Here is a 56559-nt window from a genome sequence, read left to right on the forward strand (position 1 = left end):
GCCGTAGGCCAGCAGCGTCGCCCGTGCCGCTTCTAGGTTGGTTTTGGCCGTGAAGTAACGCTGCTCACCCACGGTTTTGCGCCCAAGTTCCTGTACTCTCTGCCATTCAGGCCAAGCCGTGCGGTAATTGGCTTGTGCTTGCGCCACGGTTTCACTGAACAGAGTAACCAGCGGCTGACTCTGTTCGACGTGATCGCCCAGGGCGACATGGCGGCGCAGCACCACGGAGGGCACCCGGGGCGATACCCGGTAACTGGTGTAGCCGTTGGAAAGGATCTCCCCCGGTGCGTAAAGCTGATAATCGACCTTTCTGGGAGTCAGTGGGTTTACCTGAATATCGGCCAGGGTCATTTGCGCCGGGTTCAGTGAGGCAGAAGTAGCTTCTTCGTGACCTCCATGCCCACCATGATTATCGTGGTCACCGCCCTCGCTATGCTCTTCATGCCCGTGTTCTGAGCCGGAGTTGTGCTCGTCGTGGGCACTGTGTTCATCATGATTTTCGTCGCCATGATCATCGTGGCCGTGCTCGCTGTCAGGCTTATGCGCATCATGCTCTTCATGGTTTTCCTCACGATGATCGTCATGATTATCCTGTTCGCTATGGGGTGCCGCCGTTATCGCTTTTTCCTGCCCATGCTCAGACTCAGATTCTTTGGCGTGGCTGGCGGTTGCGGTCGCAAGACCAGCCACCAAAATGGCTACCAGTGTTTTATTCATGTTTATCATTCCTGTTTAATTCGTTGACGCTGTCGATGACTTTGTTGCGTTGTTCAGGTGGCCCGATTGCTGAAGTGCTTCGGTGAGCGCAAGCCGTGTCTGCTTTTCCAGCTCAATGCCTGCCAGCAGGCTTTCGGTGCGTTGATTCAAGGCCAGCAGATAATTAGTGGTGGACAGATCACCCGTGCGCCATTGCCGTTTCAGCAGTTCGGCGCTGTTCTCGACCCGACCCTGAACAACCTCTTGCCAGCGGCGATATTGCTGTTCAAAGCGCTGCCAGGTGGCCTGTGCAGCCTGCCAGTCAAAGCGCTGCTTGCGGTAGATAGCCTGAAAACGAGCCTCGGCCTCCAGCGCTATGCGTTCAGCGGCGCGAGTTTCTGCGCTGAAGTTGTTGCGGACATTCAACGGGATGGAGAAGGTCAGCCCGACAACGCTCTCTCCACCATCACGACCGGAATTGACGCCAAAGGTGGGCTCCGCCTTGGCGGTACGCCGTGTCACTTCAGCTTCCTCCTTCAGCGACTGCCAGCGGGCGTGGGCGCTGGCTACGGCCGGGTGTTGCAGTAACTCCTGATCCGAGGTCAAGTCTGGCTGGGAGGGCCAGAAATCATCAGGAATGCCGCCTCGCGTGGGCGCCCATGCGGGCAGCAGCTCGCGAACCCGGATTTCGGCTTTCTGTATCGCGGCTTCGGCCTCGGCAACCTGAGCCAGCTGCTGTGACAGGGACAGAAAGGTGAGTTCGGCATCGATGCTGCCCAGATCACCTGCCTGCTGGCGCTTATCCACCTGTTCGAGCAAGGCGTTAAGTTGCTGCTGTTGCGCTTGGGCAATGGCGGCGGCGCGGTTGGCGGCATGCCACTCCACCAGTGCGGCAAGCGCCTCGGCGGTTTTGTCCAACACTTGTTGCTGGTACAGCGCTTCGGCGGCGCTTCGCATAAAGCCCGCCTGCTGCCGTCTTGCACCCCGTCTGTCCCACCAGTCGATGGTCTGCTGAACGCCGACCCGGTAGTTGTCTTCCTCTCCATTACGCTCCAAATCGGTGGACAGCTCCGGGTTGTAAAGCGGCTGCTCCAGCGCATCGGCGCTGGCGTTGGAGCCCAGCAATTGCTCGCGGGCGGCAAGCACCTCGGGGTGTTGTTGTATCTGGGAGGCGAGCCAGGCGCTCCAACTCGATGTCTCTGCGTAAGCAAGCATGGCCGGAAAAAACAAGAACGCGCCCAGCAAGGCCCGTCTGGGCCAGTCAAATCGTCTCATATTGATGCTCCTGAAATTCAGCGTGCGACGGTTTGGTCGTGCACCGGATTTTGCCGTTGTTGGGGTTCATCCCGGTGAAAGGCGACCTTTATTACGGTATCACCAGGCAAGGCGGGGAGCTTTGCAGAAAAACGCACGCCGCCCTTGCGTGATGCGCGTCTGGTGAGAAGGCGCGGTGAGTAATCAGTGGTTGTTTCCGCAATCAATCCGTTATCAGCAGACCAGGCTGCGATGTCTACATGGCCTCGGGGAAGGCCGTAGCGCAGGTGAGCATCCATCCGTCCGAAGACGGTCAGCTCCGCGGCGGTATGGTTCACGGTCACCTGGCGTAAATGCCAGCGTTGGTTGTCGATATTGACGACTTCAATTTCAGGCAAGCTGCTTCCGGCCTGAGCGGAATTGACAAGCGCGAGGCTCAGCGCGAGCCCAATAGCGATCTGTTTCATGATGTTTCACCCTAAAATAAATACCAATTGTTCGCTGTAACCCAAGTCTACAGCGACTGATGACGTGCTTTTGAGGCGCGATCAGGCGATTGGAGGGCGAAACAGAGAGGGGGGAATACCAGAGGTGAGGTTGGCCTGATAGTCGGCTTGTCCGTTTTCTGAGAATAAATTGGCCAAGTGTGAAGCGGCTCCGGTCAGAACGACAGAGCCGTGGCCATGACAATGGCAGCAATGGTGGCAGTCATATACAGACTGTCCGGGCTGATCGGGTGTCTGCTTGGCGAGCAGATTGTCGTTTTGGGTATCAGTGGCACTGGATTGGTGCGAATGGTCGAATTCCAAGTGCTCCGTCCCGAATTGATGAAGCTGGTGAACGTCCGCCATGGCAGCCACGGATTGCAGGGCAATCAGTAGAGCCAGTAGACAAGTTAAATGATGGCGGATGTTCATGTGAAATGTGGAGCCCTTATGTTGTCAGGTTCAAAACACTAGCTGCCATAGACTATCATATTATAGAAAAGTTCACCAAAACCGTTTCCGGTCAGGATTTCAGCTGCAAAATACGTCGTGCACCGTTTAGGACAACGACGCCAATAATGAGACCAATCACCAGATCCGGATAGCGGGAACCGGTCCAGGCGACCAGGCCACCAGCCAGGATAACCCCCAGATTGGCAATCACGTCGTTGGCGGAGAATATCCAGCTGGCTTTCATATGCGCTCCACGATTCCTGCTTTTGGCGATCAGCACAAGGCACAACACATTGGCCGCCAAAGCAGCCAGGCCCATACTCATCATCAGGACGGACGCTGGCTCGCTGCCAAACATAAACCGCCGCACAACTTCACTCAAAGCGCCAAACGCCAACATCAGTTGCAACCAGCCAGAAAAATGTGCCGAGCGCAGTTTCAACCGAGTGCTGCGCCCAACGGCATAGAGCGCCACGCCATAAACGGCGGCATCAGCGAACATGTCCAGGGAATCGGCGATCAAGCCAGTGGATTGCGCCCACCAGCCGATGGTGATTTCAATGACAAACATGATGCCGTTGATGGCGAGTAGCCATTTCAGAATACCCGATTCTTTTTGTGCCTCCTGTTGTGCATCTTCATGTGCTTGGGCGATGGCATCACTGTCTACGGGTGATGTGATTTCAAGCGTAGCGCCCAAACCAACAGAGTGCATCCGTTCCTCAATCACATCGGCATTATCCCCATGAAAGATACGCACTATGCGATTGGGGGTATCAAATTCCAGCGTTACTTTGGGTTCCACACTATCCAATGCCATGCGGATCACGCCTTCCTCCGAAGGGCAGTCCATCCTGGAGACATGATACTCGCTAACATAGCCGCCTTGGACGACGCTTGTGCCATCGGAAATCTGTGGTGTGTTGTCTCGTGCATCGCTGTTACAGCTAGCACAGCATTGCTCAGTCATATTAAAACGCTCTTGTTTTTTGCTGGTTATGCAGTTTAAATTCTATAGTCACTATAGAATCAAGAGTGAAATTGGTGGTTATGAAAATAGGAGAATTGGCGAGCGTTACCGGCTGCTCAATACAGACGATCCGTTATTATGAAAAAGAAAATCTGCTGCCCTCAACCCAACGCACCGAGGGAAATTTTCGCTTGTATGACAAAGCGGCCGTCGACCTGTTGCTGTTCATTAAACACTGCCGCAGTCTGGATCTCAGCTTGAAGGAAATCCGTCAACTATTGGCGCTCAAACGCTCGCCTGGCGCGCAATGTGATAAGGTGAATCGGATGATGGACGCCCATATTCAACAAGTGGAAGACCGCATTGCCGAGCTGACGCAATTGCGTAGGCAACTCAAAGCGTTGCGCCGCAGTTGCTCAAGCGACCGCACGGTGGAGCAGTGCGGCATACTGCAAAATCTGACCACCTAGTCAGAATCCGAAGCGGTAACATTGGTTTTCTGATCATTGGAAGTCACACGTCTACCCTGGATATCCCATTCCACCTTGTTCGGCGATTTTTCACTGAGGTCGGGCTCATGGCGCAGTTTCTGGCCAGTTCCAGGGAAACTGCTCGAGGCTATGTCCGTGTAGACAGGCGAGGCAAGGCATTGACGTAGATCGCTCGTTTCGAATATTATGGACGAATCGAACGATATTTGGTGAGGTACCAGACCATGGACACACTTTCTGCCAATGAAGCCAAAACCCAGTTTGGTGACCTGCTGCTAAAAGCGCAACGTGCGCCAATCCAGATCAATAAAAACGGAAAACCGGTTGCTGTGGTTATCTCAATGGATGAGTACGAGAGCATTAAAGCGCTCAAGCTGAGATTGTTGCAGTCGAGGGCCACTCAGACCAAAGCTGATATCAAAGCAGGTAACACCGTTGATGGTGAAGCATTTTTTAATGATTTGGAATCAGGTCACCACGACTAGACGATAAAATTTCTGGGGGAAGAAAAATGTCTGCTGTCGAGCTGAATGCAGAACAACTTCAGATGGTAAAGATCATCCATGACCACGCCCTCCGGTTTCCTCTTACCGAAGCCGGGGATGAGCAATTATTGCAAACCTGCTACGACTACATGGATGTGTTCAAACGGGTGATGGATAGCACCTCTCACATCCAAATAGATTACATCTGTCAGCAATACGATGGCTTTTATCGTTTTGCCAAACTCATGGAAATGCTGGCACAGGGGATCGCCGATGGCATTGTCGATGTTCCCAAGGATCATTAGTCCCGCCAATACGCCATGTCAAATTACCGCTTAACCCCGGATGCTCAATCCGATCTTATCGACATTCGTCGTTTTACCCTAGACCGATGGGGAGAAGCGCAGTCGAAGAAATACCTGTTCGAACTCCGACAAACCCTTCACCTGCTGGCTGAAACCCCGTCCCTGGGAAAGCCCAGGCCGGATGTAGGGGAGGACGTGTTGAGCTTCCCCCACATCAGTCATGTCATTTATTACGTGGTTCATGCGCAGCAGTTGGTGGTGTTTGGTGTCCTGCACAAGCGGATGGTGCCAGTGAATCACCTGGATGGGCGCGAGGTGATTTAAATGTGGCTGACGATCGGGCCGCATTGAATCGGCACTCGCTATGGAAAATATCGAACGTATTCAGCTGTTATCCAGCACGGAAGTCGAAGAGTTATATGCTCGCCCAGAATTCAATACCCATGAACAAAGCCTGTATTTTTCATTAAGTCCGACAGAACGCGCCGCGCTTGAGCAGTTTCGCAATACCCAGACCCGTATCCACTTCATCCTGCAATTGGGTTATTTCAAGGCCAAGCAGCAGTTTTTTAACTATTCGCTCGATGAGGTCAGTGCCGATGTTGAATATATCGTTGCAACCTATTACAACGGTGCAGATGCGGCACAGTTCACCGGAAACCTCTCTCGTGAATATTCGCGTAAGCAACGCCAGGCGATACTGTCACTTTTCGACTACCGAAGCTGGTCGCCTCAATTTAGAGCTGAAATAGAATCCCACATCGGTCTGTTATTACGCTATTACCCCAAAGGGCACAGTGCTTTCCGGCAGTTGCTCGCGTTTTTCGATCACCAGAATTTAATCATTCCGTCCTATCGAACGTTCCAGGACATGTTCAGCCGCGCCTTTGCCGCCGAGGAACAGCGGTTAAATAACGCCATCTCTTCCATACCGTCATCAATCAGTGGCCAGCTTATGACGCTGGTGCGGCGAGATGATGGTATCACGGCGCTCAACATCATTCGCGCGGATCAAAAAGACTTTCAGTATACGGCGGTCAAATCGGAAGTGGACAAAGCCCTGCGGATTGAGGAGTTGTACGAGTTTGCGAACGGTTTTATTCCGTCTCTGGGGTTGTCAAAGAATGCCGTTCGCTACTATGCCGATGTTGCCGAACAGTATGCCGCATCCCGCTTACGTCGGCTGAGCAAACCGCAAAAATGGCTCTATGCTTTGTGCTTTGTTTACCACCGCTACCAACAGATTATGGATAATCTGATCGTTAGTTTTTGCTATCACACCCGCGCCATTATGGACGCCGGCAAGACCTACGCCTCAATGGCTCATATGGAGCACAGCTCCAAGGTGGTGACCGACTTTCCCAAGCTGGCCAAGTTTTTGAAGTGGTTCCCAAATCGAAACCCCAACATGAGTCAGGATGAACTGAATGAAGCAGCCTACAGCATGTTGCCCAAAGAGCAGTTTTCAGCCATGGCAGAGTTTCTGGAAGGCAAATCTTTCGATAAGAAAGCCGCCTTGTGGGAGTACTATGGAAAATCTTCTCGCATATTTGCACTGTATCTTCGCCCGATATTTACAACAGTCAAGCTGGAGTACTACAAGGAAAACAGCTACATCGGCGAATTGATCAATCTACTGAAAGCGCATTATGCCAGCGGGAAAAGTCCATCGGATTTAAAAATTTGTGATGACCTGGGGTTTACCATCCCCAAAAACATGAATCAATATTTGAAGCGGGAACCGAATGACACGCACATCGATCCGTACCTGTTCGAGTTCTTTGTTTACCAGAAAATTTATCATGAGATTGACCGTGGCCGTCTCTATTGCAATGACAGTGTCTCTTACTGTGATATCGATACCGATCTGGTGGACGACGCACTGGTAGACGATGTTGAGAAGATCGCGGCGGAGTTTGGTTATCCCAAGATACCCATCTACTGTGATCAGCGACTTGAGGAGGCGCTTCAGGAGCTGAACAACGCCTGGGAGCGAACGACTCACAATATCCGTGAGAATAATAATCATGGATTCAGTGTTCGAGAAACCAAGACCGGACAACAACACTGGAGTTTGCTCTATGACAGTGTTGAAAAGCTGGATGATGCGTTCTTTAAAAACCTGCCCAAGGTGGACATTGCCAGTATTGTCATGTTCATCGGCGATCGGATTGGAATGTGGAGCGCATTTACCCACATGAAAGATCGCTACACCAAGCGGAAAAAACCGCTGCCTCTGGCGATCAACGCCTGCTTGTTATCAGAGGCGTTTGGGTTCGGTACATTGAAAATGGCTGATATGTCTGACCTGGAAATCAGCCAGTTACGTGCAATGCGGGAGGATTTCGTGCGGGTGGATACGCTATGCGCCGCCAATGAAATTGTCAGTAACCACATTCATTCGCTTCCCATATTTAATCAGTGGAATTTGATGGATGAGAAAGTACTAGCGGATGCGGATGGACAAAAATTTGCGACCACAGACAGTACAATTCAATCCCGTTACTCCAGGAAGCACCTTGGCAAAGGCCGTGGTATCTCACTCTACACGCTGCTCGCCAACTATGTGGCAGTTAATGCGAAAAATATCGGCCTGAACGAGTACGAAGGACATTCGCTGTACGATATGATCTACAACAACAAAACCGATATTGATATCCACATGGTGACCGGTGATAACCATTCATTGAACAAGCTGAATTTAGTCACGCTGGATTCCATCGACGTGGATTATGTCCCCAGCATCAAAAATGTGCGAGACGCTGCTGACGATATCTATACCGCTGAACCGTTAGACTATGACACCGGAATCCTCAAACCCAAGGGCGTGATCAATGTTGATCGTATCCGCTCACAACGTCGAGGTGTCATGCGGGTATTACTTTCACTCATCATGCAGGAGAACACCCAGAGCAATATCATCCGTAAGCTCAACTCACATGCCCGTTATGCCAGGCTCAAAGCCGCGCTGTTTGAATATAATACCATCTTCAAGAGTATCCATGTTCTCAATCTGATTGACGATATGGAGCTCAGGAAAGCAATCCGAAGCGCCCGTAATCGCACAGAGGCCTACCATCAGCTTCAGAGCAATATCCGGAAGACTTATAACGGCATCTTTCAAGGCAAAAGAATCGTCGAAAACCGGGTCAGTGCCCATGCTGCCAGGTTAATCGCCAACTGTATCGTGGCCTACAACAGCATGATCTTGAATGCCGTGTACCAAAGGATGCTGGCCAACGGCGCGCCTCAAGCGGTCATCGATGAATTTATCCGGATTTCACCGATTGCCTGGACACATACGTTATTTACAGGTCGGTATAACTTCAAGAAAAGCAGCGGGAAAATTGATGTAGACGCGATGGCAAGGATATTGGAGGATCATGTGAAACAGCATTTTTGGCGTGACGATGGGCCTCAGAATTGATGATAAATTGGTCGTTTATGCAAACTTGTCAAATTTGTCGGTTCTTCCACAGGACCCCTTCAAGGGGGCTAAAGTGCTGACAGGCGGACAGTTTCCGCTCAGCCGCAGAACACCAGCCGCACACTATCGAGTACTAACTGAGAGCCCTTAATTGCCTCAAGAACGGCGTCACGCTCTGATTCAATCGACGCAACTTCGGAACGTGACACTGAACCGCTTCCTTTTGCCAATGCTTCTAGCCGATCAATTCTGATCTCATACGCTTCAGCTGCCTTTGCTGACGCCCGATCTACCATCTTACCAAGCTGGCCCATGCCCATTTTCTCCAGCTTGCTGATCAGAGGTCTTACCTGGGCTTCTTTCTGTTCTACTAAGCCACGGGCCGTGCCACGCTTCAGAGGCAAAACAAACTGCCCAAGGTCAGGCTCGTTAACCTTCAGGTCACCGGTCGGCGTCATAGTCAGATGCATAGCGTCCGGTGGCAGGAATCGTTCGATCTGCAGAGCGCGAGCAGCGGGACAGATCGCAGCAAACTGCAACTGAATAAAGCAATCACCGGTTGTGAAGTCGTGATTTTCGATATAACCAACAGCGGCATTGCCGACAGGACTGGTTGTAAGAAGCTCAAGCGCCTGATCAACGAATGGATGCTCCCAGCTCAGGAACTGAACATCATCCCGGCTCAGGGCGACGTCACGCTGAGTCGTCGCCATAAACCCATCTTCAGGCAAGTGCGGCAGGTCTGGCACCAGCATATGATCGCCCGGCGTGATAGAAATACACTCACCGCCAAGATCTGCAACCTCTAAGCCAAACGCGTCGGCGAACAATTCGATGAAGTCGTTCAGTTCAGCTTCATCTTCAATGTGCTGAATTGCCATAGCCTGCGCTTGCTGGCGTGCACGCCCGGGCGGGCAGGAGTGAATTTCGAGCAGCCTGTCGCGGCCCTGTTCGTACTGTGCTTCGAGAGCCTTACGTTCTGCAGAAATTGTCTCTGCCAGAGAGTCGGCCGATTCATCAGCAAGCACCACCGCCTTAACCTGGCCTTCATATTTCTCCAGAAGAGGCTGGGCGGTAGGGTTAGGGTGACTGAAGCAGTCGAATGCCTGATTCAGCAGCGAGGCCCAGCGTTCAGTGGCGTGCCCTTCGAACACTGGGATGTGAATATTGATGTCTTTTTTCTGACCAATGCGGTCTAAGCGACCAATGCGCTGTTCAATCAGATCACAGTTAAATGGCAAATCGAACAGGATCAACTGAGATGCGAACTGGAAGTTACGCCCCTCACTGCCAATCTCAGAGCATATAAGGAGTCTTGCACCTTGTTCCTGATCCGCAAAGTAAGCCGCGGCACGATCGCGCTCAACCATATCCATATGCTCATGGAACACTGAGCAAGGGACGGCGTGTTTCTCCCACAGAAACTTTTCAAGATCGAGTACTGTGTCTGAATCATGCGTTATCAGAACGAACTTCTCTGACTTATTCTGAGCAAGCACATTAAGCAACCATTCAACGCGACTATCCACGGAACACCAGTCATAAAGGCCTTGCTGCGGATGCAACTGATCTGGGCTGTCGGCAAAATCTGTCGGCAACGGCAAGCGAACGATATCAGGAAGTCGCGAGGGGAATCCGGCAACGCCGTGGCGGGTGTTTCGGTAAAGTGCACGTCCCGGACCGAAGCGATCAATAAGTGCGTTGAGAGCGCGCTCATCAGATTCTCTCTCATGGTCAGCGATACTGCTATCCAGCAGCGCTCGCTGCTCGCTTGTCAGTTCATCACCAGAGTCGAGCGCTGAAGCCAGCTCAGCGTATGGTCGATACTTATCCTGCTGTTCGAGGAAGGCCGCCAGAGAAGGATAACGATCCGGGTCCAGCAGGCGAAGACGGGCATAATGACCCTCAATGCCGAGCTGTTCAGGAGTTGCCGTCAGCAGCAGAACCGATGGGGCGATATGTGAAAGCTGCTCCACCAGTCGATAGCCGTCGTCCTGATGATCCTCAGACCATGACAGATGATGAGCTTCGTCGACAACAACCACATCCCAATCTTCGGAAAGTGCTTCGGCTGCTCCAATATCAGTAGTCGCCAGCGACAGTGGGCATATGAACATCTGCCCCGAGGAAAAACCATTTCCCTCGATGAAGTCGGCCTCAGTCGCTACATTGAAGTGAAGGTTGAAGCGGCGGACCATCTCCACAAGCCACTGATGCACAAGGTGATCGGGCACCAGAATAAGGACCCGCTGCACGCGATGCAGTCGGATCAGACGATGCAATATCAGACCTGCTTCGATGGTTTTACCGAGCCCGACTTCATCGGCAAGCAGAACGCGAGGCAGCGCATCCTGAGTAGTCTGCTCTGCAATGTGCAGCTGATGTGGCAACAGGTTAGTGCGCGCGCCCAGCAAACCGTAGTAAGGGCGGCTACGTAACTCCGCGATTCTGGAAAGAGCAGACTGCCTCAGCTCGAACAGATTGTTATTATCTATCTGCCCGGTAAACAATCGATCGGAAGGCGCATTCAACTGAATCGCAGCGGCTAGCATGGTTTCAGGGATATCCCGGTCGCCATTGCCGTAAAAGAGAATATCGTCTATTTCGGTGACTTCAGCAACTGTAAACAAGCTACCATCCTGAAGTGGAACTTCATCTCCCGGTGCAAACCGGATTCGGGTGAGGGGCGCACCCTGAATAGAGTATGTTCTCGATTCATCCGCGACAGGGAAGTAGACGGTGACCATTCTGAAATCGACACTTTGAATAAGCCCCAATCCCAGATCTGTTTCTGCTTCACTGATCCATCGCTGACCAACTGCGTACATAAATATCGGCTACCTGATTTTGAGACAATCGTGAGTGACAGCGGTGCTGTCTTTGGGGCGCGGAGTGTAACTCATGAGGGCGGATTTTCCCATGCTCAGGAATGAGTGACACACGATTATCCGGGTTTAACTTTTTAATCGCTTAGCCGATATAGTATTGAGAACCAACTAGGATATGGAAACAAGGAGGCGGATGTGGATACCATCCAATCGATACTCAGCAATTCAGTTGCACCAACACGCTCATCTCTGCAGATTGAAGCATCGCATGCCCCCATCCAGAAGACTGAAATTGCAGCAGCCAGTAACTCAGTACAACACTCGCCACAGGTCTCTTTAGGGGATGCGAACTTCAAAGGGAGCGTGGATCGATCAACCTTGCCCAAGGACGAACAACAAGCACAGGCTTGATCCACTCGGCGCTGTACTCAAACAGGTTTCCGGGCGGGCTGAGATCAAATACGAATACAACCGTTACTAAAACGCCGACGATTTTCTGTGCTCAGCAGGAGTAAGGATTACGGAAAGCCCTCAATTGAGTACGTTGCGTACTACATAGTTCGCGCGAAGGTTATTTCCGCGTCCCTTACAAGCATGCTATTTCCGATAATTGTTATTATCGGAATATAATAAATAGGAGAAATTGAGCGGTCTTTCGCGAACGGTTCGGCCACGAATCCGTATCGATTTGTCTTAGCAATGCCTGGACTAAATTCCCCCTCAATCCTTCATTCCAACCACCACTCAAGACGCATTCAGCCACTCGTGCTTACCGAAATAAAAACGCCCCCTGATTTTGAGCATGTGCGCATCAAACGAATGAACTACGGACTTAACGTTTTATCTTTCAATTAGTTAGCTCATTCTTCTAAGTCACTTTCTACCACCAAACTCAAAAGCAGAGCTGACATCAAGTATAAGAAACTGCACCGCAATGCTCCCTAAGAGCGCCTGATCTGCCAGTACAATCCAGGCCTTGCTACTTCCGATAATTTGGAGCACAGTTAAATCCACAAATCTTCACACTACCAAACCTTATGACGACAATATGAAGCCTGAGCATCAGACGCCGACACCACTCATCGACCAGCTCGACGAGATCAGCAACCCCTTGTCGTATGCGCGAAGAACTCTGTCTACTTACGGGGCCAGCCCATCGGATGCCTTTGATGATCTCGTTCACACGATCACCTTCTTGCAGGCGTATAACGGATCAACAGCAACCTTTAATAGTTATCGGCGCGAGACAGAGCGCCTGCTTCAATGGTGCTGGACGATTCAGAAAAAATCGCTCGGTGAACTCACCCGGCAGGACCTTGAGGCGTACGTCCACTTTTGCCAGAATCCGCCTAAGGCTTGGGCAGGATCTGTTCAGGCCCCACGATTTCTTTCGAAAAACGGAGAACGCACGATCAACCCCAAATGGCGCCCGTTCGTTAGCAAACCAGACAAGCTTGGCAAGACTCCGTCTATGGCCCTGTCGCAGAAATCGCTTCAGTCGCTTTTCGCAGTTCTGTCTACCTACTTCAACTTCCTGATCCAGGAAGATTACCTGAAGCTCAATCCCGTCAGTCTGATTCGCCAGAAGAGTAAGTTTTTGCAGCGTCACGCGTATCAGGAGCCTGTCAGAAGGCTCTCGAATTTACAGTGGGACTTCATATTAGAAACGGTTGAGCAACTCGCTGAAACCAACCCAGCTGAACACGAGAGAACTCTTTTTGTTATGAAATGCCTGTTCGGCATGTACCTCAGGATCTCGGAGCTCGTCGCTGACGAGCGCTCCGCACCTGTCATGGGTGATTTTCAACAAGACCAGGACGGTAACTGGTGGCTGAGAGTGGTTGGCAAAGGAAACAAAGCGCGAATGGTTACCGTATCGGATGACATGATGTCCGCCCTACGCAGGTACCGGACACACCTATCCCTACCTCCATTACCTTATGTTGGCGAGCAGACACCATTACTTCCCAAGCTCAGAGGACGCGGCCCAGTTACCAGTACCCGTCAAGTGCGTTATCTGGTGCAGAAATGTTTCGACCTGGCCTACGAGCGCATGTCAGAACAGGGATTGAAAGAGGAAGCGCAGGAGCTGAAGGTCTCCACAGTTCACTGGTTGCGACACACTGGAATTTCGGAAGATGTGAAATTTCGACCCAAAGAACACGTACGTGAAGATGCAGGTCATGCCAGCATGGCAACGACAGATCGCTATATCGACACCGAGATGCGTGAACGCCACGCAAGTGCCCGCCACAAGAAACTTAAGCCCGAGCTGTAGCTGTGAGCGCGGCAAAGATGGGTTAACCAGGCAATAAGCTTGAAGGGCGACCGGCGCCCTTCAGTGTTTTACAGGACCGGTCAGTGCATGTACTGACCACCATTCGCAGACACATTCGTCCCGGTAATGAAGCTGGCATCTTCATGCGCAAGAAAACTCACCACACGAGCAATATCTTCTGGTTTGCCGAAGCGACCAACCGGAATATTCTTACGAATACCCTCACGGATTTCTTCAGGCACTTCCATAATCATTGGCGTGGCGATGTACCCAGGGGAGATAGTATTAACGGTCACCCCTTTGCTCGCGACCTCCTGAGCAACAGCTTTAGTGAAACCATGCATGCCTGCTTTAGCCGCAGAATAGTTGGCCTGACCGAATTGCCCTTTCTCGCCATTCACTGAGCTGATGTTAATGATTCGCCCATAGCCGTTAGCGAGCATGTCATTCACTACCATGCGCGTCATATAGAAAACAGAAGTCAGGTCGGTATTGATAACATCAACCCACTGCTCCTGATTCATTTTCCGCAAAGTAGAATCACGGGTGATCCCGCCGTTGTTTACCAGAATGTCGATCGTTCCGAAGTCGCGTTTAATCCCTTCAATGCACGCCTCACATGATTCCCACTCGGTAATATTGCCGAAAGCGACTGGTATACCGTACCCCTCTGCCGCCATCTGCTCTTGCCACTTCTGGGCCTTTTCATGCTTGCCGCCCGAGTAATACCCTGCAATCACCTGATAGCCGTCATCCACAAGCTTCTTGCAGATGGCTGATCCGATGCCACCTGTACCACCAGTAACGAGTGCAATACGCTTCGCCATTTCCTACTCCTTCAGTTCACTTAGTGCTGGAGACATATTTATCTTTCACTAATGAAACTAGTGTTACCCTGTTCCTTTGTGAACCTTAGTGGCTGAAATAGTCACTAGTCGCATCGGGTTGATATGGCAATGTGGTCACTGTCATTACAGTGTAAATCGTTATGGCCTGCTCCGACGCATTATGACTCTGCCCAGCGCTCCGCTATAATGCCGCGTTTTGCACCCACCCCTGGTCTGCCATGAAGTTTGTTGTAAAGCTATTCCCTGAAATCACGATCAAATCCAAATCTGCCAGGAAACAGATGACTAAGATTCTTCGCCAGAATCTACAGGTTCTGTTTCGTCAACATATGCTGTCTGCGGATGTTCAGAATAAGTGGGATAGCCTGCTGATCATCATGAACCAGGAGGACGACGTATCCAGGCGCAAAGCCATCGATATTCTGAGTCATACTCCGGGTATCGGCTTTTCACTTGAGATTGGCGAATACGAATTCACCACCCTCGACGACGCCTATCAACGAGTCAGAGATGAATACCGCGAACGAGTAGCTGGAAAAAGCTTCTGTGTACGCATTAAGCGTGCCGGGCACCACGATTTCACGTCGCATCAGGCTGAGATCTACATGGGTGGCGGCATATTAAAAGAGACAGATGCTGCCTCGGTCTCACTTAAGAATCCAGAAGTCGTGGTCAATGCTGAGATACGCAATGACCGGGTTCAGGTGGTGCGCCAGCAGATCAAAGGCCTTGGTGGGTATCCTTTGGGTAGTCAGGGAGATGTTCTTTCTCTGATCTCAGGCGGCTTCGACTCAACGGTAGCCAGCTACCTGATGACCCGACGCGGGCTAAAAACTCACTTCTGCTTCTTCAACCTGGGCGGCAGCGCTCACGAAATCGGCGTCAAACAGGTCGCTCACTATCTGTGGAGCACGTACGGCGAGTCCCATAAGGTTAAATTTGTGACAGTGCCTTTCGAAGAGGTTGTGACCGAGATTCTTACCAAAATAGAAACGAGTCAGATGGGCGTCGTACTGAAACGAATGATGTTCCGTGCAGCTTCGCGCGTTGCTGATGACCTTCGCCTCCCTGCCCTCGTCACGGGTGAAGCAGTAGCTCAGGTGGCGTCTCAGACCATCACCAATCTTGCGGTCATCGACCGGGTAACTGACCACATGGTACTGCGCCCACTGGCGGCCATGGATAAGCAGGAGATTATCAATACCGCCCGACGTATCGGTACAGAAGCTTTCGCAGCTAACATGCCGGAATACTGTGGTGTAATCTCGGTCAATCCAACGACGATGGGCGACCGCAAGCGTGTCGAAGAAACAGAGCTGGATTTCGACATGGCTGTACTCGAAGATGCGCTCAGCCGCTCTGTCACGCAACGCATCGATGAGGTAATCACAGAGGCGGAAAGTGGCCTGGAAGATGTCCCTATTGTTGAAACCCCCAAGCTCAACGACGTCATTGTTGATATCCGCCACCCGGCCGAGTCAGCAGACAATCCACTTGAGCTGACGAATAACCGCGTACTTGAAATACCTTTTTACGAATTGGAGTCGAGGCGCGCAGAGTTCGATGAAACACACCGATACCTGCTCTATTGCCAGAAGGGCACCATGAGTCGCATTCACGCCCATCACCTGAACATCGACAGCAAGATCGCGTTCGGAATTTTCAACGAGCCCGATATCCGACGCCCACTCGCTGACGCACAACAGAAGGAGTCTACCAATGCCTAAGGTCGTGAGTTTTAACATCAACGGGGTTCGCGCACGCCCACATCAGCTCGAAGCCATTCGCGATCAGTTAGCGCCCGACATCATTGGCTTACAGGAAACGAAAGTACACGACGAGCAGTTCCCAATCGATGTTATTCAGGAAATCGGTTATCACGTTGAATTCTTTGGTCAGAAGAGTCATTACGGCGTTGCCCTTCTCAGCCTCAATGCTCCGGAGTCCGTTCAGAAAGGTTGGCCATGGGACGACGACGAAGCTCAGAAACGATTGATTCATGCGGCATACCGCATCGACGGTGAACTCTGGCACGTGATTAATGGCTACTTCCCGCAGGGCGAGAGCATCCATCACGAAACAAAATTTCCGGCAAAGCGTAAGTTCTATGCAGATCTGATGCGCTACCTGAATGAAAACTTCACGACCAGCGATAACGTCCTGATCATGGGTGACATGAATATCTCACCTCAAGACACCGATATCGGTATTGGCGAACCTAATCGTAAGCGTTGGCTGAAGTCCGGTAAGTGCAGCTTTCAGCCTGAAGAGCGGGAGTGGTACGAGACACTGCTTAGCTGGGGTGTTCGGGACGCACATCGCAAGATCCATCCGACTGACAACAGCACCTTCAGCTGGTTTGACTACCGGTCAAAGGGATTCGATGACGAGCCAAAGCGCGGCCTGAGAATTGATCATATCCTGGTAACACCGTCTCTCTATGAGCGCTGCATAGATGCGGGTGTGTCATACGACATACGGGGCACAGAAAAACCATCGGATCACGCCCCTGTCTGGGCTATATTTGAATAGTTTTCTGCGAATAGGTGCTGTGATTAAGGTAGCAACCTACCTTAATCCCGCCTTTTGCAGATCCGACAAATACGTCAGCCATTGAGAGGCAACAACCGCACTGTCGGACTTTTCGCTGGCTCGCTGAAACCACTCCCTTGCACTCGCGGTGTCGCTACCATTCAGAGAGCACTGAGCTACCGAAATCATAGTTAAGCCTTCAAGTTTGCGGGTATGCGACCTGGACAGCTCCCGAACCAGATCGCAATCGCCGTCCATCATTGCCAATTGAATGGCCTCATTAACAGATGACGAATCGTTTGAAACCATGGTTTCAGCGGCTGCAGCCAGATCGCGGGCTTGTCTCTGGTACGCGCTCAACAGACGACGTTCATCGTCCAAGCCTTCTTCAGAGCTGCCCTCCACTGAACTCAATTCTGAAATCCGTTGCTCCAGATTGCGTGCAGCCCGTGCCGGCATGCCCTGCGCACCCTGCAGCTGAATCATCAGCAGCTCTTCACTACTCCCTGCAATCAGACCTCGCTGATGGGCGATCTCAAGAGTCGCCAACTGCTGAGCCTGTTTTTCCTGAAACTGCTGCGCTGCTGCCAGCTGAACCCAGTAATTCCTTTTGTCAGGCGCACGCTCAACGAGCCGCTTCATGGTAACTTCTGCTGCCGCGAAATCACGGATCTGGAATTCAGCCGCAGCTCGCATTGCCAGCCAGTTCTCCGGAATAGATGTCGCGTACGCTTCGGCCTGAACCAGCCACGGCAAAGAATCCCTCCACCGTTCCTGTATCTGATAGGAAATAGCGACTATGACATAGGCCTGGGCGGCATGATTCAAACCTTCGCCAGCTGGCGCTTCAAGCGCTGGCACCAGCACCTCACGAGCTTTCTCTGGCTGACTGTCAATCAGGTACAGCTGGGCAATTGCAGCTGCGAGTGCAGACCGCCGAGTGCCTTCCAGAACGTCTAAGGATAACGCTCGCTCATAGGATTTGAGCGTATCTTCGGTCTGATCAAGGAGCTGATAAACCTGGCCACGAAGCTGAAGAATCAGCACTAACCCCAGCCCCGAATCCCAATCATCGACAGCATCCTGGGTTTCTGCCAACGCCTCCTGATAGGACTCTTCTGCAACCAACTCCTGGGCCTTCTCAAGCAAACGATACTGCCTTTCAGACAAAGTCGAAGCCTGAACAGTCAGCCCCAAACAGAACAGGCACACGGCAAACAGAATACAAACAAAGCGGCTCATTGCAGTGAAAACTCCAACGTCTGGGTCGCAGTTTGTGTCACCGCTTCTCCGTCCACCATTTTGGGCGAGAAACGATAACGATACATGGCTCTCATAGCTTCCCTTTCAAAAACGCCCTGAGGTTCAGCCTGAATGATTTCTACATCACTCACTGTACCGTCCGGTCTGATCGTTAGTCTCGCTGTCACGCTGCCTTCAATATTCCTCATTTTAGCTCTGGCCGGATAAACTGCAGGCGGGCGAACCAGGGGCGCGACCTCTGCGTCGGCAACCGACACGCCATCCAGCAAGCCTGATGACGACACGAGATCGCCAACACTCAGATCAGGACTGAGCGGACTCAAGCTCAATGGCGGTGCTGTCACAGGCGCAGGTGTCTGATCCTGAGTATTCGACTGCGGAGTCACCGGCGCTTCAGGCGGTGGTAGCGGCTTTTTACGCGAGCGCGTTTCGGAGGCCGAATCCTGACGTCGACTTGAGAAATCGACCAGAACAGGCTCTTCACGATTCAGCGAAAAATCATCTGGCGGTGCGACCATGACGGCCATCCCCAGAAACAGGAGTACCGCGACAGATACGCCGCCGACAGCAGCGATCAGAGGTTTAATCGACATCATTCTGTTGCTGCTACCGAGATATCCGTAACGCCAGCGAGACGCACCTGATCCATCACTTTTACGAGTATGCCTGTCGGCGCGAACTCATCTGCCTGTATAACAACTGCGCCTTCAGGGCTCTCTGCTTTGAGGCGCTCTGTGTTGGCGCGCACGGCGCGGAGATCGACAGAGCGTTTATCGATCCAGATTTCACCGTTCGCACGAATCGCAATCAGGATGTTACTGCCCTGTTTGCTTTCAGCGGTACTGGCAGTCGGACGGCTCACCGTAACGCCGCTTTCTTTCACGAAAGAGGTGGTCACGATGAAAAAGATCAGCATGATAAATACGATATCCAACATCGGAGTGATGTCGATATCACCTTCCTGCCCTTCTGAGGCAACGTGTCTGCGAGCCATCAGGTCAACTCCTCACTCAACGGCAGTCGATCTGCCAGTTCTTGCTGGCTTCGCTCAGCTAATCGTTGAAAACGACTACGAAAATACAAACCAGATAACGCAACGACCAATCCAGCCATGGTTGGCAGAGTCGCCTGAGCTATGCCCGAGGCCATCGCCCGTGCGTTACCAGTGCCCGTAGCGGAAAGAACATCAAACACCTGAATCATGCCGGTAACAGTTCCCAACAGACCAAGCAGTGGGCAGATCGCGATCAGAGTGGCCAGCAATGGCATAGTACGGGTGGCTTCAAGATAAAATCGGCCAATCCAGGCCTTCCGGATATAACGCGCATTCCGACTTGTCCGGTCCGAACGTGTGCGCCAGTCCCCTGAGATTTTCTCGAAGAATCGCTTACGCTCTATGTAGAAGAACCAGAGTCGCAAGCAGATCAACGCCCAAAGGAACACCGCTGTCAGTAGCACCGCATAAAGCACGGGGCCACCACGCTCAAAAAAATCCGTTAACCAGATCATTTGCGCGACGACTCCTGCGCCTCAGCAATAATGCCTGCTGACTGCTCATCAAGGATATGCACCAGTTCGCGGCTACGTGAGGCAACCCAGCTATGAAGAAGCAGCAACGGAACAGCAACAACCAGACCCAACACCGTCGTGATCAGTGCTTGCGAGATACCTGCAGCCATCAGTTTTGCATCGCCTGAGCCAAACGCTGTGATCGCCTGGAAAGTCGCAATCATGCCGGTAACCGTACCAAGCAGCCCCATGAGAGGCGCAATACCTGCAAGCAGTTTGATGATCGACTGACCACGTTCAATTGCGGGTAGCTCACGCAAAACAGCCTCATCAAGCCTTGCTTCAAGCAGTTCGGCATCCGTGCGGTCACCGAGAGATGCAATCATTACGCGACCCAGGGCGTTATCATCCTTCGCGGCCAACTTGTCGCTGAGCTGACGGCGCATCCCCGCGCTGATTTGCAGGAGTGCAAACAGGCGCCATAGGGCAATCAGCAGACCAATAACACCGAGAGCAATAATGATGTAACCAATCGTGCCTCCCTGCTGGATTCGTTCAACAATAGAGGGAGTGGCTGCCTCGATATTCAGGAGAGCACCACGGGAAGGGTCAATACCGACAAGCGCGACGCCATTGCTGCCCAACCAGTCACTCAACATAGATGCCTCGCCGGGCTGGCGATATGGTGGTCGCAGGGCGCCCAGTTGCTCATCTGCAATCAGGTATTGGCCGCCATTACTGGTTCCAACGACTGTAAACGCACCAATACGTACTGATTGCTCCTCTGCCGTAGAACCGTCCGCCTGAACGACGGGTGCAGTAATTTGGACAACTTCGCTGCTTAGAGAAGCTTCCTGCCGTAAGGTCTGCCAGAGTGCCTTAATTCTGCCAAGATCAGGCAAGGCTTTTGACTCTGCCAATGCATCAAGATCAGCGGGCGTGTCGGTTCCGTCGATGCGGGTAATACTGCTTGAGGTGATCGTTCTCAAGTCACCGGCAACCTGACGCACCACACCAAACATTTCGCCAAGGCTACCCGTACGAAGGCGCAAAGCTTCGGTTTTTTCGGTGAGAATTTCTTCATTGCGAGAGAATTGAGAGCGAAGCTCTTCTGCACGGTTTTCTTCTGCAGCCAGTAACGAACGCGCCTGTTGCAGCGCCCTTTCCTGCGAAGCCAGATCCTGTTTAAAAGCAGCCAGGCGAGCCTGGTCAAAGTTCTGCTCGTACCTGGTGAACTGCTGAGCGCTTTCGATCAAAGTATCGGCAATCACAAGGGGGGCTATCCAAGCAAGGATGAGGGTCGTAATAAATCTCATTATTCAGCCCCTTTTTTGCCAGATATTTTTGATTCGGACGTTTCTGTTCCGGGTATTGGCACGACGATTAATTGTGGAGCGACACTCTGCTCTGCCACGCGGGCCGCGCGCTCTAAAGGCTTGGCCAGATCGCCTGAAAGAGCCTGCCAGTCACCATCCGCCCAGATCCAGGATTCTCCAGCATCAAGTGAGCGGCGATAGAGAGCAACGTTGCCTATTCTCAGATAGTCGAAAGCTCTGCCGTCTTCATTCTCGCGATATCGCTCTAATGTGCGGCCATAATCAACCTCAATCTGGAGCGCTTCGAGCACTCTTCTGAATTTCTCAGAAACAGTGACATCAGCCCGACCAAGAGACGCTTTCAGCTTGGCTAAACGGACCGCTCGTTCTTCTTTGAGAAATGGCAGGCCCGCATTGATATCGGCTTCGAGTTGCGAAAGCATCAGCTGCATCAGAGGCAGAATACCCTGTTCGGTATCGTTGATGTCCTCAATCTGCTGATCAAGACTTAATTTTTCTTCTTCCTGATTCGCGATGATAGCTTCCATCTGACTATTGTAGAGCGCCAGCTGTTCTGCTCGGGCGAGAAGCTGCCGGGTCTCTTCGAGCTTATCCCGGGTAGAATCATCCAGTGCGTTAATCTTTCGCTGTACCGCCGCGCTGTTTTCGTCTGTTTTCAGCACCATTTTAGACGCCGAGTCTGTATCGGCGCCTACCGCCAGCGGGAACATCAATATGCTCGCCGCCAGTGGTAATGTAAATCGGTTCACTCAGTACTCTCCTATTGTCAGTCCGAGTTTGCTTGCTATGTCTGCAGTTCCTCGCGGTGCAACGACAGCTTTATAACCATCCTGACCGACCAGATACTTTTCTGTCGCTTGCAGAATATCTGTCCAGGCAACCTTCAACAGGCGGTCCCGGAACAGCTGCCTGACAGCTCGTGTACGTCCAGATTTATCCATATGAAAAGCTTGCTTGGCTTCGCCTGCTGGCGAGCCCGGCCGATCAAGGCTACCAATGATCCCCAGCACTGACTGCTCAATAAGGTCGTCGCCATTGGTACGCCCTGATACCCAGGTCAGAGATTTCGCGAAGTCATCAAAACTACCTTCAGTACGAGGATCGCGATAGGTGAAGAATTTGAAACACCCTAATGAAGAGTCCTGCGACGCGCCTGCGCCATAAGCTCCACCCTTCTCCCGGATTGCGGTATGAAGGTAACCATTGCGAAGCACCCCTCCGAGAACAGCAAGAGAAGCCGCATCGGGATGATCGAGCGTCACTGTAGGAATAGCCCAGGCGCAGAAGTTAACCTGCGAGTCGACCATCCAATAGCTGGCCCCTGTCGACAGATCCCAATCAATACAATTTTTTCGATAATGATTCGCATTATCCCAATCTTTGCGCGCCGCTGCAATATGCGCTGCAGCATTTTGTTCATCATGCACCAGAAGAAGTGAATCTGGACCTTTACTGATCAGTGAATTGATATCTTTGAGAGCCTCAGAAACGAAACCTGCGCCATCCTCAGATATACGTTCCGTCCTTTCTTTCAGACGCTTAGCCTGCGGAAGCCCTCCGAGCATGTTCATCAGATCAGCCGTGCGATTAATCGGAGCGGCAGCAGCAGACATAGCAAGAGCATGACCACTGCCCGTTATGCCTTGCTCTTTACGAGCACGGGCCTGATTTAACAGGTCCTTGAGGCGGCCTTCTTCGCTGAAGTCTGCACTTTTCCAGGTTTCACGAAGCATGTCGGAGAACGGCTCCGCGCGGTTCCCCAATGCCTTACCCGTCATCACCAGGTACCCCGAGAGACGATTGCAGTCTTCGATATCGCCTTTCACCGAGGCGTAAGACGTCAGAGACCCCAGCACCTCTGTCTGGCGTTGCTGCTGAGTCAGATACGAATTCCCGCCAGCACCAACTTCCGTCCATGCCTGAGTGTAGAAAGGTAGCCAGGTCATTTGCTCACGGGTCATTGGAGGCAGGTTGAGCATTGCTTGTTGATAGATAATTCCATTTGTGCCGGTGACATATTCTGTGGTGTCGATGCGGTCAGACCGCTCAGCGGTAGGCGCAACATATGTCAGTTCAGGGCGAATATCCTCAAGGCCGACTTTGGGCAGAATATCGGGATCATCTTCCTGCACCTGCCGGGCTTCCAGTGCCTCTGCCTTATCCTTCAATGCCTGGATATCGGCGTCTGACATGTTCGCACGTTCATTCTCCAGGCGAGCTTTTTCTTTGTCCGCCTTTTCGGCATTCAAGGTACTGGAAGGCTTAAGGGTATAGCGGACACGGTGGGTATTGGTAAGAAGCAGCTGCCTGACAGCGTCTGATATGAAGCCTGGCGACGATGCCTTAGCACGTAAACGTTCGAGTGCCGGATCAAGGTTCAGTAATGCAACAGGATCACCATAGTGTGTTGCAGCAGGCAGTGCAGTCAGGATCAGCTGCAACCCATAAGGGTAATGGTCCCCTCCTATCTCGCGTTGATGAAGCTCGAGCTGATGCAGAGCTGCTTCAACCATTTCGACAGGAACGCCCTCTTCGGCAACTTTCTCGAGGGTATTGAGGATCAGGGCTTCAACCGCCTCAGCGTGCTCCGGCTCACTACCCTCAAGTCCACACATGAACGACATTTCGCGGTTAGAATCTTCCAGACCGCAGAGAGGTGACGGTGTCGTACCAAGATCACTTTCCTCAAGAGCCCGACGCAACGGAGAGGCACTGTTATCAAGCAGCACCTGACTCAGCAGGTTAGCCTCAAGTTGGGCATCGAGATCAATAGAATCACCCAACAGCCAACCAATGACGTGGTGGGTTTTGGCACTCAGGTCATCCGAATCAACGCCGTAGAGCGCTTCTTTATGTTGAGGCTCTGAAAAACGCCGTTCAGGCTCTACCCGCAATTGCCTGTCCTGTTTATCAAAGCGACTCAATGCCTGCTGATCCATCCGGTACTGAATGTCTGCCACTTCCATATCCCCGAATGTCATGATAATGGCGTTCGTTGGGTGGTAATGACTGCGATAGAAATCAAGCAATTCCTGATACGACAGGTCGAGAATATTCTCGGGCTCACCGCCGCTGTTGTAATGATAGGTCGTTGTCGGGAATAGCTCTCCGCTGATTCCCTGCCAAAGCTGGGATACGGGCGATGACATGGCGCCTTTCATTTCATTGAAAACAACACCTTTGTATTCAAGTGCTGAGTTCGGGTCATCTTTATCGGCAAGTTCAATGCGATGACCTTCCTGCGCAAAATCCAATTCATCAAGATTGGCGAAGAAGACAGCGTCGAGATAAACATCCAACAGATTCAGGAAGTCTTTATCATTCTGCGAAGCAAAGGGATACGCAGTCCAGTCACTACTGGTCATCGCATTCATAAAAGTATTCAGCGACCGACGGGTCATCATAAAGAACGGATCACGGACCGGGAATTTCTCGCTGCCACAAAGCGCGGTATGTTCAAGAATATGCGCCACACCGGTTGAGTCGTGCGGCATGGTCCTGACGGCGAGCAGGAAGGCTTTTTCCTCATGCTCGCTACGGATATGGTAATGCGGGGCGCCCGTCTTTATGTGTTCATAGTGCTCAATAACGATATTTAGAGAGTCGACTGGCGTAGATGATACTTTTTTAAACGAAGAGTGCTGCATAGTTTCTGACATGTCGATAGCATGATCCCTGTAAACAGCCATCATCTTAACAGCAGATAAGGACCCACTAAAATGGATCAGTTGAATTCAGCACTGGAACAGGAGTTTCCGGTCAATGAACAATGCATGTACCTGAATCATGCTGCTGTCGCTCCGTGGCCAATATCAGCCAGTAAAGCCGTTGCCCGGTTTGCTGAAGAAAACGTAGCCAAGGGAGCCGCCGACTATCCACACTGGCTGGAGATAGAGAAACAACTTCGTTTGAACCTGGCCAGGCTTATTAATGCGCCTGTCGACTCTGTCGCCCTGGTGAAGAATACTTCCGAGGCCCTTTCATTTGTCGCTTACGGCATCGACTGGCGTCCAGGTGATACGGTTGTTATTTCCGATGAAGAGTTTCCATCGAACTCCATTGTCTGGGAGTCCCTCAAGAATCAGGGGGTGATTGTCCGCAAGGTTTCCCTCGCAGGTGAGAACCCCGAAGCAGAACTGTTTCAGGCCATATCCGAAACACCACGTCTGGTGTCGATCTCAGCCGTACAGTACGCCACAGGAACCCGGGTAAATCTCGCGAAAATGGACCAGCGGGGGCATTTGAACGAAAACCTACGGTTTTGAGTCCCGCGACCACATCGTAACCGCAGGTTTCCGTCCAATAGCCCTTATCCACGTAATTTAGAGGTCAATAACCGATTGATCTTATTAGAATTATTTAAAGTTACGCGCAATTACGCATGATATGCGTAATCAGGAATACCGCCGACTTCTAGGAGGCCTGTGGAAGAACCGACAAATTTGGCTCTTACGAGATCACAGCGAGTCCTGTAGTTGCTTGAATTGCCCCTGGATCAGCGCCTTTGAGCAATTCATCTACCAATTCAGCGCGCGACACAGAGACCAAGTCTGGCGACAACTCGAATGAGCGCAAACAATTAGAGCTTTCTCAGACTCAAATTCAGCGGCATGTCGAATCTCATCTCGCCGTTACGGTTACGACACAGCACAGTTCACCACCCAATTACCAGTATAGTTCTCTCGATGGCGAACTTTATGTCGTCTCAGATGATGTCGTGTTTGATACTTCATCTGAACCCAATGATCCCCAAGCAACGCTGGAAAAAGCCCAACTAATACGAATGGCGTCCATGGCACCCACTGATCCCACACCACAGGATCGTAAAGCCTCTCAACAAGCAATTATGATGGCTGCACAAGAAAAAAGTGAGATTAATACCGCTTCGATTGAAACATTGGGTAACCATGTCGATGTACTTGTGTGATGACCTGAATTTACAAATGAAATCCAACGGCGTGGGTTTCAGATAACGCCCGCATCTCGACACGCCTCCTCTCCAAATTCGAATTCAATGGTCGTATGCGCGAGATCGAACTCTCTGAGACGATCAGCAATTGTCCTTTTCAAATGAAGTTGCTGCTCCAAGGTTAATGCGCATCGCAATACCAAATGTGCAGTAAGCACATGATGCTCACCATCGAGTGACCACAGGTGTAGGTGGTGAACACTACGGACGTCATCAAGCGTGGACAGACATTGGTGAAGTGACTCTGACAGTGCTTTGTCGGGTGCTGCCTGAAGAAACAATCGAGTGGTACTCCAAAGGTTTTTTTCTACACCGAACAAGATATAGAGGGTAAAAACGATAGACAGTGCTGGATCTAAAATAGGCCAATCTACAAAAAGCAGCACAATGGATACAATCAGGACAGCCACCCAACCCAGTACATCTTCCAATAAATGCCAGTTCAAGACTTTTTCGTTAAGTGTTTTCCCATGACTAAGCTTGTACGCAGCGAATCCATTGACCATCACACCAAAAATGGCCAATCCCAACATCCCTTCGACGACAGGCATTTCAGGTTGCAACAGTTTTGGGATAGCCTCTGACAAGACCCAAGCTGACCCTGCAATGAGTACCAAGCCATTGATCAAGGCACCTAATAACGACAGGCGGCGATATCCGTAAGTAAAATCAGTATTAGAGTCTTTCTCACTGACCTTGCTGAGTAACCAAGCGAGGCCGATGGAAATACAGTCGCCCAGGTCGTGAACGGCATCCGCCATAATGGCGGTGCTGTTGGTCAATAGGCCGCCGACAATTTCAATAAGCGTAAAACCCAGGTTGAGAAAAAACGCCCAGCCAATACGTTGTGAACTGCTGGTGTGACCGTGATTATGCATAGCCCCTCCGCTAGGCGTTTCCGGTGTTGTGGCGCTGGTGAGGACGCAGCCAGCGCGCACAACACCGGGAGTGTTAACGACCGTCTATAGGTAGCGCCTGCTCAATGGGGCTGACATACACCCATCCGGAAATGTTAGCACCAATTTTTCCAGTTTTACGGATGATAGTTGTCACCGCATCAACCTGTTCGTCTTCGCAGGCTAGTGATAATTGAACTTCTGAAATCACCACGCCAGCTTCGGACGAATAGGCCAGCTCCTGTTCCCCTAACGGCTTCAAGGTGCCTTTGATATCAAGCATTGCCATGTTCTTGTAGCCTGCATCGTGTAGTGCATCGATTACGTCGGCAGTTCGTACATGATGAATGAAGGCCGTGATTAGTTTCATGTGAATATTCCTATAAAGTGTTGCTGTTACGTTAGACGACACGCGGCATGAATCACATGCCGCGAGCTTTAGTCAGTTATTGTGCAATGGATTCGCCATTTCCATTCAATGCTTTCGGTTTTCGCCATGCAAGACGATACAAACCAGGCAACACCAACAATGTGAGTAAAGTAGAAGAAAGGATTCCGCCAATAACTACTGTGGCTAAGGGCCTTTGTACTTCGGCCCCAGTACTGGTGTTGAGCGCCATGGGCAAAAAGCCGAGCGCGGCCACCAAAGCGACCATCAATATCGGCCGCAGCCTCAGCATAGCTCCACTCTGAATCGCAGACTCGATGACTTCGCCACGATTAAGCGCGTCCCGAAATGCGGATACCATCATAACCCCCGTCAGCACCGATACCCCGCACAGGGTGATAAAACCGACACCGGCAGTAATTGACAGCGGTATGTCACGCAGCCACAAGGCGATGACGCCGCCGGTCAGCGCCAGCGGCACGCCACTGAATACCAGTGCGGCATCTTTAGCTGAGCCAAAAGTCATCATCAACAGGGCAAAGATCATCACCAGTGTCACAGGCACCAGCAAACTTAACCGTTGTGACGCCGATTGCAGTTGTTCAAAGGTACCGCCGTATGCTAGCCAATAGCCGGGCGGTAACTTGACCTGCTGTGCTACTTTGCCCTGTACTTCAGCCACAAACCCTCCCAAATCACGACCGCGAACATTGGCGCTGACCACCAATCGGCGTTTACCGTTTTCTCGGGAAATTTGATTGGGACCGGGTGCCAGCGTCAGTCTGGCGACCTCACGCAACGGCACATAGCCACCGCCCGGTAAGGGTACGGGCAAACGCTCCAGGGCGCTCACGTCGGCCCTTAATCGTTCTGCCAAGCGCACGACGATCGAGAAACGTTGGTCACCTTCAAAGATCAGCCCAGCCTCTTCACCGCCTGTGGCGGCAGCGACGACGTCCTGCACATCGGCAACGTTCAAGCCATAGCGATACAGGGCGGAGCGATCCGCTTCGACTGACAAAATGGGTAAGCCCGACACCTGTTCCACCTTTACGCCTTCAGCGCCCTCTATACCGTTCAGTACAGCGGCGATTTCGCTTCCCGACTTCAACAGTTGCTGCAAATCATCGCCGAATACCTTGATCCCTAAATCCGATCTGACACCTGAAATCAATTCATTAAATCGAAGCTGGATCGGTTGGCTGATCTCATAGGCATTGCCGGGCAACAACGAAAGTTTTTCACCCATTTCTTCCAGCAGGTGGGCTTTGGTTTTATCGGGATCAGGCCATTCACTTTTGTCTTTCAGCATGACATAGCCATCAGAGATATTGGGCCCCATGGGATCGCTGGCGACTTCAGCGGTTCCGACACGCGAGAAGTAGGTTTTGACTTCAGGCATTTCCAGCACGGCTTTTTCCAGGCGAAATTGCATATCCAGGGATTGGCTGAGGCTGGTGCCGGGTATTCGCAACGCCTGGACGGCGATATCACCCTCATCCAGGTTCGGGATAAATTCAGTCCCCATTTTAGTTGCGAGTGTTCCTACGATAATCACGAATATCAGGGTCATTGACAGCACCCAAACGCGAAACTTCAGGACCCACTCCAATACTGGTGCGTAAAGCCACTTGGAAGAACGAACTATAAAATTTTCCTTCTCCTCAATGTGTCCGCGCATGACAAGTGCCACAGCCGCAGGAACGAAGGTCAGCGACAACACCAATGCGGACAACAGTGCCATGATTACCGCCATCGCCATGGGGGTAAACATTTTTCCTTCCACGCCGGTCAGCGCCAGAATGGGCAGATTCACCAGAATTACCACGAGCACGCTGATTAAACTCGGGGTGAAGACCTCACGAGTGGCAGCAAACACCGTTTGAAAGCGCTCGTCCAATTTCAAGGTGCGCCCAAGATGGTGTGGCGCCCCGCCAGCCGCAAAATGCAGTTTTCGACAATGGCGCGGGAAGTGTGGAAAGGCACCTGGGCGGGAACCAATGGTTTCTGTCGCCCGGTTTGATGTGGACACATCAGAATTTTGCGTTCAAGGCAGGCTTACAACTGCCCGTCATCGATGATTTGTCCGCCGATCAGGAGCAAGACGACTACCGTGCCAAAATTGAGCTGGAATGGCACCTGTAAAGAGACAACCGTTTTAGGAGTTTAACCATGAGACAGTGTTTACTTATTGCAGCATTAATGATGCTTTCATTTATGGCGCAGGCGGCTGACAGGCGCTATGAGCTGCATGTTGATGGCATGGCCTGTCCTTATTGTGCCTACGGGATCGAAAAGAAAATCAAAGCGCTTGATGGCGTAGATAAATCCAGTGTGATTATCAAATTGAATGATGGATTGGTGATCTTTGAGGCGGACACGCTGGAACCCATGAATCAAGCATCGCTTAAAACCTTGATCAATGACGCCGGGTTTACCTTGCGCCAATTCCAGGTGCAACCCGTAAAGCCTCAAAAAGAATGATCGCAATGATTAGATTTCGATGAACACTGAACAGGCGAAAACCGATACCTCTCTTTTCAGCGGCCTGGGGCTCGCGCTTATCGGTACCACCTGTTGCGCGCTACCAATTGTATTGGTCGCGCTTGGGCTCGGAAGCGCTGTGGCTTCGATGGTGGCCGTGATGCCTTGGTTAACGACATTGTCGCAGTACAAAGTCGTCACATTTTCCTTAACCGCTGCCGCATTAGTTTATAGCTACTGGCGATTGCATCGGATCAAAGTCTGCGCTCTAGCGGACAAAAACCGCTTGCGATGGCAAAAGGCAGTATTGTGGGCGAGTACAGTGATACTTCTGCTTTCCCTTTTTGCGGCTTACGCCTTGCTGCCGCTCACTTTGTGGTTGCAAAGCCTGTCATGAGCGCAGAAACTGAAAGCCAGTCAGTCTTAGTGGAAGTATTGACGGCTTCCGGATGCGGTCGTTGTCAGAAAATAAAAGCGCTGGCAAAAGCGGTGATCGCTGAATTGAACGACGACCGGGTGCGCTATCAAGAGATCAAGTCAGGAGATTCTGAAGCGATTGGAGGAGCCTTCAGCACCTCAAGGTAAAGCGCACTGATGGATACCACAGCCTGGATGCAAATGGGCGGAGTTGCCGGTCTGGGTGCGGCTTTATTGGCTGGTTTTCTGTTCAGCTTTATGCCGGTGGCTTTCGCCTCCATTCCTGTTGTACTGGCCTACGTCACTCGCGCACGCGCTTTCCGTGAGGCGGTCAGTTATGGCCTGGCCTTTGCCGCCGGGCTCATACTCACCCATGTGGTGTTAGGTATCGGTGCAGCGCTGGGTTTGCTCTGGACGGGCTGGTTGAAAATTCCGTTACCCTGGTTGCCATTGCGGGGAAAACGCGCGGCGACGCTCTGGGGAGCCTTCTTATTGGGTATGCCGTTTACGGTCGGGATCTGTCCGGTCTGTTCGCCGGGGTTATGGATCGGACTCGGTGTTAGTGCTTCGATCGGATCGGGTTTTTATGGTGGTTTGTTGATGTTGGCGTTCGCTCTCGGTCGGGTGATCCCGCTTGCCGTGGGTGCTATCAGCATCGGCTGGTTGGAAAACCTGAAAACCATCGAGTGTTGGCGTCGTGGTTTTGAGATTGCAGGAGGCATCACGCTAATGGCCATTGGGGCTTACCTGCTCAATGAAAGTTATTTACTATGAAAAAGTGGCTCATGGCTGTTTCTGGTTTTAAATCATGATGCGAATTGGTGAAGTGGTCGCAACATTGGAAATCAGTGCTGATACCCTGCGTTATTACGAAAAAATCAAACTGGTGCCCGAAGTACATCGCAATGATGCTGGAGTCCGACTGTATTTCGATAAAGATCTCTCACGACTGCGCTTTATCAAGCGGGCGCAAAAGATGGGATTTAGCCTGTATGAAATCAAACAGCTACTTCAGTTTCGGGAAAACCCGCAAAAAGCCAAGCCCAAAGTCCGGGAACTGGCGCATCACAAGCTGGAAGACATTCAACATCATCTGGAGGAATTGACCACTTTGCGGGACGAACTGCGACTGCTCACCAATCTGTGTGGTTCCAGTGACAAGGGTTGTCCAATCCTGGAGTCTTTCGACGGCGAAACGAGTGAGCAATGAAAGAAAAACTCAAGCACTTTACCGCGAACAATCCGGCCTGAACCGTACAATGTCAATATGAGTTCTCTAAGAACAGCAACGCCCCTCTTGTTGAACAGGCGGGCATGGTACCGAACCGTAAGAACAATACACACAACAATCACCGGGTTTGGGTTTAAGTACAGCGTGACAACCTTCGCACTCATAGAACCACTGGCAGGCATCCGTCGGCATGGTTTCGAGCTTCCTATGGCCACATTTCGGACAGGTCAATTCTGAATCTAAAATCACATTTGATGTCATGACGTACTTCCCTGTACGCCACCCTTCGGGCAGCTGAGCTGTGCAAAACGCCTTTCCTGTCGTTTTGTCATGGCGTTTCTGTTTCCACAAGGGTTGAGGGATAACCGGCATTGGTGGTCGCTTCAATGAGTTTCCCTGCGCTGGTCTGAGTATCCTCAAAAGTGACCACCGCCTGCTTGTGTTCAAAACTGACCTCGGCCTTGGTGACGCCTTTTACTTTGCTAAGGGCCTTCTTGACCGTGATCGGACACATGGCGCAGTTCATGGTTGGCAGGTTCAGAGTGACAATCTGAGGTTTAGCCCAGGCAGACAGGCTGGTGATGGTGAATACAAGGGCTATTGTGATTTTGTGCATGATTCACTCCAGTCTTGGGCAACGCATTTTTAAACCATCAGGGGAATCCAGTAGCTGCTGGTGACAAGAACCAACGCGATGATGGCCATGATCCAGAAAATAACCCGTCGGCGTTTTCGCGTTTGCGGTACGGCGCAGGCGGTGCCCGGCTCGCAGCCCTCAACTGGCCGGTGGATCTGCCAGCCCGCCCAACCCAATAGCATCATCACGATGGCGATAAAGACGGGACGATAGGGCTCCAGCAGAGTCAGGTTCCCGATCCAGGCCCCGCTGATCCCCAGTGTGAGTAAAACGAACGGGCCGATGCAGCAAAGGCTGGCGCCAACAGCAGCCAGCACCCCGCCGATCAGGGGTAGATTATTTTTGGCGAACTCGTCGTTTGCGGGCATGGCGGACTCCATGGAATGCATTCAATGAAGCCAGTGTAAACGCCGTACTTCGGTACGGAGTCAAGTCCGACTCAGGAGAGGTCTTTGTCAGGTTGTAACGACTCCACAATCGGACAGGCTGTGTTGTCGGGATTGGAGCGGCACTGGGTGACTAAACCCTCTAAAACACGCTCCAGGCGGCACAAATCGTTGATTTTTGACCGCACGCTGACCAGTTTACTTTCCGCCAACTCCTGGACTTCCGAGCAATGGGATTCGCCCAGTACCAAGAGGTTTTCGATCTCCTCCAGAGTAAAGCCCAGTTCCTGGGCACGTTTGATGAATAAAATCCGTGCCAGGGTGGCCTTGGTATAAGTGCGGTATCCTTGAGCCGGTTTTGGAGGCTGAGTGATGAGGCCACGGCGTTCGTAGTAGCGGATGGTTTCGACGCTGACTTGTGCAGCTTGCGCTAATTTTCCGATGGAAAATAGACTCATGGCAAAGCCCCTTCTTCGCAGTCCCAATTAATAGCCGCTTGTGGAAAGCAGATCGAAAAGGAGGTCATACCGTAATCTGAAGACACGTCGATACTGCCGTAGTGTGCTTCCACGATGGACTTAACAATCGCCAAGCCCAATCCAGCCCCTTCACTCTGGCGCTGACGTGAAGGATCAACCCGGTAGAAACGGTCGAAAATTCTGGGCAAATGTTCTGCGGGAATTTCCGGCCCCGTATTCTGTACGCTGAGTAAAACCTGCCCTTCGTCCGACACATCCAGACGAACCTTCACGCTTTCTCCCTCGGGTGAGTGGCGTATCGCATTGGATAACAGATTGGACATGGCGCGCCGCAGCATGGCACGATCACCCTTAATTTTCGGCGCCTGTCCTTCCAGCATTAACTGTATGTGCTTTTCCTCTGCCAGCGCCTCAAAAAAATCAAATAGCTTACGGACTTCCTGAGCCATACCCAGTGACTCCCATACCGGCTTAAGCAGTCCATGCTCGCTTTGAGCCAGCCAGAGCATGTCGTTGACCATTTTTGCCAAGCGTTCCAATTCTTCCAGGTTTGAATAGTGCAGTTCGCGGTATTCAACCAGGCCTCGTGACTTTCCCAGAACGACCTGAGTCTGGGTGATGATATTGGTAAGAGGCGTGCGCAATTCGTGGGCGATGTCGGCGGAGAAATGGGACAAGCGGGCAAAACTGTCTTCCAATCGGCCAAGCATAAAATTGAATGAAGAAACGAGATTTTGAAGTTCCCCAGGCACCGCCTCGGAATCAAGTCGAACATGCAGGCGATCAGCCTGTATTTCACGCATGGCTTCGCTCAACCCGCGCAGTGGCGCATGCCCCTGATGCACACCATACCAGGCCGCCAATAGCGTCACCATGCCTGCGAGTAACATGATAAGCCATAAGCTACGACGAAAATTCTCCAGAAATTGGATATGAGCATCCATGTCAATGGCGGTAACGATGTAGTATTCTTGGCCACCCACCTGGGTTTGCGTGATGGTTCCCCGGTAGGTTTTCCCATCTCCCTGCCAGTGATATACGTTGCCAACCTGAATACTGGACACCGGGGCAAAGGTATTAATAGGTTTTGCAAAATCGTTCGCTGAGGGGCCGTAAATCAGGCGCTTTTCCTTATCCCAGACCTGAAAATAGACACCGTGATGACCCGATATCGCGTGCGACAACGCCTCACCCAAGTGTGAAGAGCCGTCACCCGTTTTGCGTAAGGCTCGATCCACAGCCCTTGTCATGACCTCCAACTCGTCAGCGTCCTGTTCGGCGAAATGGCGCTTGACCGCGTTGTCCACCAGATAACCAATCACCAGAAGACTTAGCCCAATGGCAAGGGCAACAAAGGCCATCACCCGGGCGGTTAGCGATAGTGGATGCTTGCCAAGACGACTACTCCACATCATGCTCGTCATCCACTTCCAGCTTGTAGCCCATCCCCCTTACCGTGTGAATCAATTTAGGCTCAAAATCGTCATCTATCTTGGAGCGCAGGCGACGGATGGCCACATCGATCACATTAGTATCGGAATCAAAGTTCATGTCCCACACTTGCGAGGCAATCAGCGAACGCGGTAGCACTTCACCCTGTCGACGGACAAGCAGCTCCAGCAGACAAAACTCTTTGTGGCTTAGGTTAATTTTACGACCCGTACGCATAGCCCGATGTCGCGGCAAATCCAGAATGAGATCGGCGACGCGCATCTGATCCGTGATTACCGGTACCGTACTGCGACGCAACAGGGTTCGAACTCGGGCCAATAACTCGGCGAAGGCGAAGGGTTTGACCAGGTAATCGTCCGCTCCCAGCTCAAGCCCCTTGACCCGATCATCGACGCTGTCGCGAGCCGTCAGGAAGAGTACCGGCGTTTGACGCCCCGCCTCACGGAGTGACTGCACAATGCGCCAGCCATCCACATCCGGCAGCATGACATCCAGCACCAGCAGGTCAAACGTTTCCGTCATTGCCAGGTGATGCCCGTCCAGACCGTTGCGTGCCAGCGTGACCATAAAGCCCGCTTCGGTCAGGCCCTGCTGTAAATAATCACCCGTCTTGATTTCGTCTTCGACCACCAATAGCCGCATGGTTACCCTGCTCCGTATTTGCAGAATGACTTTGGAAACAGCCTAAACTAGGCTTACCCACAGAAAGATGACACACAGATTACAACTTTGTCATTCTGGAGTCATGCGGGTGTCAGGCATGCCTGGCTAGTATGCGGGACCAAGATATGGAACAATCAATATTTCCCTAACAAGAGATTGACCAATGACCTCATGGTTTCCCCAACCCAAGCCGTCCTGGCAGCTGAGTCGCCGCCGATTTGTGCAGGGCCTGGCCGCTGGTGGTGTACTGGCCGCCACACCGTCCTGGTTGCAGGCTGCCGTAAGCAGCACGACTTCACTTGGCTCAGCACCCGTGCTCAGCGGGCGTGAAATTGATCTGGTCATCGCAGAGACGCCGGTCAATTTTACCGGTGTCACCCGGATGGCCACGACCATCAATGGATCAATCCCGGCCCCAACCCTGCGCTTGCGCGAAGGTGATGAGGTCACAATCCGCGTGACTAATCGCCTGGCAGTTTCAACGTCCATTCACTGGCACGGCATCCTGCTGCCTTATCAGATGGACGGTGTGCCAGGTATCAGCTTCAAAGGCATCGCCCCAGGCGAAACCTTTACCTACCGTTTTAAGCTGCGCCAGAGCGGCACCTACTGGTACCACAGCCATTCCGGTTTTCAGGAAATGACGGGGATGTACGGCGCTTTGATCATCGAGCCCCGCGCAGGTGAAAGACATCACACCGATCAGGATCACGTGGTGCAGCTCTCTGACTGGACAGACGAGAACCCTATGCATGCTTTTAGCAAACTAAAAGTACAAAGCGATATATACAACTTCAGCCAGCCTACGTTTTTTGATTTTACCCGTGATGTTTCGAACATGGGTCTGCAAGCCGCACTGGAAAAGCGTCAGATGTGGAATCAGATGCGTATGAATCCAACGGATTTAGCCGATCTGTCGGCGGCTACGTTCACGTATTTAATGAATGGCACTGCTCCTGCTAGCAATTGGACGGGACTGTTTAACAAAGGAGACCGAGTAAGACTGCGTTTTATCAATGCTGCCAGTAACAGCTTCTTTGACGTGCGCATTCCCGGCTTAAAAATGACCGTCATCCAATCGGACGGCCAAGATGTTGAGCCAGTAAGCATCGATGAATTCCGTTTTGGTCCAGGTGAAACTTACGATGTGCTAGTAGAACCTAAAGACGATGCTTATACCATCTTTGCACAAAGTATGGAGCGTAGCGGTTATGCTTTAGGCACACTGGCCACTCGCCAAGGCTTGTCGGCTTCCATACCAACACTTGATCCGGTGGAATGGCTGACCATGGCCGATATGATGGGCGCCATGAGTCACCAGGAAATGAACCAAAAAGGTATGGATCACAGTGCGATGAGCATGGGTAATATGGATATGGGGGGCATGGATCACTCCAACATGCACGGTGGCATGGCAATGGATCACAGCCAGCACAGCGGCCAAAGTATGCCGGGTATGAACCAGGCCACACGCAGTCCTCTCGCCAAGCCCTCGTCTACCGTGCGCCACGCACGCACGGAGTATGGCCCATCTGTCGATCAGCGCGTCAATACACCCCGTACTACTTTGGATGATCCTGGCATAGGCCTTCGAGATCTAAGCGAAAAAGGACTACGACCACAGGGCCATCGCGTACTAACTCTGGCAGATTTAAAATCCATTGACGGCATTTTGGATGACCAGCGCGAACCCGTGAGGGAACTCGAACTCCACCTAACCGGTAATATGGAACGTTACAGCTGGTCGTTTGACGGGCTCGAATTTGGCAAAAGTACGCCGGTATCATTGCGCCATAATGAACGGGTCAGAATCATCCTGCAAAACGACACAATGATGACCCATCCCATGCATTTGCACGGCATGTGGAGCGAACTGGAAACTGATCAGGGGGAACTGCGGGTGCGTCGTCATACTATACCGGTACAGCCCGCCCAACGAATCAGTTACTTAACTACACCGCATGACCTGGGCCGCTGGGCCTGGCATTGCCACCTGCTGTTTCATATGGATGCGGGCATGTTCCGTGAGGTGGTAGTGTCATGAGAATGGGAATGAAAATGAAGACTATGAACTGGTTGGCAGTGTTGGTGCTATTTGCCACCAGTTTGCACGCGAATTTTGTCCTTGCACAGATGGATCAAGGCGAGAAGAAAGCGCAAGGTGGTAGCGCACCCGCTGACGCCCGCGACCCTCACGCCTACTCGGATGGTTTTAGTTTGACCGCTAGCCCCTACGTTCAATCAGGGTCGCCACAACTGAAGCTGGCCGATGAACATAGCTTTTGGGCGGTACTAGGTGACCGTTTCGAATACCAGGAAGACAGTAAAACCGGTAGTGAAACCATAGTTTACGACCTCCAGGCATGGTACGGCACCACCTTCGATCGACTCGTCATCAAGGCGGAAGGTGATATTGCAAGTGGAACCTTGGAAGAAAGCTCCACCGATCTGCTCTGGGGTCATGCGCTGAACGCCTATTTTGATACCCAACTTGGCCTGCGATTTGACCAATATAACGAAGGCAAAGATCGCCAATGGTTGGCGCTGGGTCTACAAGGGCTTGCCCCCTATTGGTTTGAACTGGATGTTACCGCCTATGTGGGCGACAACGGTCGGACCGCACTAGCCGCTCAAGCTGAATATGAATTATTGCTGACACAACGCCTGATTTTACAACCCCGCGCTGAGCTGAATCTGTACGGCAAGGGCGACCCGGAAAATGGTTTAGGCTCCGGCCTGTCGGATCTCGCGTTGGGTGTGCGTCTGCGTTATGAGTTCAGCCGTCAATTTGCCCCCTACATTGGAGTGGAATGGACGAGCACTTATGGCGATACAGCGGATTACCGGCGCGCCGCAGGCGATGATCGCTCTGACACCCAGATCGTCGCGGGCCTCAGGTTCTGGTTTTAATAATTAACATTGTCTGGTCAACATGACTTTTACTCCTCCGAGGAAACACTCAATGAAACGTAAACTTCTATCCCCCGTTCTCGTTCTCGCTGCCCTTGGCGTGACTTTTTCAGCTCAAGCCCATGATCCTAAGGAGCACATGAAAGACGCAGAAAACCCGAATTGCGCCGCAATGAAGGATATGGATCACAGCAAGATGGATATGAACGATCCTGTCATGCAAGCCATGATGAAGCAGTGCATGAAGGATATGCATCACAGCGATGGTGACTATTCAATGAGCCACGAAGATGCTAGTGAAGATGGCCAGAAGAAAGCTTCAGATGAACAACACTCTGAACATCAGCACTAACGCATAAACCTAAGGAATGTCCTATGCCAACGCTCACCGCATTTATTAGGAGCCTGCTTATCGCTACGGTCATTGGCCTGGTGGGCGCTGGCTTATTTATCTACTCGGGCCTATATCCCATCGGTGCCGACGTGCCCCATAACAAACTCAGTTACTGGCTGCTGGAAACCCTGCGCGAACGATCCATTGCCCGAGCTGCCAGCGATATTCAAATTCCTAGTAATTTGAATACGTCCGATCGATTGTTGGCTGGAGGTGCTGACTACAACGACATGTGCACAAGCTGCCATCTCAAACCGGGTAAAAATGAGAGTGACTTTACCATCGGCCTGTATCCTTCCCCACCTAACTTGACCGCCACGGCAGATGCCCATGGGCATGAGCATGGCAGCGACACAGGTAGTGAAGAAATAGCTATTCAACGCCAATTCTGGATTATCAAGCACGGCATTAAGGCATCGGGCATGCCCGCTTGGGGACCAACTCACAGTGACGACCGGATTTGGAATATGGTGGCATTTCTACAAAGGCTTCCATCACTTACGCCGGATCAATATCAGATACTGACAGCAAGAGGCAATACAAGCGATTCGCACGACCACTGAATTTATCGCCATCGAAAAATAATTAAATCCGCTTAGGCAATCACGACTCTAAATCCATAAATATGAAAAATCACATGTTGAAAAGATCTCTCTCCATATTCGTATTTTTCTACCCGCTGTTATTTGTTGAATTGGCTTATCCACACTCTGCACATGACCCCATAAAAGACATTGAAAAATATGACCGCACAGTAGCGGAACGGCAAGCAAGCTTCCAAACCCTTGGCAGCTCTCCGGAGCGTATGCAGAACCTTCAGGATCAAGTCGACAGAATGCAAAGAAAACTACTTGCTATGAGAAATCTGATGGCCAGCGACTATCCACACGTCAAGGAAAAAATGAGTAAATACAAGTACGATTACATGGGCACGGTAGATGAAATGCTAGCGCAATTAAAAATAACACTTAAACAAACGGATTCATTGTTTGATAAATGAGATATGGTAATGGAAGAGAATCCAGAAAGACCCAGCAGCTAGACAGTGGATATAGCGATTCGCCCTATGCCGGCTAAGGTATTTATTACTGGTGGCGCTGTGTTCACCATGGTGTTATGGGCAATATGCTTCCCGCTCATCTCCCTTAGTTTACCCTATGCCCCGATTATGTTGACGGCATTTCTTAGAGCAGCGATTGCGGGTTTCTTTTTAATTGTCATCGCTTGGATGCTAGGTAGACCTTTCCCAAAGTCCACTAAAGTCTGCCTCTATATCCTTGGCATTGGTCTAACCGCAACGAGTATTGGGTTCTGGGGCATGTTCTATGCGGGCAGCCTAATCACACCCGGACTGGCAACCGTACTCACCAACACACAACCTCTAATTGCCGGCCTTCTGGGCTGGCATATTCTGAACGAACGCATAGGGAAGCGGGCACTGCTGGGTACTCTACTCGGTTTTTCAGGAATTGTGGTCATCAGTGCGGAAAGTCTTTTCGCCACAGATGTTCAGTCATTGAGCGGTATTGCCTATGTTGTTATTGCCGCTGCGGGTTTAGCGATCAGCAATATCTTGTTGAAGAAGTCTGCTAATCGTGTCGATGTGCTATATGCCATGGGATTCCAGCTCTTACTGGGGGCTATCCCCCTGTCGCTATTGGCCTTTTTTAACACTTCCTTGCCGCCCCTGAGTTGGAACTGGGATTACGTGTGGATCTTACTGGCACTGGCATTGCCCGGCACTGCTCTGCCATTTATTCTGTGGTTCTGGCTGATGGATACTGCGCCATTATACAAAATCAATGTCTACAGTTTTCTAACGCCTGTATTCGGGCTGTATTTAGGTTACACATATTTTGCTGAGTCGCTATCTTCAATACAGTGGCTGGGTATTTTCCTGGTTATAGCCGCCATACCTCTGGTGAATTCGTCAACCAGAGCAGTGGTATGAGGAAATATGAAATCGGATAATCTACCTGTATGACAGGCTGAATCGATTTACTAACAAGGTGATGTGATGACAAGTTCAGCGAAGAAAAAGCCATCCTATAAAACAGAACTCAGAGAGCTCCAAATACAACTCGTTAAACTTCAGCGGCACATTATCAAAAACGACCTGCAACTGCTGGTCATATTTGAGGGCCGGGATGCCGCCGGTAAAGATGGTGTCATCAAGCGAATCACTGAGCATCTAAGCCCGAGGGAAACGCGAGTCGTCGCCCTGGGAAAACCCTCTGAGCGCGATACCAATAGCTGGTACTTCCAACGTTACTCAGCCCACCTGCCAAGTCGGCAGGAAATGGTCCTGATGAATCGCAGCTGGTATAACCGCGCGGGTGTGGAAAAAGTCATGGGCTTTTGCTCGGAAAAAGAATATAAGCAATTTATGAAAGCGGTCGTACCGTTTGAAAAGATGCTTTGCGATACAGGTATCCAAATTATCAAATACTATCTCGATATATCGCGGGATGAACAGCAAAGTAGATTAGATGATCGACGAATTAATCCATTAAAACAGTGGAAGATCAGCCCAATTGATACTACAGCTATCGAGCACTGGGACGATTACTCCCTTGCCCGTGACAAAATGCTACAGCATAGCCATAGCGATCATGCCCCCTGGTATATCGTCAAAGCCAATAATAAAAAGTGCGCTCGTCTTAATGTCATCCGACATTTGTTATCGATTGTAGATTGTCCTGATAAAGATCAGCACTTGATGAAGCCGGATTCAGGCACCGTATATCCGTTTAACGAAAAACTTTTAACCGATAAGAAGATGTTACGTTAATTGTTCGAACTAATTTTCCCTAACGTATGTAAGCATCACTTGCGTACCTCCGCATCATACGGTGACTATTAAAAAATGAAGCATTTTACCCAATACTTGCTTTCATCACCTTGATCCATCCTTTGTGGTTATCGTAAAAACGGCAGTATTTTTCCTTCCAGTTTGTTATACAGCGCACCAGAATCATCACTGCCAGCATTGCTCTCACTGATAACGCTCCCGCGATGCCCACAAGGCAACTCTGTGTCCACCTGTCGTGGAGAACACTCAGGTTAGCGTCACCATTAAATGTCTCTTTCATGCCACTTTAGATCTGCGAAATCAACCTACCGGGATAGCGAACACCACTATCAGAGCCAACATCATCGCCATCGCCGAAAATGACGTTAATAGAATCACGCACTGTACTCCGGTTAACCGGACAGCCCTAAAAGTAGCCGCTATTGCCACCAGGCACTGCAACAGGTAGTACGCCGCAAACACACGCGATGCCAATGTCACAATATCAAACACATTACCGGTCCAAACCAACAAGATCGCTACCGCCACAAGACCGATATAGCCCAGTCGAGATGAAAGTCGGCTACCGCTCAGCTCAGTGAACAATCCACCGGCCCCCACTGTGTCGGCAACGGCAGCACTGAATCGACTCATCACCGCCGCCAGTATCAATAGCGCGGGCAATATTTCGGCAACACGACCCGCCAGGGTAATAATCGCCGTTTCATCGGCAATACCATGAAACTCCATCAACAAAGGTAGCCCCGTAATCACAAACAGCAGATAAATAACGCCGGCGATGAGTTGCGCCAGCCGCATTGATCGCACTCGCATGGCGGGATCATAGGCATTTCCCAGGTAACGCGATGTTTCGAATCCCTGTACAATCAGCAGTAATCCCGCCAACAGTCTGAGACGTTCCATCACTGTAAGATTTTCGTTCGGATCGATAAGCGTTTGATCACTGGCGAGCCAATGCCAATCGAACCCGAACAGACCGATCAGCAATGCAGCGATGATGGCCAGCTTGATCGCCACCGCGGCTTCTTCCATTTTTCCAACCCACGATGGCAATAAACAACAACACGACCGTGGTCAGAACATTTTCGATCACCGCATCACGATGACCGCCAAAACGCAACACAAAAGACGCCAGCAAGCGAACATAGAAAGTAACTGAAACAATATAAGCAAATCCCAGGGCGAGATCTGACAGGTGTTGTAACGGTTTAACGACGTGGGAATGCCCGACATCGGCAAGCAGTGGCTCGGCATGAGTAATGTTGAAACGGATCACAGCGCCGATAGCAAACGCCACCAGGAGAATCCCCAGCATCGCAACCGGAGGCTACGCCGCCACAACATGACTTAGTAACGGCCCGGAAATCAAAAAACCACTGACGATTATTGACGCCAGTGGTGTTACCGTAGCCCGCCAAAGAGTGGCATTGCGTACCCTCAGCAGAAATAAAACTACCACCGCGACTAGTGCCACACCAGGTAAAACAAAATTAGACATTGACCTCCATTATGGACGGTTGACTTGATTTGTTGACAGCATCTGTAATATCACCATCATTTCAGCAATCGGTGTCGAAATATAAATTTTTACCCCGTATTTTCACGTTAAAGAGAAGAAGCCAAATTCTCTTTAAACAGGGGTGCACGCGATATAGGTATATTGAAGATCAACCCCTAAGATTCTCTATACCAAGGGCTAACAGATTTCATCGCCAACCATTAGTGACGGCATCACACCCATAGCGAGACAGCGAAGTAAAACGGACTGAATTCATATTTTGTTTTACTTTCAACTTCCTCCGTGGCAGCTACCGTCCCCGCCGGGATGCGCGAGATTATCAAGTTCACACTCCTCGCTGTAATGAATAAATCCGCGTTTTACCCGCTCCAACATACCGGAATGTAGCTTTGCCGCAGTTTGCTCGATAGTTGCTTCGATTTCCTCCAAGGAAACTTGAAAAAGATCGTAACTCACGTAAAGGCAGTGCCCCTCAAATCTGAGTGCTTCTACCCCCATAAGAGACAACAGGGATTGATCCAGTGTGGCTTTAAGTTCGTCGCCAACAGCCTCAGCGAAACCAATGCGACGTGTTTTCAGTGCCGCCTGTCCCTTTTGCTTTGGCGACAAGCCATGTTTGGGGTCGCCCACAAACAGGTGAGGGTGCTCTTTAAATCGCTCTAGACACTGAGATGAACAAAAGTAGTGATCGACGCCCTGATATTTGAGCGACAAAGATCGATCTATTTTTGTCATTTGACATACGGGACAATGTATTGTGAATTCACGTTTGCTCATTGGCCTCACCTTCTCTAATACTCCACCATCTGCTGATGTTTACTAATAAATAGGGGAGTGCGTAAATAAGAAGCCGATGCTTAGTTTCATTAGGTTCATTCATGCGCTTTTCCGCCACTTAACCACCTGATGTTTAAATTTGAACAGCAGACATCAATGCTGACGCTGGTGCTTACCGTCTTCGTGTAGTAGTCGTTGCCGTCTATTCGAATGCAGGAACCACCTCTCTCCCACTGCGATCAGTAACATCGCGATAAGGGCAATGCCGATAACCCACGGGTCAGCGTTCAGTTTCACCCAAACGAAACCGATCAAAGCCAGAAAATCGAAAATAATGGCTACAATGGGCACCCAGCGCTTGGCTTTAATATCATCCGCCAAATAACGAATCACGCCCCAATGAATAGCAATGTCCATGACCAGATAAAAGACAATACCCAGGGCGGCTATCCGCGACAGGTCAAAAAAGGCCGTAAGAAAAATACCGAGTACCACGGTATAGACAAGTGTATGTTTTTGGATGCTTCCCGGCATACCGAAATGGCGATGAGGAACCAGTTTCATTTCGGTCAACATGGCCAGCATCCGGGACACCGCAAAAATACTGGCAAGAATGCCGCCCGCAGTTGCCGTCATGGCAATTGCGACTGTAAACCATACTCCGTATTCTCCAAGCGCTGGTCGCGCAGCCGCTGCCAGGGAATAATCGCGAGTATCTATGATTTCACTCAGGGATAGGTTACTGGCCACTGAAAAGCCAACCAGGGTGTAGATGACTACACACGCAACAATAGAGATAACGATAGCTCTTCCAACATTTCGCTTAGGATCGATTACCTCGGATCCACTGTTGGTAATGGTGGTAAAACCTTTAAAAGCCAGAATCCCGAGAGCGGTAGCACCAAGAAAATTTCCGGAGGTTTCAACGTTATCCGTGTGACCGAAATCTAGCGCCAGGCTATCGGCCACCCACACACCGATAATGCCGAACACCAAAATGCCGCCAATCTTTAACACCCCGATAAACCCAGCTACCTTTTGAATAAAGCGGTTACTCAACAAATTGACGATAAACGCAAAAATAATCAGCCCCACACCCAGCATCGCCACCGTTCGCCCGGATTCATCACCACCGAATAATTGCATGGTATAGGAGCCAAAAGTCCGCGCCAGGAAGCTCTGTGCAATCACCATGGAGAAGTACATCAACAGTGCATTGAATGCCGTCGGTAAGCTGTCGCCATAAGCCTTGTGTAAATACATCCCTATCCCTCCGGCGGAAGGGTAGGCATTGGAAATTTTGACGTAAGAGTAGGCACTGAAAGAAACGACCACCGCTGCTGCCAGAAATGCCAGCGGGAACAGTACGCCCACCATTTCCGCCATTTGCCCAGTCAGCGCAAAAATACCTGCCCCTATCATCACACCGGTGCCCAGCATCACAGTACCGGAGAGCGTCAGACTATCTTTATCGTAGTGTGTTGTGCGACCATCTTTATCCATCAACCTTCTCCTAAACTCATCTTTTTCAAAGTTTCTGCCACAATGAACCGGGCGTTACATTGATTTGCCTCCAGCAAGCCCTGCGTATCCAATGTGCCACCGCGGTTTCGATAACCAAATGCCAGGCAGCGATCACGGCCCAAGTCCAGTGGTCGACATACACCTAACAGAACTTCAGGTCGCATATGGGATACAAAAACGCGCAAGTGAATCGCATCATTAAAGAGCAGTGCCTGCTGTGAAGGACTGCTAACGAATGACTGTTCGTGCCTGTCGCGCGGAATACGAAAACGGCCAGGTTCAAGCAAATAAGTAATACGGCAGCCAATGCTTTTTTCTCTGAGACGTTCACCAACCTCACGACAAACATGGAGCTGATAAGCACCCATTGCCACTAATTGCACATCAACCCTGTCATCCTCTTCCAACGTCAACGCGCCACAATCCACTAACTGCTGAGCTTGGTCAGGACTGAAAGAAGAAATGATTTCCTGCTTAGGTATGGTCATGGCCCAAATCTGACCCTGACTCTGGTAGCAGGAATCGAGACAGGCAACCGCACTGTTGGCATCGGCGGGATATACCACCCGTGCCATATCGCTCATTTCACCCAACAACACTTCTCCAAAAGCGGAATCCTGATGCGATTGCTCATTTTTGCCGTTCTCCCACAAATGCGAAGTAGCGATAACCGGCAACGATAACCAGCGCGGATGTCGATTCAGTTCTTTTTGGTGCCGCGCAAAAATGATTTCCTGCCGCAAGGCACCAATCATTTTCATGGCAAAGGCTTCATAGCTGACCACCAGGTTCATACCACCTTTATTCGCCAGTGCCGCACTCACTACGGCCTCCTCATTCAGAGCGGTAATGACAGCCCCTTGTATCGACTCGGCCACACCGTCTTCCGGGTTTAACACCCGGTGTTTGAGAAGGTCCAGCGTTTGGCCCATGCGGTTACTGCGTAGCTCATCAGGGTTGCCGATACGTACGCGCACGCCCGGATTGGCGAGATGCCACTCACACAAGCGCTTATCTACGGCTGCCATGGGTGACAATGCTTGCCCCTTTTCGCACTGTGGTGAAGCAGTAGGTAGTTTTAAAACGACATCACGCTGACCGAGCGCATGGTATTTTTCCGGTACCCGGTTATCTGCCTTATGTTGTGTTATTTTTTCGATTGCACTGGTCAGCTCAGTACGCGGCAGAAAGAGCCTGGCAGCGTGTTCATTGAATAGCTGCCGAGCCGCGGCATCGCTACGAGGGTTGCCGGGCAAAGACGTGCCGTGGGCTGCATTGGTGCCAGCACCGTAAAAACCGTAGCCTTTTTCCGTTTCGGCAATCAGGTACGGCAGTTTAACCGGATAACACATTTTTCCTGCACGAATATGTGCGCTGCAGGCTTGCAAGCGCGCTTCTGATTCAAATATTCCCCAGATAAACGCAGCAGGATCGCGCCCGTCGATGGCGATCGGATGAAAATCATTCTGCTCCAGATGTTCGTAAAACCAGGTCAGGCCGCCCTGCTGGTACATGGTGGAACGCTGATCAATACGCCGGCCATTGGCGATCATCACCGGTGTTACCAGACCACAATCCTCGGCGCGCCACCAACGGCTGGCCCAATCACTGCCGCGCTGTTCTTCAAACGCACCGTCACTCAGGAAAGCCACCAGGCGCTCACCGGGGAGAGGCATGTGCACGTATTGCAGCTCAGCAAAACCCAGGTAGCCACCTTCAATCAAACCGCCCGCCGTGTGTGGATTGACATGACTGCCTAATGGGACACCCGGGCGACCATCATCCGTAATCGCGTAGCTGTAAAAATCCTGCGCCAATTGCGATAGACCTTCATCACTTAGGGGGTAGCGCTCCGCCTGTTCCGGATAGAGGTTTTGCAGTAACACATTGACCGCGTCGATGGCCGCCACACAGTGGCCCTGACCCATCAACCAGCTTCGTGTGATTCCCGCCAGGTGGTTAGCCACCATGTAAGCGACATAGGCAGGCACCATATTCAGGGAGCCACCGGTATGCCCCTGTGGATTGGCTTTAAAATCTTCAGCGTCGAGTGCGCTACCGGAAAAATCCACTTTGGTGCTATAAGTCATATGCACCACCAACCACATGGCCGCACTGGTCAGCCGGTCGGTAGCCGACAAAATCTCCAGAACCTCATCAATCTGTTTGAAGCGCCCCTCACACACCAGTTGCTGGCACAGATCAAATATGCGTACCTGTGTTTCATCGCTGTGCTGTATCACCCCGTAACCGTTTGCCCAATGAGCAAACGCTGGGTAAGTCTCGCGATACATCCTGGCTCGTTGTTCAATACGGTGATCGTTTTGTTGGTCTATCACATACATGGCTATGCCTCAGTCAGCGACTGGCTGATTGCTAAATTCGTTGGGAAAATGCTGCTGGACTGCGAGTAGCATCATCGCCGCCTCATCCGAGGCAACTACCCAGCACTGCACTTTTGATGTCATTGAGGAAAGCTCTATCGGCAGGTTGCTGTTGGCCGATTCAGCGTGCAATTCAACGCCCAAATGGGATAACCCCAACAAGAGCTCTTGGCAAAGAGCCGGATTATGTTCGGCAACACCGCCGCTGAGCACAATACCGTCCAGGCCACCTAAAATCGCAAAGTAAGCCCCCAATGTTTTCTGGAAGCGGTATCGAAACAGCTCAAATGCCAGATGGCACTGTGGGTGGTCACTGGTAAATAGTTCAGCCATATTATCAACACCACCAGACAACCCCCGCCAACCGGATTCCTGATTAAGCAGTTTATCCGTATCTTCAGGCGACCATCCTTCCTGCTTTTGTAACCAGGCCAGCAAACCTGGATCAACATCACCGCTGCGCGTACGCATTAACAGCCCCTCATTGGGCGTAAATCCCATGGAAGTATCCATTAGAAAATGTCGCCCACTTAATGCTGGAACTGTCAGGGTTGAGGACTGAAAAAAAACAGGCATAACAGACGCTTGCACCCTGGTTCAGGCCAGCAAGCGGTTGTAAATAGTGGCAAGCAACCACCCGGAAAAACCAGCCACCACAGCCCAGGCCACCAACCCCCAAAGTGCGCCGACCAGGGTTAGGTGCCACCCCATATCCTGCAACTGCATATGCACCATGTCGCCGGACATGGACATCATCATTGCGGGCATCGCCGCGACGAAGACACTGCAAATGACCCAAAGCACAATGGCACTGATTGAGCAGGCCAGACCAAATTTAAAGGCATGCAGTTTCATACCGGTGCTCCTTCTATCATGTGTATTTACCTGTCTATAAATCACCAAACCGATTGGACGATTGCGCCATGCGCATCACTTCGTGTTCCTCCAGCGAACGCAAGGTCTCCAACAATTCCTTAGCCGACGGAATGTCCGCCCGTGACGCTAGATAGCGATACAACTCGATGACCTGCTGGTGCTGATCAATGATCACTTCCATAATCTGCGCGGCATCCAGTTCGGCAAAGGGGGCATCACAATGAGCGTGCCGGGTAATCGGATGATGTTCGACGTATTCATAACACCAGGTATTGAGGGCATGTTCATCTCCGGACTTTTCAAAACCGCTTACCACGTCGGTCAGCGTTTTTTCGTGCTCGGAGAGATAAGCCAGTATCATTCGCGCCCGCTCGTCAGTGTTTTTATCCGCGCAGTGGGACAAGCACTGGTTCAGGTGTTGGTGAAACTCTTTGGTCCAGTGCAACACATCTTTCAGGGTTTCAATTTGCATGATCTTTTCCTCTACTATCTTGGTTCTCTTGTTTCGATTGGTGCAGGATCACGGGGACAAGGGTTACAGGCGCAAGATATCCCGATACCCGGCAACGTCGACCTTAAACTCCGTTTGCTCCTGCAAATGCACGCGCAAGCCTTCCAAGGCTTCAGGATCACCATGAATCAGTTTGATCGGCGTTGTGCTTGCCAATTTTGATTGGTGCAACCATTCAGTGAGTTCGAGATAGTCCGCATGCCCCGAGAGCCCGGAAATCACCTCCACCTCTGCCCGTAGTGGAATCCAGCTACCGTGGATTTTCACCGCATCGACACCTTCAAGCATCTTGGCACCACGGGTTCCACCGGCCTGGTAACCGGTAAACAGCACCGTGGTTCGGCTATCACTCAATAGCCGTTTAAAGTGGTGAAGAATTCGCCCACCGGTGGCCATACCGCTGCCGGCAATAATGATATGGGGGAAAGCCTGCCCCGCTAGCGCCTTGGATTCATCGACGGTACGGGTATAAGTGACGACATCGCACATGTGATGACATTGCTCATGGCTGAGTCGATGCTGATCGCTGTGATGACAAAAAATATCCGACACTTTGATGGCCATGGGACTGTCGAGATAGATCGGCAGTTTGGGTATGGCACCCTCTTGCATCAGCGTTGCCAGCAAATGTTGCAAGGCCTGCGCCCGCCCCACGGCAAACGCGGGCACCAGTAAAACCCCACCGTTTTTAGCAACACGGTTAACCACGGCAGCCAATTGTTGCGCAGCGTCCTGCGGATCGTGCTGCCGATTGCCGTAAGTGGACTCCATCAGCAACAAATCCAGTTCGGGCAGCGGGCGCGGTGGTTTCATCAACACGTCATCGAAACGGCCCACATCGCCTGAAAAGCCAATGCGTTTGCCTTCCGCTTCAATAATGATACTGGCGGCACCGAGAATATGTCCCGCCGGTTGCAGGTGAAAACGAATATCACCCACCTCAACCTGTTCATCAAAGTCAACCGACTGAAACAACTTCATACTCGATTCGGCGGTTTGACGGTCATAGAGCGGCTCGGGTTGTTCATGTTTGCTCAGCTTATGTTTGCTGTAGTATTTCGCGTCCTCCTCCTGAATATGACCGCTGTCGGCCAACAGGATCTGACACAGGTCTTTGGTGGCGTGATGGGTAAACACCGGGCCACGAAAACCGTGCTTGTATAAGGCGGGGATATAGCCGGAGTGATCCAGGTGCGCATGAGTGAGCAACACGGCATCGAGCTTATCGATATCCAGCGGCAGCGGTTGCCAGTTGCGCTCACGCAACCATTTGTAGCCTTGGTACAGGCCACAGTCGATCAGCACCTTGCTGCGCTCGGTTTCCAGTAGAAATTTTGAACCGGTTACGGTTTCGGCACCGCCTAAAAATGTAATTCTCATAAGACTGCTCCTGTGGAACCCAATCTTGCGGCTTGTAGCATGGAAATAACGGCTTCCATCAACTGCGGCGTGATATCAATGGCATTGGATGAATGGGGAATGGTGTTGGCAGTTGCTAATTGGCTTAGTCCGGCATGGATCAGTGCTTCATCAGACCCATCAGCAAAAATACCGTGAACGGCAACACATTGAATGTGATTAATGCCCTTGGATTTAAGAGTTTTGATACATTCCAGAATAGTCTGCCCGCTCGATATCACATCATCAATAATGACGGCGGTTCTCTCTCTGTACGCATCAATGTTAGGCAAGGACACTTCAACATGACGATCACCGAAGCGTTGCTTCTCACCAATGACAAACGGGTGCTGGCTATAATCAGCAATACTGGAAACCCATTGCTCACTCTCGCTATCCGGTCCTACTAACAACAAATTGTTTTGTGTTTTTAACCATTCAGCTAAGGCAGGAGCACCTTGTACCACAGAACTGGGCACGGAATAAATTTCGTCCAGAGAGTGATAGCGATGCAGATGCGGATCTACAGTGACCAACCAATCCATATGCTGAGAAAGGCACTTGGCAAAAATACGTGACGTAACCGCCTCGCCGTCAACAAATCGGCGATCCTGGCGCATATAGCTTAGGTAGGGTGTCACTAAACCCACTTGGGAAGCACCCAGTTCCCGCAATGTTTCGACCAAAAACAGTAACGGTAGATACTTGGTGTTGGGGTGCGACAAATCCGCCACAACAATACAGGCACGGCCTTCCACATCAGAGGTGATACGCAAATAGGATTCACCATCGGGGAATTGACGTGCACTAAATTCTCCCCGCTGCACACCCATCGCCTTTGCTAACGAATCCGCCAATGGGTGATCGTGTAAGCAAAACACCAACGGTGTCTTTCCTGAAACCGGGTTCAGTTCACTCATGAGATTGCTCCAATCGTGAAAATGTTGGATTGTCGGTAATAGGCCAATGCGTATTGCAGCTCGCCTTCTGTGTCACTGAACAGTGTGAACAAGGGTTCACCTCGCTCTACAGTTTCACCGACACGCTTATGCAAGCGCAAACCCGCTGCCGAGACATTGGGCGCTCCCGCCAGTTTCGCCAAGCGCGCTAATTGGCGATTATCAATCGTCTGCAAAGTGCCGGTTGATGCGGCAGTTTCCGTATGTTGAAAATCTGCAGAAGGCAAAGGTTTCATCCCGCCCTGGGCCGCTATAATTCTCTGAAATTGTTCCCACGCTGCACCGCTATCAAGAATTTCGGTAGTCTTTTGCAAACCTTGTTCATAGGTTTGCTGATACGCCAGAGAAAACAGATGGGCAGCCAAAAACAGTGCCCGCTCTCGAAGGTCCTCGGGCGCATCGCTGCTGCGCCGCAAAACAGCAATTACATCGCGGGCTTCCTCTACTGGACCAACACCGCGCCCGACGGGCTGACTGCCATCCGTTATCAGGCAACGAACCTGAAGGCCGCACGCAGCACCAACCTGTGTAAATAGTGAAGCGAGGCGATCGGCATCTTTTTGCGAACGCACTTTTGCAGTAGGGCCGACAGGGATATCAATCACCGCATGGGTAGAACCCGCAGCGATTTTTTTCGACAAAACCGATGCAATCAACTGCCCTTCGCCATCAAGATCCAGCGCGCGCTCAATCCGAATCAATAAATCATCGGCGGGGCTAAGATTCACCGCTCCACCCCAGGCGAGACAACCGTGAGTTTCTGCTACAACTCGTTGAATATCCGCAAGGCTGAGATTGACGGTCGTCAGCACCTCCATAGTGTCAGCCGTACCCGCCGGTGACGTAATGGCGCGAGACGAGGTTTTCGGAATGGTTAAACCTGCTGCGCTGACGATCGCCACCACCAGCGGCGTGGTGCGATTGCCCGGCAGGCCACCAATGCAATGCTTATCCAGCACCACGGGTGAATCGGGCCAGCTGAGACGCTTACCGCAAGCCACCATGGCCTGTGTCAAGGCAATGATTTCATCCACATCCAGACGACTACCCGCACAAACGCTGAGAAAACTGGCAATTTCGATATCGGAATAACGATGGTCGCTGATGTCCTGTACGATCTCAGTGACTTCCTCGTCGCTGAGCTTATGGCCAAATATTTTTTTGCGAACAGCCGCCAGCGATGTCACCACCGGTGCATGACTGACGCTAATCAATGCCCCTGCGGTAACTCCCAGCCGTTCGATGGCGATTTTGGATAAACCAGCGCTGCCTGGTTCAATGACCTTCTCATCCACCACGTTGATCGTTGCGATTATTTGGTTTTGGCCATCTTCCACTGAAACGCGACTGTTAGCTGTAAAACCTTCCGAGCGGCAGATATGGCAATCGTTTCGCATATAAAGGACGGGTTCTTGGTGGGTATCGATACCTATATCAATAACCTTAAGAGCGTTTGCTGACTCCATCGTTTTCACCGTCATTGCTATTTTCGCCTGTTGCGTGGCGGTGACTTGTGACAACTCCATGGCTCATGCTCCGAGTTATCTTTTATGTTTTGATCCACGAATTTATAATATCCTTCTTTAAAATGCGTCCACCAGTCGTGACCAACCTCGATACCGTGTTTAGCCAACACATCCTCGATACCATCCAGGCAAAGACGTGACGCATCGTAGGCGAGATTCAAAACCTGTGACTTTTCATCGAAAGACACCGCATCCAGTCCATATAGTTTGTCGATTTCTGACAATGCATCCTGGATGCCGCCTACGCTTTTTGTGTCTAGCTTCAAATGACGGACAACAAGATTGACTTCGGACACACCCAATCGGTGCTCAGTGTTTTTCATCTCCAGTCTCCTTTACCTATTACCTATGCGGCATTTTGTTACAGCAGTGCGGCTCATGTTTGGCGTTATCTTTAACGTTTTGATCAGTCTGACGTTGCCAGCCGAGTTTGACGCGACTCCACCAATTGTCTTTGATCGACGCCCCATGCTTTTCGACGATAGCAATCATATCGTCAATAGAATGGTGAGAGGCGTCGTAGGCGACGGTGAGCATTTGTTTCGCCTCAATAAGTTTTACTCTATCTATGTAGGGAAGATCGCCGATGTCGTGAACAATCAACGGTGCATTATGCTTATCTAATCCGTATAGACTCAGGGTATGTCTGGTGACAAATCCCGGGTTAATGCCTGATCGATGTTCGCTCATCGGCCCTGTACCTTTCTTAAATAATCCAACAACTTATTTTTTGTGTTTATGCACCGGTGATTTTTTCGTCTCTGATTCATGGTCCATCATTTGCCCCATCATTTTTTGCATCATCCCCATGTGTTTTTCCATCATATCCATACGTTTTGTGATATCCATTTTGTCCATTTTCTTACCGCCTTTCATGCCGTTCCCCATATTCATCATCTGCATACCTTCTTGCATAGTTTGCATATGCTCATTCATTAATTGTTGACGTTTTTCTGGGTCGGTTTCGGTTTTGATTTCTGACATCAGGGCATGCATTTTTTTCATATGATCATGCATCGCCATCATCTGATCATGATTCATCATCCCCATCATCATGCCATTGTTAGCGCCTTGGTTTTTATCACCGTGATCATGCGCATTTTCTGCAAATACTGGTGAAGCTATTGCCGTAGCAATAACGACGGCGGAAATCATAGTTCTGATAGAATTACGTTTCATTGGTATATCCTCAATAGTTTGAAGCGGCTTTATCGGTAGAAAATTTAGGTACCCACCCTGGGGTCGACTCCATATAGCGAAGATACACGTCGCCAAATTCCTCAATCGCCATACGCTCTTCACGCTTGGCCAGTCGTACATAGACAACGACCAATATCGGGAACATGACCAATGTCGGCAGGGTCGGCCACTGCAACAGAAAGCCAAACATAATCATGATAAAAGCAATGTATTGCGGGTGACGGCAGCGGGCATACCAACCAGTGGTCGCCAGGGAGTGAGTTTGTTGCGCTTTGTGGAGCACGTTCCACGCCGACGCGAGCAGAAAGAAGCCGAGCACGATTAGTACATTGCTGGCAATATGCAGCGGATCAAAGTGCGGATCACCTTCAAACCCGAGCATGGTGTGCAGTAAATGGCCATTTTCATGGGAGAGGAAGTCCACTCCTGGGTACTTTTCCGCCAGCCATCCAGACAGAAAATATATCGTCAGCGGAAATCCATACATCTCGGTAAAGAGCGCAATAATGAACGCAGAGAAAGCCCCAAAACTGCGCCAGTCGGTTTTTGTTTGTGGCTTGGCAAAACTGAAGGCAAAGAAAATAAATATTGCCGAATTCAGTATCACCAGTGTCCAGAGACCATAAGCTGAATCACCGTGCATTTGTCGTTCTCCTGTTTTCTACCGGGTCAATGGTGGTGCCGATGTTCGCTATCCCGGCGCCCATCTTCTAATCCACGCTGGTAAGCATCTTGATCTGACTCACCCTCATGCTGATGGCCTTCTCCCTGGCGCTGATGGCTCCCACCATGCCCCCCGTGGCCACCATGACCTCCATGCATGAAAAGATGCATAAAAGGACATGCCAGCAAAATCAGAAAAGGTAAAAACTGCCAGACATGCTGGCGGTGTTCGATCAGCAGAAAATACGTGGCAGCACCAATTAGGCCCAATGCCGCCAGTCCTTTGGGTGTTAACCAGAATGATGTTTTTTGCGTTGCCATATCACACCTCACGGATGAAATTGAAAATCGCTGTCTATCGCACTGCGTTTATCATGAATCCAAAGCAAGTCATTCACCGGAATAATACAAACCAGCCCTTCGCTATCGGCATTGACGTGCGCCGTTTCTACAATCAGTTGCGCGATGTTATTTGCATGCTCTGACCTGGCGTAAATCTCCATTTGAATGTGCTTAATCAAATGATTCTCGTTGAAGCTGTCGAAGTATTCTCCACGACCGCGAACCGGATGCAGGGTGAAGCCTTTAACCCCATGCCTAATCAGTGCTTCTTCTACGTCCTTCAAACGAAATTCGTCAAAAATGGCGGTCACTTTTTGAATATTCATACTGATATCAATCCTTACTTTCTTTGTTGAACATTCTCTAATTCACCGTGAGCTGACCGCGATACATCTGCATCTGACAATGAAAGGCGTATTCACCAGATTTCAGTGCAGGTAGTTGTATGGACTTCAGTTTATTGAGGGGCAAGGTGTCACTGATTTGCAGTTCGGGAATCAGTAACGTTTCTGAGCAGGGTGATTCATCTTTACGTATGAACTTCAGCTCAACCGGCTCACCCGCAGGCACTTTAATTCGGGAGGGTGAATAGGTGCCATTTTCCACGGTAATCACCAGATCATTTTCACCCAGCTCTGCCTCTTTGGGCTTGTACAACCAAAACCACCATATAATGAGCGCGATCACAACAACGCCAACACTATTAATGATTAACATGTCCACTCTCCTAAACAAGTTTCTGACGAAATAGCCATTAGTGCTCCTGCGCTTTGAACAAGCGCAGTCGGTTGGCATTGGTGACGACCGTGAGCGACGAAAATGCCATTGCGGCACCCGCAATCACAGGGTTCATAAGTACCCCAAGCAAGGGGTAAAGAATACCTGCGGCAACCGGAACACCCGCCACGTTGTAAATAAACGCACCGAACAGGTTCTGTTTGATGTTACGTAATGTGGCCTTGCTCACCGCAATGGCATCGGCAAGCCCATGCAGCGATCCGCGCATCAAGGTGATATCGGCACTCTCTATGGCCACGTCGGTGCCCGTACCGATGGCGAAACCCACATTGGCAATTGCCAACGCTGGCGCGTCGTTGATGCCATCGCCTGTCATGCCGACCACTTCACCTTCCATCTGCAGTTCCTGAACCTTTTTGGATTTGTCCTCCGGTAACACCTCGGCAAAGAACTCTTTAATGCCCGCCTTTTCGGCGACGGCTTTTGCCGTGGCGCGGTTGTCGCCGGTCAGCATGACAACGCGAATGCCGTTGTGCTGCAGTCGTTTAATGGCGGCAATAGAGTCTTCTTTGATGGGATCAGCCACCGCGATAATGGCGGAGAGCTTGTTATCCACGGCGAAATACATCGGCGTCTTAGCCTCGGCAGCCAGGCCCTGCGCTTTTTCAACAAAATCGCCGAGTTCGATATTGCGCTCTCGCATCAGTTTTTCATTGCCGAACAGCAACGTTTTGCCATCCACCTCAGCCTGCACACCGTGACCGGCGATGGCATTGAAATTGGAGACCTTCCCGGTTTCGATACCCTTCTCCTGGGCTGACTCGACAATCGCCAGCGCCAGCGGATGTTCAGAACCCGATTCG

Annotated in this window: 65 protein-coding genes and 1 pseudogene (1 of these 66 only partly in view); 24 read left to right on the forward strand and 42 right to left on the reverse strand. The window is 51.0% G+C overall.

The window, feature by feature from the left end:
- The 5 genes and pseudogenes from B3007_RS00760 to B3007_RS00780 all read right to left on the reverse strand — a co-directional run.
- Positions 1–717: pseudogene (locus tag B3007_RS00760) on the reverse strand (efflux RND transporter periplasmic adaptor subunit); the annotation flags it as partial.
- Between the two features lie 15 nt (positions 718–732).
- The gene (locus B3007_RS00765) at positions 733–1971 is read right to left on the reverse strand and encodes a TolC family protein (protein ID WP_301392192.1); all 1239 of its coding nucleotides are present in this window, start codon (positions 1969–1971) and stop codon (positions 733–735) included.
- A gap of 17 nt (positions 1972–1988) precedes the next feature.
- Positions 1989–2417, reverse strand: a complete 429-nt coding sequence (locus B3007_RS00770) for a hypothetical protein (RefSeq protein ID WP_301392193.1) — start codon at positions 2415–2417, stop codon at positions 1989–1991.
- Between the two features lie 81 nt (positions 2418–2498).
- The gene (locus tag B3007_RS00775) at positions 2499–2867 is read right to left on the reverse strand and encodes a hypothetical protein (protein WP_076515232.1); all 369 of its coding nucleotides are present in this window, start codon (positions 2865–2867) and stop codon (positions 2499–2501) included.
- A gap of 91 nt (positions 2868–2958) precedes the next feature.
- On the reverse strand, positions 2959–3858 hold the full coding sequence (locus B3007_RS00780; protein WP_068435057.1) for a cation transporter: 900 nt from the start codon (positions 3856–3858) through the stop codon (positions 2959–2961).
- Between the two features lie 80 nt (positions 3859–3938).
- On the opposite strand from B3007_RS00780, the gene cadR reads away from it, so the two are divergent.
- The 5 genes from cadR to B3007_RS00805 all read left to right on the forward strand — a co-directional run bounded on the left by cadR (position 3939) and on the right by B3007_RS00805 (position 8566).
- Positions 3939–4328, forward strand: a complete 390-nt coding sequence (cadR, locus tag B3007_RS00785) for a Cd(II)/Pb(II)-responsive transcriptional regulator (protein ID WP_068435055.1) — start codon at positions 3939–3941, stop codon at positions 4326–4328.
- Positions 4329–4573: 245 nt separating this feature from the next.
- Positions 4574–4834, forward strand: coding sequence for a type II toxin-antitoxin system Phd/YefM family antitoxin (locus tag B3007_RS00790; RefSeq protein ID WP_068435052.1), 261 nt, complete (start codon positions 4574–4576; stop codon positions 4832–4834).
- A gap of 26 nt (positions 4835–4860) precedes the next feature.
- Positions 4861–5139 carry an arylsulfatase regulator gene (locus B3007_RS00795; RefSeq protein ID WP_301376530.1) on the forward strand — a complete coding sequence of 93 codons (279 nt, stop codon included), beginning with the start codon at positions 4861–4863 and terminating at the stop codon, positions 5137–5139.
- A 15-nt stretch (positions 5140–5154) separates the two neighbouring features.
- The gene (locus B3007_RS00800) at positions 5155–5463 is read left to right on the forward strand and encodes a type II toxin-antitoxin system RelE/ParE family toxin (RefSeq protein WP_068435048.1); all 309 of its coding nucleotides are present in this window, start codon (positions 5155–5157) and stop codon (positions 5461–5463) included.
- A gap of 40 nt (positions 5464–5503) precedes the next feature.
- The gene (locus tag B3007_RS00805; protein ID WP_301376531.1) at positions 5504–8566 is read left to right on the forward strand and encodes a Tn3 family transposase; all 3063 of its coding nucleotides are present in this window, start codon (positions 5504–5506) and stop codon (positions 8564–8566) included.
- Positions 8567–8664: 98 nt separating this feature from the next.
- On the opposite strand, the gene rapA is transcribed toward B3007_RS00805, so the two are convergent.
- Positions 8665–11394, reverse strand: coding sequence for an RNA polymerase-associated protein RapA (rapA, locus tag B3007_RS00810; protein WP_301376532.1), 2730 nt, complete (start codon positions 11392–11394; stop codon positions 8665–8667).
- 195 nt (positions 11395–11589) lie between these two features.
- Between rapA and B3007_RS00815 the strand changes: the two genes are divergently transcribed.
- Positions 11590–11805 carry a hypothetical protein gene (locus tag B3007_RS00815; RefSeq protein ID WP_297533568.1) on the forward strand — a complete coding sequence of 72 codons (216 nt, stop codon included), beginning with the start codon at positions 11590–11592 and terminating at the stop codon, positions 11803–11805.
- A 637-nt stretch (positions 11806–12442) separates the two neighbouring features.
- Positions 12443–13672: a tyrosine-type recombinase/integrase gene (locus B3007_RS00820; protein ID WP_301376533.1), complete on the forward strand. Its 1230-nt coding sequence runs from the start codon at positions 12443–12445 to the stop codon at positions 13670–13672.
- Between the two features lie 80 nt (positions 13673–13752).
- Here B3007_RS00820 and phbB read toward each other — a convergent pair whose 3' ends face one another.
- On the reverse strand, positions 13753–14499 hold the full coding sequence (gene phbB / locus B3007_RS00825) for an acetoacetyl-CoA reductase (RefSeq protein WP_068435040.1): 747 nt from the start codon (positions 14497–14499) through the stop codon (positions 13753–13755).
- A gap of 239 nt (positions 14500–14738) precedes the next feature.
- On the opposite strand from phbB, the gene thiI reads away from it, so the two are divergent.
- Positions 14739–16247 carry a tRNA uracil 4-sulfurtransferase ThiI gene (thiI, locus tag B3007_RS00830; RefSeq protein WP_301376534.1) on the forward strand — a complete coding sequence of 503 codons (1509 nt, stop codon included), beginning with the start codon at positions 14739–14741 and terminating at the stop codon, positions 16245–16247.
- Positions 16240–17052, forward strand: a complete 813-nt coding sequence (xthA, locus tag B3007_RS00835; protein ID WP_301376535.1) for an exodeoxyribonuclease III — start codon at positions 16240–16242, stop codon at positions 17050–17052. Before thiI ends, xthA begins: the two co-directional genes overlap by 8 nt.
- A gap of 36 nt (positions 17053–17088) precedes the next feature.
- On the opposite strand, the gene B3007_RS00840 is transcribed toward xthA, so the two are convergent.
- Genes B3007_RS00840 through B3007_RS00870 form a run of 7 tightly spaced genes read right to left on the reverse strand, consistent with a single transcriptional unit; the run spans position 17089 to position 24820 of the window.
- A complete protein-coding gene (locus B3007_RS00840; protein ID WP_301376536.1) occupies positions 17089–18294 on the reverse strand; it encodes a hypothetical protein in 1206 nt (401 codons plus the stop codon).
- Positions 18291–18908, reverse strand: coding sequence for an energy transducer TonB (locus tag B3007_RS00845; RefSeq protein ID WP_301392194.1), 618 nt, complete (start codon positions 18906–18908; stop codon positions 18291–18293). The genes B3007_RS00840 and B3007_RS00845 overlap by 4 nt, the downstream gene beginning before the upstream one ends.
- Positions 18908–19309 (reverse strand): ExbD/TolR family protein, encoded by a 402-nt coding sequence (locus B3007_RS00850; protein WP_068435030.1) that lies wholly within the window; start codon positions 19307–19309, stop codon positions 18908–18910. The genes B3007_RS00845 and B3007_RS00850 overlap by 1 nt, the downstream gene beginning before the upstream one ends.
- A complete protein-coding gene (locus B3007_RS00855; protein ID WP_301376538.1) occupies positions 19309–19824 on the reverse strand; it encodes a MotA/TolQ/ExbB proton channel family protein in 516 nt (171 codons plus the stop codon). Before B3007_RS00855 ends, B3007_RS00850 begins: the two co-directional genes overlap by 1 nt.
- Positions 19821–21140: a MotA/TolQ/ExbB proton channel family protein gene (locus B3007_RS00860; RefSeq protein WP_301376539.1), complete on the reverse strand. Its 1320-nt coding sequence runs from the start codon at positions 21138–21140 to the stop codon at positions 19821–19823. Before B3007_RS00860 ends, B3007_RS00855 begins: the two co-directional genes overlap by 4 nt.
- On the reverse strand, positions 21140–21910 hold the full coding sequence (locus tag B3007_RS00865; protein WP_301376540.1) for a DUF3450 domain-containing protein: 771 nt from the start codon (positions 21908–21910) through the stop codon (positions 21140–21142). Before B3007_RS00865 ends, B3007_RS00860 begins: the two co-directional genes overlap by 1 nt.
- A complete protein-coding gene (locus B3007_RS00870) occupies positions 21911–24820 on the reverse strand; it encodes an insulinase family protein (RefSeq protein ID WP_301376541.1) in 2910 nt (969 codons plus the stop codon).
- Between the two features lie 60 nt (positions 24821–24880).
- Here B3007_RS00870 and B3007_RS00875 point away from each other — a divergent pair, with 60 nt between their 5' ends.
- A complete protein-coding gene (locus B3007_RS00875; protein ID WP_068435022.1) occupies positions 24881–25426 on the forward strand; it encodes an aminotransferase class V-fold PLP-dependent enzyme in 546 nt (181 codons plus the stop codon).
- Positions 25427–25665: 239 nt separating this feature from the next.
- Positions 25666–26088, forward strand: a complete 423-nt coding sequence (locus B3007_RS00880) for a putative metalloprotease CJM1_0395 family protein (RefSeq protein WP_068435020.1) — start codon at positions 25666–25668, stop codon at positions 26086–26088.
- Positions 26089–26126: 38 nt separating this feature from the next.
- Here the strand turns inward: B3007_RS00880 and B3007_RS00885 are convergent, their stop codons facing one another.
- The 3 genes from B3007_RS00885 to B3007_RS00895 form a co-directional block, all read right to left on the reverse strand.
- Positions 26127–27008 (reverse strand): cation diffusion facilitator family transporter, encoded by an 882-nt coding sequence (locus B3007_RS00885; RefSeq protein ID WP_068435019.1) that lies wholly within the window; start codon positions 27006–27008, stop codon positions 26127–26129.
- 73 nt (positions 27009–27081) lie between these two features.
- The gene (locus B3007_RS00890; protein WP_068435018.1) at positions 27082–27396 is read right to left on the reverse strand and encodes a P-II family nitrogen regulator; all 315 of its coding nucleotides are present in this window, start codon (positions 27394–27396) and stop codon (positions 27082–27084) included.
- A 76-nt stretch (positions 27397–27472) separates the two neighbouring features.
- Positions 27473–29320, reverse strand: coding sequence for an efflux RND transporter permease subunit (locus B3007_RS00895; protein WP_301376542.1), 1848 nt, complete (start codon positions 29318–29320; stop codon positions 27473–27475).
- 17 nt (positions 29321–29337) lie between these two features.
- Here B3007_RS00895 and B3007_RS00900 point away from each other — a divergent pair, with 17 nt between their 5' ends.
- The 6 genes from B3007_RS00900 to B3007_RS00925 are packed head-to-tail and all read left to right on the forward strand — an operon-like array spanning position 29338 to position 31525.
- Entirely contained in the window at positions 29338–29559 is a 222-nt protein-coding gene (locus B3007_RS00900) for a hypothetical protein (protein WP_297533578.1), read from the forward strand.
- Between the two features lie 27 nt (positions 29560–29586).
- Positions 29587–29898 (forward strand): heavy-metal-associated domain-containing protein, encoded by a 312-nt coding sequence (locus B3007_RS00905; protein WP_068435017.1) that lies wholly within the window; start codon positions 29587–29589, stop codon positions 29896–29898.
- Between the two features lie 19 nt (positions 29899–29917).
- Positions 29918–30295: a hypothetical protein gene (locus B3007_RS00910; RefSeq protein WP_297533579.1), complete on the forward strand. Its 378-nt coding sequence runs from the start codon at positions 29918–29920 to the stop codon at positions 30293–30295.
- Positions 30292–30483, forward strand: coding sequence for a hypothetical protein (locus B3007_RS00915; protein ID WP_301180256.1), 192 nt, complete (start codon positions 30292–30294; stop codon positions 30481–30483). Before B3007_RS00910 ends, B3007_RS00915 begins: the two co-directional genes overlap by 4 nt.
- Before the next feature lie 9 nt (positions 30484–30492).
- Positions 30493–31089, forward strand: a complete 597-nt coding sequence (locus tag B3007_RS00920; RefSeq protein ID WP_286838969.1) for a cytochrome c biogenesis CcdA family protein — start codon at positions 30493–30495, stop codon at positions 31087–31089.
- A gap of 34 nt (positions 31090–31123) precedes the next feature.
- Positions 31124–31525, forward strand: coding sequence for a heavy metal-responsive transcriptional regulator (locus B3007_RS00925; RefSeq protein ID WP_068435011.1), 402 nt, complete (start codon positions 31124–31126; stop codon positions 31523–31525).
- 66 nt (positions 31526–31591) lie between these two features.
- On the opposite strand, the gene B3007_RS00930 is transcribed toward B3007_RS00925, so the two are convergent.
- The 6 genes from B3007_RS00930 to B3007_RS00955 form a co-directional block, all read right to left on the reverse strand.
- A complete protein-coding gene (locus tag B3007_RS00930; protein WP_301376543.1) occupies positions 31592–31807 on the reverse strand; it encodes a GDCCVxC domain-containing (seleno)protein in 216 nt (71 codons plus the stop codon).
- A 67-nt stretch (positions 31808–31874) separates the two neighbouring features.
- The gene (gene merP / locus B3007_RS00935; RefSeq protein ID WP_068435009.1) at positions 31875–32162 is read right to left on the reverse strand and encodes a mercury resistance system periplasmic binding protein MerP; all 288 of its coding nucleotides are present in this window, start codon (positions 32160–32162) and stop codon (positions 31875–31877) included.
- Positions 32163–32191: 29 nt separating this feature from the next.
- Positions 32192–32551, reverse strand: coding sequence for a mercuric transporter MerT family protein (locus B3007_RS00940; protein ID WP_068435077.1), 360 nt, complete (start codon positions 32549–32551; stop codon positions 32192–32194).
- 71 nt (positions 32552–32622) lie between these two features.
- Complete coding sequence (gene merR, locus B3007_RS00945) at positions 32623–33027, reverse strand: Hg(II)-responsive transcriptional regulator (protein ID WP_068435007.1); 405 nt, start codon at positions 33025–33027, stop codon at positions 32623–32625.
- Positions 33024–34472 (reverse strand): heavy metal sensor histidine kinase, encoded by a 1449-nt coding sequence (locus B3007_RS00950; RefSeq protein ID WP_301392195.1) that lies wholly within the window; start codon positions 34470–34472, stop codon positions 33024–33026. Before B3007_RS00950 ends, merR begins: the two co-directional genes overlap by 4 nt.
- The gene (locus B3007_RS00955) at positions 34450–35142 is read right to left on the reverse strand and encodes a heavy metal response regulator transcription factor (protein WP_068435003.1); all 693 of its coding nucleotides are present in this window, start codon (positions 35140–35142) and stop codon (positions 34450–34452) included. The genes B3007_RS00950 and B3007_RS00955 overlap by 23 nt, the downstream gene beginning before the upstream one ends.
- 184 nt (positions 35143–35326) lie before the next feature.
- On the opposite strand from B3007_RS00955, the gene B3007_RS00960 reads away from it, so the two are divergent.
- The 7 genes from B3007_RS00960 to ppk2 all read left to right on the forward strand — a co-directional run bounded on the left by B3007_RS00960 (position 35327) and on the right by ppk2 (position 41258).
- The gene (locus tag B3007_RS00960; RefSeq protein WP_301376544.1) at positions 35327–37207 is read left to right on the forward strand and encodes a copper resistance system multicopper oxidase; all 1881 of its coding nucleotides are present in this window, start codon (positions 35327–35329) and stop codon (positions 37205–37207) included.
- Positions 37208–37215: 8 nt separating this feature from the next.
- Positions 37216–38073, forward strand: a complete 858-nt coding sequence (locus B3007_RS00965; RefSeq protein ID WP_068435075.1) for a copper resistance protein B — start codon at positions 37216–37218, stop codon at positions 38071–38073.
- Positions 38074–38125: 52 nt separating this feature from the next.
- Positions 38126–38425 carry a hypothetical protein gene (locus B3007_RS00970; RefSeq protein WP_301180251.1) on the forward strand — a complete coding sequence of 100 codons (300 nt, stop codon included), beginning with the start codon at positions 38126–38128 and terminating at the stop codon, positions 38423–38425.
- A gap of 23 nt (positions 38426–38448) precedes the next feature.
- Positions 38449–39030: a c-type cytochrome gene (locus tag B3007_RS00975; RefSeq protein ID WP_301376545.1), complete on the forward strand. Its 582-nt coding sequence runs from the start codon at positions 38449–38451 to the stop codon at positions 39028–39030.
- A 74-nt stretch (positions 39031–39104) separates the two neighbouring features.
- Positions 39105–39467, forward strand: a complete 363-nt coding sequence (locus B3007_RS00980) for a hypothetical protein (protein WP_301180249.1) — start codon at positions 39105–39107, stop codon at positions 39465–39467.
- 45 nt (positions 39468–39512) lie between these two features.
- Positions 39513–40418 carry a DMT family transporter gene (locus tag B3007_RS00985; RefSeq protein ID WP_301180248.1) on the forward strand — a complete coding sequence of 302 codons (906 nt, stop codon included), beginning with the start codon at positions 39513–39515 and terminating at the stop codon, positions 40416–40418.
- Positions 40419–40484: 66 nt separating this feature from the next.
- Positions 40485–41258: a polyphosphate kinase 2 gene (gene ppk2, locus B3007_RS00990; protein ID WP_301180247.1), complete on the forward strand. Its 774-nt coding sequence runs from the start codon at positions 40485–40487 to the stop codon at positions 41256–41258.
- Positions 41259–41579: 321 nt separating this feature from the next.
- On the opposite strand, the gene B3007_RS00995 is transcribed toward ppk2, so the two are convergent.
- From B3007_RS00995 to B3007_RS01085, 19 genes are all read right to left on the reverse strand, one after another.
- Complete coding sequence (locus B3007_RS00995; RefSeq protein ID WP_301376546.1) at positions 41580–42311, reverse strand: hypothetical protein; 732 nt, start codon at positions 42309–42311, stop codon at positions 41580–41582.
- A complete protein-coding gene (locus tag B3007_RS01000) occupies positions 42220–42594 on the reverse strand; it encodes a hypothetical protein (RefSeq protein WP_301376547.1) in 375 nt (124 codons plus the stop codon). Before B3007_RS01000 ends, B3007_RS00995 begins: the two co-directional genes overlap by 92 nt.
- A 474-nt stretch (positions 42595–43068) precedes the next feature.
- Positions 43069–43575, reverse strand: coding sequence for a YHS domain-containing protein (locus tag B3007_RS01005; protein WP_301180245.1), 507 nt, complete (start codon positions 43573–43575; stop codon positions 43069–43071).
- Positions 43576–43728: 153 nt separating this feature from the next.
- On the reverse strand, positions 43729–45015 hold the full coding sequence (locus tag B3007_RS01010) for an APC family permease (protein ID WP_414716209.1): 1287 nt from the start codon (positions 45013–45015) through the stop codon (positions 43729–43731).
- A gap of 62 nt (positions 45016–45077) precedes the next feature.
- Positions 45078–47438 (reverse strand): xylulose 5-phosphate 3-epimerase, encoded by a 2361-nt coding sequence (locus tag B3007_RS01015; RefSeq protein ID WP_301376549.1) that lies wholly within the window; start codon positions 47436–47438, stop codon positions 45078–45080.
- A 15-nt stretch (positions 47439–47453) separates the two neighbouring features.
- Positions 47454–47984, reverse strand: a complete 531-nt coding sequence (locus B3007_RS01020; RefSeq protein ID WP_068434972.1) for an acetate/propionate family kinase — start codon at positions 47982–47984, stop codon at positions 47454–47456.
- A gap of 96 nt (positions 47985–48080) precedes the next feature.
- Positions 48081–48338 (reverse strand): DUF5676 family membrane protein, encoded by a 258-nt coding sequence (locus tag B3007_RS01025; protein ID WP_068434970.1) that lies wholly within the window; start codon positions 48336–48338, stop codon positions 48081–48083.
- A 34-nt stretch (positions 48339–48372) separates the two neighbouring features.
- Positions 48373–48831, reverse strand: coding sequence for an ATPase (locus B3007_RS01030; protein WP_068434969.1), 459 nt, complete (start codon positions 48829–48831; stop codon positions 48373–48375).
- 63 nt (positions 48832–48894) lie between these two features.
- The gene (locus B3007_RS01035) at positions 48895–50250 is read right to left on the reverse strand and encodes an MBL fold metallo-hydrolase (protein ID WP_068434968.1); all 1356 of its coding nucleotides are present in this window, start codon (positions 50248–50250) and stop codon (positions 48895–48897) included.
- A complete protein-coding gene (locus B3007_RS01040) occupies positions 50247–51188 on the reverse strand; it encodes a ribose-phosphate diphosphokinase (RefSeq protein WP_301376550.1) in 942 nt (313 codons plus the stop codon). Before B3007_RS01040 ends, B3007_RS01035 begins: the two co-directional genes overlap by 4 nt.
- Positions 51185–52753 carry a thymidine phosphorylase family protein gene (locus tag B3007_RS01045; RefSeq protein WP_301376551.1) on the reverse strand — a complete coding sequence of 523 codons (1569 nt, stop codon included), beginning with the start codon at positions 52751–52753 and terminating at the stop codon, positions 51185–51187. Before B3007_RS01045 ends, B3007_RS01040 begins: the two co-directional genes overlap by 4 nt.
- Complete coding sequence (locus tag B3007_RS01050; protein ID WP_068437593.1) at positions 52711–53076, reverse strand: hypothetical protein; 366 nt, start codon at positions 53074–53076, stop codon at positions 52711–52713. Before B3007_RS01050 ends, B3007_RS01045 begins: the two co-directional genes overlap by 43 nt.
- Before the next feature lie 19 nt (positions 53077–53095).
- Positions 53096–53443: a hypothetical protein gene (locus B3007_RS01055; protein ID WP_068437596.1), complete on the reverse strand. Its 348-nt coding sequence runs from the start codon at positions 53441–53443 to the stop codon at positions 53096–53098.
- 33 nt (positions 53444–53476) lie between these two features.
- On the reverse strand, positions 53477–53932 hold the full coding sequence (locus B3007_RS01060; RefSeq protein WP_301376552.1) for a hypothetical protein: 456 nt from the start codon (positions 53930–53932) through the stop codon (positions 53477–53479).
- A gap of 10 nt (positions 53933–53942) precedes the next feature.
- Complete coding sequence (locus B3007_RS01065) at positions 53943–54596, reverse strand: methyltransferase family protein (RefSeq protein WP_068437599.1); 654 nt, start codon at positions 54594–54596, stop codon at positions 53943–53945.
- Between the two features lie 26 nt (positions 54597–54622).
- Positions 54623–54937, reverse strand: a complete 315-nt coding sequence (locus tag B3007_RS01070) for a DUF2933 domain-containing protein (protein WP_068437602.1) — start codon at positions 54935–54937, stop codon at positions 54623–54625.
- A gap of 8 nt (positions 54938–54945) precedes the next feature.
- A complete protein-coding gene (locus tag B3007_RS01075; RefSeq protein WP_068437605.1) occupies positions 54946–55284 on the reverse strand; it encodes a P-II family nitrogen regulator in 339 nt (112 codons plus the stop codon).
- Positions 55285–55321: 37 nt separating this feature from the next.
- Positions 55322–55675, reverse strand: a complete 354-nt coding sequence (locus B3007_RS01080) for a cupredoxin domain-containing protein (RefSeq protein ID WP_068437608.1) — start codon at positions 55673–55675, stop codon at positions 55322–55324.
- Positions 55676–55712: 37 nt separating this feature from the next.
- Positions 55713–56559: the end of a heavy metal translocating P-type ATPase gene (locus tag B3007_RS01085; protein WP_068437620.1), read on the reverse strand. The gene runs 1370 nt beyond the window's last position; 847 of the gene's 2217 nt are visible here — the last part of the coding sequence; the start codon falls outside the window, past its right edge; its stop codon occupies positions 55713–55715.

Origin of the sequence: Thalassolituus sp. UBA675 (assembly GCF_002297765.1) — a bacterium.
In the GTDB taxonomy this organism is placed as follows: Bacteria; Pseudomonadota; Gammaproteobacteria; order Pseudomonadales; family Oceanobacteraceae; genus Thalassolituus.

Coding starts and splice junctions, on each gene's coding strand:
- B3007_RS00765 (WP_301392192.1), bottom strand. CDS start 1,971: ATGAGACGATTTGACTGGCCCAGACGGGCCTTGCTGGGCGCGTTCTTG.
- B3007_RS00770 (WP_301392193.1), bottom strand. CDS start 2,417: ATGAAACAGATCGCTATTGGGCTCGCGCTGAGCCTCGCGCTTGTCAAT.
- B3007_RS00775 (WP_076515232.1), bottom strand. CDS start 2,867: ATGAACATCCGCCATCATTTAACTTGTCTACTGGCTCTACTGATTGCC.
- B3007_RS00780 (WP_068435057.1), bottom strand. CDS start 3,858: ATGACTGAGCAATGCTGTGCTAGCTGTAACAGCGATGCACGAGACAAC.
- cadR (WP_068435055.1), top strand. CDS start 3,939: ATGAAAATAGGAGAATTGGCGAGCGTTACCGGCTGCTCAATACAGACG.
- B3007_RS00790 (WP_068435052.1), top strand. CDS start 4,574: ATGGACACACTTTCTGCCAATGAAGCCAAAACCCAGTTTGGTGACCTG.
- B3007_RS00795 (WP_301376530.1), top strand. CDS start 4,861: ATGTCTGCTGTCGAGCTGAATGCAGAACAACTTCAGATGGTAAAGATC.
- B3007_RS00800 (WP_068435048.1), top strand. CDS start 5,155: ATGTCAAATTACCGCTTAACCCCGGATGCTCAATCCGATCTTATCGAC.
- B3007_RS00805 (WP_301376531.1), top strand. CDS start 5,504: ATGGAAAATATCGAACGTATTCAGCTGTTATCCAGCACGGAAGTCGAA.
- rapA (WP_301376532.1), bottom strand. CDS start 11,394: ATGTACGCAGTTGGTCAGCGATGGATCAGTGAAGCAGAAACAGATCTG.
- B3007_RS00820 (WP_301376533.1), top strand. CDS start 12,443: ATGAAGCCTGAGCATCAGACGCCGACACCACTCATCGACCAGCTCGAC.
- phbB (WP_068435040.1), bottom strand. CDS start 14,499: ATGGCGAAGCGTATTGCACTCGTTACTGGTGGTACAGGTGGCATCGGA.
- thiI (WP_301376534.1), top strand. CDS start 14,739: ATGAAGTTTGTTGTAAAGCTATTCCCTGAAATCACGATCAAATCCAAA.
- xthA (WP_301376535.1), top strand. CDS start 16,240: ATGCCTAAGGTCGTGAGTTTTAACATCAACGGGGTTCGCGCACGCCCA.
- B3007_RS00840 (WP_301376536.1), bottom strand. CDS start 18,294: ATGAGCCGCTTTGTTTGTATTCTGTTTGCCGTGTGCCTGTTCTGTTTG.
- B3007_RS00845 (WP_301392194.1), bottom strand. CDS start 18,908: ATGTCGATTAAACCTCTGATCGCTGCTGTCGGCGGCGTATCTGTCGCG.
- B3007_RS00850 (WP_068435030.1), bottom strand. CDS start 19,309: ATGGCTCGCAGACACGTTGCCTCAGAAGGGCAGGAAGGTGATATCGAC.
- B3007_RS00855 (WP_301376538.1), bottom strand. CDS start 19,824: ATGATCTGGTTAACGGATTTTTTTGAGCGTGGTGGCCCCGTGCTTTAT.
- B3007_RS00860 (WP_301376539.1), bottom strand. CDS start 21,140: ATGAGATTTATTACGACCCTCATCCTTGCTTGGATAGCCCCCCTTGTG.
- B3007_RS00870 (WP_301376541.1), bottom strand. CDS start 24,820: ATGTCAGAAACTATGCAGCACTCTTCGTTTAAAAAAGTATCATCTACG.
- B3007_RS00875 (WP_068435022.1), top strand. CDS start 24,881: ATGGATCAGTTGAATTCAGCACTGGAACAGGAGTTTCCGGTCAATGAA.
- B3007_RS00885 (WP_068435019.1), bottom strand. CDS start 27,008: ATGCATAATCACGGTCACACCAGCAGTTCACAACGTATTGGCTGGGCG.
- B3007_RS00890 (WP_068435018.1), bottom strand. CDS start 27,396: ATGAAACTAATCACGGCCTTCATTCATCATGTACGAACTGCCGACGTA.
- B3007_RS00905 (WP_068435017.1), top strand. CDS start 29,587: ATGAGACAGTGTTTACTTATTGCAGCATTAATGATGCTTTCATTTATG.
- B3007_RS00910 (WP_297533579.1), top strand. CDS start 29,918: ATGAACACTGAACAGGCGAAAACCGATACCTCTCTTTTCAGCGGCCTG.
- B3007_RS00915 (WP_301180256.1), top strand. CDS start 30,292: ATGAGCGCAGAAACTGAAAGCCAGTCAGTCTTAGTGGAAGTATTGACG.
- B3007_RS00920 (WP_286838969.1), top strand. CDS start 30,493: ATGGATACCACAGCCTGGATGCAAATGGGCGGAGTTGCCGGTCTGGGT.
- B3007_RS00925 (WP_068435011.1), top strand. CDS start 31,124: ATGATGCGAATTGGTGAAGTGGTCGCAACATTGGAAATCAGTGCTGAT.
- B3007_RS00930 (WP_301376543.1), bottom strand. CDS start 31,807: ATGACATCAAATGTGATTTTAGATTCAGAATTGACCTGTCCGAAATGT.
- merP (WP_068435009.1), bottom strand. CDS start 32,162: ATGCACAAAATCACAATAGCCCTTGTATTCACCATCACCAGCCTGTCT.
- B3007_RS00940 (WP_068435077.1), bottom strand. CDS start 32,551: ATGCCCGCAAACGACGAGTTCGCCAAAAATAATCTACCCCTGATCGGC.
- merR (WP_068435007.1), bottom strand. CDS start 33,027: ATGAGTCTATTTTCCATCGGAAAATTAGCGCAAGCTGCACAAGTCAGC.
- B3007_RS00950 (WP_301392195.1), bottom strand. CDS start 34,472: ATGACGAGCATGATGTGGAGTAGTCGTCTTGGCAAGCATCCACTATCG.
- B3007_RS00955 (WP_068435003.1), bottom strand. CDS start 35,142: ATGCGGCTATTGGTGGTCGAAGACGAAATCAAGACGGGTGATTATTTA.
- B3007_RS00960 (WP_301376544.1), top strand. CDS start 35,327: ATGACCTCATGGTTTCCCCAACCCAAGCCGTCCTGGCAGCTGAGTCGC.
- B3007_RS00965 (WP_068435075.1), top strand. CDS start 37,216: ATGAAAATGAAGACTATGAACTGGTTGGCAGTGTTGGTGCTATTTGCC.
- B3007_RS00970 (WP_301180251.1), top strand. CDS start 38,126: ATGAAACGTAAACTTCTATCCCCCGTTCTCGTTCTCGCTGCCCTTGGC.
- B3007_RS00975 (WP_301376545.1), top strand. CDS start 38,449: ATGCCAACGCTCACCGCATTTATTAGGAGCCTGCTTATCGCTACGGTC.
- B3007_RS00980 (WP_301180249.1), top strand. CDS start 39,105: ATGTTGAAAAGATCTCTCTCCATATTCGTATTTTTCTACCCGCTGTTA.
- ppk2 (WP_301180247.1), top strand. CDS start 40,485: ATGACAAGTTCAGCGAAGAAAAAGCCATCCTATAAAACAGAACTCAGA.
- B3007_RS00995 (WP_301376546.1), bottom strand. CDS start 42,311: ATGGAAGAAGCCGCGGTGGCGATCAAGCTGGCCATCATCGCTGCATTG.
- B3007_RS01000 (WP_301376547.1), bottom strand. CDS start 42,594: ATGCTGGGGATTCTCCTGGTGGCGTTTGCTATCGGCGCTGTGATCCGT.
- B3007_RS01005 (WP_301180245.1), bottom strand. CDS start 43,575: ATGAGCAAACGTGAATTCACAATACATTGTCCCGTATGTCAAATGACA.
- B3007_RS01010 (WP_414716209.1), bottom strand. CDS start 45,015: ATGCTGGGCACCGGTGTGATGATAGGGGCAGGTATTTTTGCGCTGACT.
- B3007_RS01020 (WP_068434972.1), bottom strand. CDS start 47,984: ATGGGATTTACGCCCAATGAGGGGCTGTTAATGCGTACGCGCAGCGGT.
- B3007_RS01025 (WP_068434970.1), bottom strand. CDS start 48,338: ATGAAACTGCATGCCTTTAAATTTGGTCTGGCCTGCTCAATCAGTGCC.
- B3007_RS01030 (WP_068434969.1), bottom strand. CDS start 48,831: ATGCAAATTGAAACCCTGAAAGATGTGTTGCACTGGACCAAAGAGTTT.
- B3007_RS01035 (WP_068434968.1), bottom strand. CDS start 50,250: ATGAGAATTACATTTTTAGGCGGTGCCGAAACCGTAACCGGTTCAAAA.
- B3007_RS01040 (WP_301376550.1), bottom strand. CDS start 51,188: ATGAGTGAACTGAACCCGGTTTCAGGAAAGACACCGTTGGTGTTTTGC.
- B3007_RS01045 (WP_301376551.1), bottom strand. CDS start 52,753: ATGGAGTTGTCACAAGTCACCGCCACGCAACAGGCGAAAATAGCAATG.
- B3007_RS01050 (WP_068437593.1), bottom strand. CDS start 53,076: ATGAAAAACACTGAGCACCGATTGGGTGTGTCCGAAGTCAATCTTGTT.
- B3007_RS01055 (WP_068437596.1), bottom strand. CDS start 53,443: ATGAGCGAACATCGATCAGGCATTAACCCGGGATTTGTCACCAGACAT.
- B3007_RS01060 (WP_301376552.1), bottom strand. CDS start 53,932: ATGAAACGTAATTCTATCAGAACTATGATTTCCGCCGTCGTTATTGCT.
- B3007_RS01065 (WP_068437599.1), bottom strand. CDS start 54,596: ATGCACGGTGATTCAGCTTATGGTCTCTGGACACTGGTGATACTGAAT.
- B3007_RS01070 (WP_068437602.1), bottom strand. CDS start 54,937: ATGGCAACGCAAAAAACATCATTCTGGTTAACACCCAAAGGACTGGCG.
- B3007_RS01075 (WP_068437605.1), bottom strand. CDS start 55,284: ATGAATATTCAAAAAGTGACCGCCATTTTTGACGAATTTCGTTTGAAG.
- B3007_RS01080 (WP_068437608.1), bottom strand. CDS start 55,675: ATGTTAATCATTAATAGTGTTGGCGTTGTTGTGATCGCGCTCATTATA.